The sequence below is a fragment of the Microbacterium sp. 05N427 genome (assembly GCF_056397105.1).
The window spans coordinates 1-47965 of record NZ_JBFTMT010000021.1 but is presented as its reverse complement, the minus strand read 5'-3'; the positions used below and the strand labels follow the sequence as shown (position 1 = coordinate 47965).

Genomic DNA, 47965 nt, shown 5'->3' with positions numbered 1-47965 from the left:
CCCGCACCCTCACCGGCCGGGCGACCGCGTGGGAACGAGTCCTCACCCACCCGATCACCGGGGCGATCCTCGCCGTCGACCACTACCGGCCCAACACCGACCTACGCCGCCTCCTACACGCCCGCGACTCCCGCTGCCGGTTCCCGACCTGCGGGCTCCCACCCCGCACCCAAGACCTCGACCACACCATCGACGCAGCCCACGGCGGGCCCACCGAAGAAGGCAACCTCGGCGGACTCTGCCGACGCCACCACGTCCTCAAACACCAAACCACCTGGACAGTGACACAACACGGCGCCGGGACCCTCGAATGGACCAGCCCCACCGGCACGACCTACACCGACCGACCACCCGCACCCGTCACCTTCACCATCGACGACCCGGACCCACCCCCGGAACCGGACCCACCCCCAGAACCCGAACCCCCAAGCCCCCGATCCTGACCCTGGGATGGGGATGGGGATGGGGATGGGGATGGGGATGGGGATGGGGATGGGGGTGGGCGGGGGCGATCCCGCCGTCCGCCGAGCCCGCGCTCAGGCGGTGAGCGCCACGCCCCACTGCACGGTCCATGCTTCGCCCGGAGCCAGGCGGCGCAGCCCGCGGCCCGAGTTGAACGCCTCGGCGGGCGCCGACATCGGCTCGAGGGCGACCACGAGCTCCTGGCCCGGATACCCCGTGCTCGTGTAGGCCTGCAGGTAGTCCAGGCCCGGCCCTTGCCACAGGGTGACGGTGCGGCCGTCGGGGGCGGCGAGGGTGCTGTGCACGCGTCCGTCGTCTTCGCGGCGGAGCGTGGCGAAGCCGGTGTCGAGCTGAACGTCGCCGAGGCGTCGGGGAGTGCGCAGGTCGGTGCCGCCGGACACGGGCGACTCGCCGATCGGCAGCAGTCGGTCATCGGTCTCGAAGAAGGTCTCGGCGGGGATGCGCAGGAGCAGCTGCTTCGGATCGGTTCCGGAGATCGTGAGGAAGGGGTGGGTGCCGAGCGCGACGGGTGCCGGGCTCTGCGAGCGGTTCACGATCGTGTGCTCGGCCGTGATGCCGCGGGCGTCGAGCGTGTAGCGCACGCTCGTCTCCAGCAGATAGGGATAGCCGATCTGCGGCACGACGTTCGCGCGCAGCAGCACGGTCGCATCGTCCTGCTCGGCGATCTCGTAGGCGGAGTAGCGCAGCAGCCCGTGGATCGCGTTGTTCAGCTTGGGCTCGGTGATCGCGAGCGCCCGCGTCTCCTCGCCGTCGGCCCAGATGCCGTCACGGATCCGGTTCGGCCACGGCACCAGCACGACTCCGGAGCAGGAGGGCGCGGGCCGGTCCTCCGGGTAGGGAGGCACGACCGTGGTCTCGCCGACGACGAGGTGCCGCAGCGATGCGCCGATCTGCGAGATCTGGGCGCGGACGCCGTGCGCCTCGAGGTGGACCTGGACGCCGGTCGGAGTGGTCATGCCGCCATCGTAGAGCGGTGGGGTGACGCGGTGGGTTCCCAGGTGACTCGGGTACGATAGTGCGGTCGGCTTCGGGCGACCGTGCTCTCTGGGATCCCCAGCGGGTGCGGTGCTGCGATTGTGTGTGAGCCCAGGGGCCGATGGTGAGTTCGGCGGACGTCGCCGAGCGCTTCATCCATCACATGAATGGCCCCCGGCCGACGACTGCCCGGGTTTCCCCGCGCCCTAGGAGGGCGGCGGGGCGCTGTTCTCGTGCGAGAACCAGATAAAGGACATACCCGTGCCCAAGAACCACAAGCCCAAGGGCGGACGCCCCTCGGCGAACTTCGAGCCGCGCTACGCGAAGAAGACCTCGTTCCACGACCGCCACCGTCAGGGGGCCCCGGCCCGCGACAGCGAGTCCGGCCGTGGCACCGCAGACCGCTTCGGCCGCGCCGACGCGCGTCCGGCCCGCGACGACCGGGGCGCCCGGTTCGACCGCGACGCCCGTCCGGCCCGCGACGACCGTCGTGCGGACGCCCGCCCCGGCAGCCGTTCGCCCAGCCACCGCGGCTACCGCGCCGAGCCCGCCGCGGGTGAGCGCGCGCCGAAGCAGCGCTGGTCCGCCCAGGAACGCGCCGGACGCGACGAGTCGCGTTCGATCCGCAACCGGGCCGAATCCGGCCGCATCGACGCCCCGCACCGCCGGGACGACCGCGGCCGCTTCGATCGCAACGATCGTCCCCAGCGCGACGACCGCCCGCGGTACGACCGCAGCGACCGTCCCCAGCCCGACCGCAGCGACCGTCCCCGGTTCGAGGACCGCGCCGGCCGGACCGAGCGTCCTCGCTTCGATCGCAGTGATCGTCCGCAGCGTGATGAGCGTCCKCGSTTCGATCGCAGYGATCGTCCGCAGCGTGATGAGCGTCCTCGGTTCGATCGCAGTGATCGTCCGCAGCGTGATGAGCGTCCGCGCTTCGATCGCAGCGACCGTCCGCAGCGTGATGAGCGTCCGCGCTTCGATCGCAGTGATCGTCCGCAGCGTGACGAGCGTCCTCGGTTCGATCGCAGCGACCGTCCGCAGCGTGACGAGCGTCCTCGGTTCGATCGCAGCGACCGTCCCCAGCGGACCGAGCGCCCCAGGTTCGACCGGGATGACCGCTCTCGCACCGAGCGCCCGCAGCGCGATGACCGCGCCGGTCGCACCGAGCGCCCGTCGTTCGACCGCCCGCGGAATGACCGTGACGACCGTCCCCGCCGGGACGACCGGACCGAGCGTCCGCGTTTCGACCGGACCGAGCGTCCGCGTTTCGACCGGGACGACCGTCCCCGGCGCGACGACCGTCCCCGCCGCACCGACGGCCCGAAMCGCAGTGACTGGAACCGCACCGCCGACCGCGCGCCGAAGCAGGAGCAGCTCGAGGACGTCGTCCACGAGCGCCTCGAGGCGCAGACCGTGCAGGCCGAGGAAGTCGCTGATGTGACGTTCGGCGACCTCGGTCTCGGATCCAACATCGTCGAGATCCTGACCGGCATGGGCGCGACGGCGCCGTTCCCGATCCAGGCGGCCTCGATCCCGGCGGTCCTCGAGGGCCGCGACGTCCTCGCCCGCGGTCGCACCGGATCCGGCAAGACCATCGCGTTCGGCGCCCCGCTCGTGGAGAGCATCCTCGCCTCGCAGAAGGGTCAGAAGCGCGAGTTCGGCCGCAAGCCGCGCGCGATCGTGCTCGCGCCGACGCGTGAGCTCGCCCTGCAGATCGACCGCACGATCCAGCCGATCGCGCGCAGCGTGGGCCTGTTCACCACGCAGATCTACGGCGGCGTGCCGCAGGCCCGCCAGGTCGGTGCGCTGAAGAAGGGCGTCGACATCGTGATCGGCACGCCCGGCCGCATCGAAGACCTGATCAACCAGGGCAAGCTCGACCTCTCCGATGTGCGGATCGCCGTGCTCGACGAGGCCGACCACATGTGCGAGCTCGGGTTCGTCGAGCCGGTGCAGCGGATCCTGCGCGCGACGGGCGACGGCAGCCAGAAGCTGCTGTTCTCGGCCACGCTGGACCGYGAGGTCGCCGCGCTCGTCGACGAGTTCCTCGTGGACCCGGCCGTCTTCGAGGTCGCCGGCGAGACGCAGGACTCCGGCACGATCGAGCACAGGGTGCTCGTGATCGAGCACCGCGACAAGGCGGAGATCCTCACCTCGCTCGTCGATCGCGACGGACGCACGCTGGTCTTCTCCCGCACCCGCGCCTACGCGGAACAGCTGGCCGAGACCTTCGAGGACGCCGGGATCCCCGCGGTCTCGCTGCACGGCGACCTGAACCAGGCCAAGCGCACGCGCAACCTGCAGAAGCTCACGTCGGGGCGCGTGAATGTGCTGGTCGCGACCGATGTCGCCGCCCGTGGCATCCACGTCGACGACATCGACCTGGTCGTCCAGGCCGACGCGCCCGACGAGTACAAGACGTACCTGCACCGGTCCGGCCGGACCGGTCGTGCGGGCAACACCGGCCGGGTCGTGACGCTCATCACCCGTCCGCGCGGCCGCCGCATGACGGAGCTGCTGAACCGCGCCGAGATCGACGCGCCCTTCGAAGAGGCGCGTCTCGGCGACGACCTCATCGAGGAGATCGCCGGCCGCATGCCGTCGGCGTCCGACCTCACCGCCTGATCGCGACGCGCCTCAGGGCGCACCGTGTCCTCGAGGGCCGGAGGGCGAGGGATCCGGAATCCGGATTCCTCGTCCCCCGGCCCTCTTCGGTGTCAGAGCTCCAGAACCCAATCGTTGCTGAGGAGCACTCCGCCGCGAAACGGGAACGGCGTCGTGCCGCGCAGGACGAAACCGGCGCGGCGGCAGAGCGCATTGGAGGGAGCGTTGTCGACGGCCGGATAGGCGTGCAGTGCGGAGTGCGAGCCCTCGGCCCGGACGATCCCGATCAGCGCCTCCAGCGCCCGCCCGGCATACCCTCGGCCCTGGAACTCGGGCACGACGCTCCAGCCGGCCTCCCAGACCACGGCGTCTGTGTCGTCCGTGTGCTCCCAGTAGGCGACGGATCCGATGATGTCGTCCCCGTCGCAGACCACGAGCACCTGCCCGGGGAAGTCGGTGCGGAGGTAGCGCGCGTGACGCTTCTCCAACTCCTCCTCGGTCTCCGCGCGCACCTGATGGGCAGTCATCGCCGGGGTGTTGAAACGGTCGAGCAACGGGCGGTCTTCGGGCTGCCAGGGGCGGAGTATGACCATGGGATGACGCTATCCAGGGCCTCGGACATGGCGCCGCGCAGTGCCAGGATCCGGCCGGGATCCGGTCTGGAACGGCCGAACGCCGAACCTGAGAGTTCGAGCAAAATATCTTGCCGCATCCCGGGATCCACGGTGGGCTCCCAGGAACAGTGATGCAGGATCGTTACCTTGTACGCCCGACCCGAGGGCGTGACGCCGCTACCCGAGCGGCACCGAGGACTTCAAGGATCGTTACTTCGTCATGTCGAGAAACCCGTTCTTCCGCTCTGCCCGCAGTAAGACCATCGCCATCGTCGGCGCGACCGCCGTGCTCGGCGCGCTCGTCGTCGGGGGCACCGTGCTCGTCGCGCCGACAGTCGCCGCCGCCGCTCCCGCCGTTGCTGCGGCCGACGATGTGACCGCCTACAACCAGCGGGTGCAGGTGCGTGCGGCGCTCGATACCGCCAAGACCGCGATGGCGGACGCGGCCACCGTGAACGCCGATGTGAAGGCGTCCGGCCTCGATCTCGGCCAGGGGCGCAAGCTCGTGGATGTGACCGGTCTGACCTCGGCGCACGAGGTGCTGTCGAGGTCGGCCTCCGAGAAGGGCGCCGTGCACACCACGCTCGCCGTCGCGGTCGCGGACTACTCCGAGAAGGTGGAGTCGCAGGTCACCGAGGTGCGCTCCAATCTGAACAACGCCATCGCGCAGAAGCAGGCGGCCGATGCGGCTGCCGCTGCCGCTGCCGCCGCCGCACAGGCCGCCGCCGAGGCGCAGGCCGCCGCGAACACCCCGGACGGCGCCCGCGCCGCGGCCCAGCAGATCATGGCGAGCCAGTACGGCTGGGGCGATGACCAGTTCCAGTGCTTGAACTCGCTGTGGAACAAGGAGTCCGGCTGGAACTACCAGGCCTACAACTCCTCCGGCGCCACCGGCATCCCGCAGGCGCTGCCCGGCGACAAGATGGCGACCGTCGCGGACGACTGGCAGACCAACGCGACCACGCAGATCACGTGGGGCCTCGGCTACATCTCCAGCGTCTACGGGACCCCGTGCTCGGCCTGGGGCCACTCGCAGGCCACCAACTGGTACTGAGTCCCGAGAGACCCTGAGACGGGGCGGTGCGCATCAAAGCGCCCGCCCCGTCTGTCGTACTCGCCTCAGAACAGGGTCGGCGCCGGCACCGGTGCGCGTGGCGCACCGAACCGCGACGGCGCTGCGGGCTCGGTCGCGGGCTGCTCGAACAGCCACAGCGGCATCGCATTCGTGACCGGCTCGGCCGGCGCGCTCATGCTGCGCCGCAGCGGGCGGTCGTCGGAATGCCGTGCCTCCAGCCCGTGCATCCGGATGAGCGGCCTGACCCGTCGCGCAAGCCACTTCCGGTAGTCCTTCGGCGCCTCCGCCGCGGACCCGGGGTACAGCACCCGGTACGACGACAGCAGATCCGGCCTGTTCTGCGACAGCCACTGCAGGAACCAGGGCTTCACGCCCGCCCGCAGGTGCAGGGCGCCGTAGATGACGTGATCCGCACCGGCCTCCTTGATCCTTCGCAGGGCACCGTCGATCGCGTCCACCGAGTCGGTGAGGTGCGGCAGGATCGGCATCAGGAACACCCCGACCCGGAAGCCGGCGTCGCTGAGCGCGCGCACCGTGTCGAGCCGCGCCTGGGTGGACGGAGCGCCGTGCTCTATCGCCTCGCGGAGGGTCTCGTCGAACATCGCGATCGACAGCTGCACGTCGACGGGCACCCTGGCCGCGGCGTCGACGAGGGCCGGGATGTCGCGGCGGATCAGCGTGCCCTTGGTGAGCACGGAGAACGGCGTCCCGGAATCGGCCAGCGCGCCGATGATCCCCGGCATCAGCCGGTACCGCCCCTCCGCGCGCTGATACGGATCGGTGTTCGTGCCGAGCGCGACGGTCTCGTGCTTCCAGGATCCGCGGCGCAGCTCCTTCTCCAGGGTCTCGACCACGTTCACCTTGACCACGATCTGCGAGTCGAAGTCCCGTCCCGCGTCCAGGTCCAGATACGTATGCGTCCCCCTCGCGAAGCAGTACACGCACGCATGGCTGCATCCGCGGTACGGGTTGACCGTCCAGTTGAAGGGCATCTTGGAGGGGCCGGGCACATGGTTCAGGGCCGACTTCGCGAGCACCTCGTGGAAGGTCATCCCCGCGAACTCCGGAGTCGTCACGGTTCGCAGGAATCCGGTGCGGTTCTCCATTCCCGGCAGCGCCTGCGTGTCGGTCTCGTCGATGCTCTGCCCTTGCCACCTCATGACGATATTCGAACATAACAACGATGATGAGTCAAGAAGAACCTCGTGGAAAAGTTCGAATGTCGCCGATGTTCAGGTCTGGCGGTGAGAATGGATCCGTGGCAGATCAGCGGCACCCGACTCGCGCTCGCCGCATGGATCCGCGCGTGACGTTCCGGCTGTACGTCACGATCGGGCTGGCGGTCGCGCTGATCGGCGCGCTCTGGGCCCTCGCGGACGGCTCCGCCGGCGCCGGCCCGGGCGGCCAGGTCAAGGCGGATCCGAAGGGTGTCGAGATCGCGATGCCCCAGGCGGCGACGAGCCTGCCCTCGGTGCAGCTGCACGCGACGGCGGCCTCCAACCCATGCGCGCAGACGCCCGTGCAGCAGGCGATCGCGTCCGGTGGCGACGACGCCGTGGTCGCGGCGTTCGGCGGCGGAGCGGCGTTCCGCGCCGCGGTCGCCGCCGGCAATGCGCCCTGCGTCGACCTGTCCGATCCGAACCGCGACTGGGTCGTGGTGAACAAGACCCGGCCGCTCAACCCGTTGACCTTCGCGCCCACGTCCTTCGGGGATCCGGCACTCTCCGTCGACGGTGCGGGCTCGCTGCGCTCCGACACGGCGCACGCTCTGGACCAGCTGTCCGCGGCGGCGGACGCGGCTGGGGTCGGCTCGATCGCGCTCGCCAGCGGCTACCGCTCGTACGACACCCAGGTGCAGACCTACTCGGGCCAGGTCGCGACGTACGGACAGGCCCAGGGCGACGCCCTCTCTGCGCGGCCGGGGCACAGCGAGCATCAGACCGGCCTCGCCGCCGACGTCGTCTCCTGTGCGGGCGGCTGCGGCGACATCGACTCCTTCGGCGGCACCGCCGCCGGCGCCTGGGTGGCCGAGAACGGCTGGCAGTACGGTTTCATCGTCCGCTACGTCGCAGGCCAGACCCCGGTCTCCGGCTACGACCCCGAGCCGTGGCACCTGCGCTACGTCGGCGTTCCGCTCGCGACGGCGTATCACGATGGCGGATTCACCACGCTTGAGCAGTTCTTCGGGCTCGCTGCGGCTCCCGCATACCTGGGCTGACCCACGGCGCGGACGCGTGTCATCGAGTCGGGCCCGATGGGCGCGAGGTCGCGTCGTTGACCGATTCCGACGCTGCTGGAGTGATCGCACAAATCGTGACACCGAGTCTCACATTCGGTGGGATGCATTCCCACAATCTGAGTCAATATCCGCGATTTTCCGCGTAGGATCTCGAGTGCGAAGACGCACACACGATCTGGAGGAGCGCGATGGAACGCGACATCTACGACGAGGACCACGAGGCATTCCGCGACCTGGTCAAGGACTTCATCAAGCGCCATGTGAACAACGAATCGATCGAGCGCTGGGAGGCGGCTGGCGAGATCGATCGCGCCACCATGCTCGCGGCGGGTGAGGCCGGCCTGATCGGCCTCTCCGTGCCCGAGGAGTTCGGCGGCGCCGGGATGCTGCAGGACTACCGCTTCCGCACCATCGTGATGGAGGAGGTGATCGCGGCAGGCGCCGGGTCTCTTGCCGGCGCCTTCGGAATCCAGGACGATCTGGCCGTGCCGTACCTCGTTCACATGGGCACGCCGGAGCAGAAGGCGAAGTGGCTGCCCCGCATGGCGACGGGCGAAGTGCTCGGCGCGCTCGCGATGACCGATCCGGGAGCGGGCTCCGACCTGCGCGGCATCAAGACCAACGCGAAGAAGGTCGACGGCGGGTACATCCTCAACGGCGCCAAGACGTTCATCTCCTCGGGAACCACCGCCGACATCGTCGTGACCTTCGTGAAGACCGGTGAGGGCAACCGGCCGGACGCCTTCAGCCTGTTGATCGTCGAGAAGGGCATGGAGGGCTTCGATCAGGGCAAGAAGCTCAGCAAGATGGGCTTCCACGGCTGGGACACGGCTGAGCTCAGCTTCACGGATGTGTTCATCCCCGACGAGAATCTGATCAGCGGCAAGGAGGGGCAGGGCTTCATCCAGCTCATGATGAACCTGCCGCTCGAGCGCCTGTCGATCGGTGTCGCCGCCGCGGCCGCTGCAGAGGCCGCCACGGCCTGGACCATCGCCTACACCAAGGACCGCGAGGCCTTCGGCGAGCGCATCGCCGACTTCCAGAACACCCGCTTCCGTCTGGCGGACATGGTCACCACGACCGAGGTCATGTGGGCGTACGTCGACCGCGCGCTGCTGGCGTACAAGGACAGCAAGCTCACCGCGGAGGACGCCGCGAAGGTGAAGTTCTGGACGACGGAGCGCGAGTGGGAGGTGCTCGACACCGGCGTGCAGCTGCACGGTGGCTACGGCTACATCATGGAGTACCCCATCGCGAAGGCCTTCACCGATGCCAGGGTGCATCGCATCTACGGGGGCACGAACGAGATCATGCGCGACCTCGTCGGCCGTCAGATCGCCGGCAAGCGCTGACCTTTCGGTCCCTGAGCTTGTCCACAGGCGCCCCCGGATCCTGGATCCGGGGGCGCCCGTGCGTGCGGGGTGCGGCTCGTGCGGTGTGGATCCTCCTGCACAATCCGGGCGTTCGTGGAGTTCCGCACCGATTGCGTGAGCGGGCCGCATGGTCGCCCACGGCGCCGTCAGGCTGGCATCATGAACCCCGAAACACTGCGCGAGCACGTGCTCGAAAGCGACGACGACCTCCGCGACGCCCTGGAGCTCCTGCTCCAGCAGGCGAGCCAGCGGCAGCTCTGGCTGTTCTTCATCGACGGACGAGGCCGGATCGCCGAGCCGCTGATGCCGATGGCGGACTACCCCGAGGATCCGATCGAGGCGGTGACGACGGAGGACCTCGGCGAGGTGACGCACGCGCACCTGCTGTCCCAGCGGATCGGCATGCTCCGCGAGCTCACCGGCAATGCGGCAGCGGTGCTGGCGTGGGAGCGGGTCGGCGGTGAGGTCGTCGACGACGACGTCCGCGCCTGGGCGCGCGCGATGAAGCGGCAGGCCGCGCTGCTCGGGATCCCGCTGCGCGCCCAGTTCCTGCTGCACTCCCGCGGTGTGCGCCAGCTGCACGCCGACGACGTGTTGTGATGCGCACGGAGCAGGTAGCAAGATGATTGCTACCGGGGTAGCATCATGCTCATGGTGCACGCCAAGGTCAGTCTGAGCCTCAGCGAGGAGGACATCGCCTTCCTCGACGCCGAGACGCAGAGCGGTCGTTATCCCTCGCGCTCGGCGGCGACGCAGGATGCCGTGCGCCTGCTGCGCGAGAGCCGCCTGGCCGACGCCTATGCCGAGGCCTTCGCCGAGGGCGACGGCGCGGACTGGGACGCCCTGGCGGGCGACGGGCTCGCGTCCGCGTGAGCGTGTCATCGGTCCCTCTTCTGCGTCGCGGCCAGATCGTGCTCGTGTCCTTCGATTCCGCCGTCGGCTCCGAGGCGAAGAAGACCCGTCCTGCCGTGATCGTGAGCAACAACGCGGCGAACGCCGTCGCGGTGCGGAGCGATCCGGCGACCGTGACGGTCGTCCCCCTGACGTCGAACACGGCGCGGATCCTGCCGTTCCAGGTGCTGCTGCCGGCGAGGGTGACCAGGCTCGAGCGTGACGTCAAGGCGCAGGCGGAGCAGGTGCGCACGGTCGCGGTCGCTCGCATCGTCCGCCCCGTCGGCTGGGTGCCGGCGGAGCTGATGGGGGCGCTCGACGAGGCGCTCCGCCTCCATCTCGCACTCTGACGCCGCCGCTGACGCATCGCTGTCGTCCTTCCCGAACGCCCCGAGGTCCCCGGATCCCGGGGCGTCGTTCTGCGTGCCGATCGCGGCCGCGCCCCGCGGAGGCGCGATTCCGCGCTCAGGAATATTTGGTATTCAGTGTTGCTATGTACCGGTACTCAGTGTTACTGTCTACCGGTAGTCAACATCACTGAGTAGAAGGAGGCGATCGCAATGGCGAGTCAGATGACCGAGATGCTCAAGGGCACTCTCGAGGGGATCGTCCTGGCGATCCTGGCCGAGCGATCGGCCTATGGATACGAGATCACGACCAGGTTGCGCGACGGGGGTTTCCCGGACATCGCGGAGGGCACCGTCTACGCACTGCTGGTGCGGATCGAGCAGAGGGGCCTCGTGGATGTCGAGAAGGTCCCGTCCGAGAAGGGGCCGCCGCGCAAGGTGTACTCGCTCAACACCCAGGGGCGGGATCAGCTCGCCGATTTCTGGAGGACCTGGAGCTTCCTCGCCGCACACATCGAACAGCTCCGCCACACCGACAGCATCAGCACGACCGACACGAATGAAGGAGCCTGACATGGCCGCCAAGTGGATCGAAGCCATCACCGGACCYCTCGACCAGAAGAAGCAGTACCGGCAGTACAAGGCCCGCATTGCGGCGCTCCCCGAGCCTTACGGCGCGGCCGCGAAGGCGACCGACCGCTACCTCATGCTCGCAAGCGGGATCACCGACGGCGACGCGCTGGTGCAGATGCTCGTCGACCTCGCGGATCTGTGGGAGCGGGCGGCCGCTGACGGCACGCCCGTGCGCGACATCGTGACCGACGACCCCGCGGAGTTCGCCGAGACCTTCGCCCGCGCCTACAACGGGAAGGTGTGGCTCGACAAGGAGCGCAAGCGCCTCACCGCGGCGATCGACCAGGCCGATCAGGCCGACCGGAAGGGGAAGTGACCATGGCCACCACCGCCCCCGCGATCCGCGTGCAGGGTGTCACGAAGGCCTTCAAGGATCTGCAGGTCCTGCGCGGCGTCGACTTCGAGGTCGAGCGGGGCAGCATCTTCGCCCTGCTCGGCTCGAACGGCGCCGGCAAGACCACGCTCGTGCGCATCCTGTCGACGCTGCTGAAGGCCGACGGCGGAGCCGCCACGGTCCAGGGCTTCGACGTCGCCTCGGCGCCGAACGACGTCCGCGACGCGATCAGCCTCACCGGCCAGTTCGCCGCGGTCGACGAGATCCTCACCGGACGCGAGAACCTCGTGCTCGTCGCGAAGCTCCGCCATCTCAAGGATCCGGGAGGCGTCGCCGACGATCTGCTCGCCCGGTTCTCGCTCACCGACGCCGGAGGACGTCGAGCGGGCACCTACTCCGGCGGCATGCGGCGCCGGCTCGACATCGCGATGAGCCTGATCGGCAATCCGCCGGTGATCTTCCTCGATGAGCCGACCACGGGCCTGGACCCGCAGGCGCGGATCGAAGTCTGGGACACCGTCAAGGAGCTGGCGAACGGCGGCACCACCGTGCTGCTCACCACGCAGTACCTCGACGAGGCGGAGCAGCTGGCCGACCGGATCGCGATCCTGCACGAGGGCACCATCATCCAGAACGGCACGCTCGCCGAACTCAAGCGGCTCCTGCCGCAGGCGAAGGTCGAGTACGTCGAGAAGCAGCCCAGCCTCGAGGAGGTCTTCCTCGCCCTGGTCGGACCGTCTGCGGGCTCTGCGACCACCCCTGATTCCACGAAGGAGGCAGTGAAATGACCAGCCACGTCCTCAGCGACACCGGCACGCTCACCGGGCGTTCGCTCAAGCACATCCTGCGCAGCCCCGACACGATCATCACCACCGCGGTGACCCCGATCGCGCTCATGCTGCTGTTCGTCTACGTCCTCGGCGGGGCGATCCACACCGGATCCGACCAGTCGTACATCGACTACATGCTCCCGGGCATCCTGCTCATCACGATCGCTTCCGGCATCGCGTACACCTCGTACCGGCTGTTCCTGGATCTGCAGGGCGGGATCTTCGAGCGGTTCCAGTCGATGCCGATCGCCCGATCGAGCGTGCTCTGGGCGCATGTGCTCACGTCGCTCGTCGCGAACATCGTCTCGGTGGCGATCGTGGTCGGCGTCGCGTTCGCGATGGGGTTCCGCACCGGAGCATCGGTCGCGGCGTGGCTGGCCGTGGCCGGGATCCTGATCCTGTTCACCCTGTCGCTCACCTGGCTCGCCGTGATCGCGGGCCTGAGCGCCAAGACCGTGGACGGCGCGAGCGCGTTCAGCTACCCGCTCATCTTCCTGCCGTTCATCAGCTCGGCGTTCGTGCCCACCTCGTCGATGCCGGGCCCGGTGGCCTGGTTCGCGGAGTACCAGCCCGTGACGTCGATCGTGAACACGATCCGCGCGCTGTTCAACGGCACCCCGGTGGGATCCAGCATCTGGATCGCCCTCGCCTGGATGGTCGGGATCCTCGTGGTCGCCTACGGCTTCGCGATCGCCATCTACCGGAAGAAGATCAGCTGAGCACGCTCGGTGTCTGTGCTTCGACAAGCTCAGCAACCGGCCTGGTCCCTGAGCTCGTCGAACGGTCCCTGAGCTTGTCGAAGGGCCGAACCGGATCGAACCGCCTTCGGCGCCCCGTGCGCCCGGAGGCGGTTCGAGGCGGTTCGAGGCGGTTCGGCCCTTTCAGCCCAGGGGCTCCGCCGCCGTCTCGCGCGCCGCGCGGGAGGCGGGGGACGAGGTGCCGATCCGCCAGTAACCGCAGAAGCTGACCTGGCCCTTGTCGACACCGCGCTCGCCGACCAGCAGCTTGCGCGCACCGGAGGCCAGCGCCTGCTCTCCCGCGGCATAAGCGTGGAACGGCGCGCCGGGCAGTGCGAGCTCGCGCAGCGCCGCCAGGGCGAGTGCGCCGGGCCGGTCGGAGGATGCGCGCACGAACCACTGGACGTCGATGCCGTCGGGGTGCGGGAAGTCCAGCGCGTCCGCGGCGGAGGGCGCTTCGAGCAGGACGGATCCGACCGCGTGCACAGGCAGTGAGGCGCAGATCGCGGCGATCGCGGGCAGAGCCGTCTCATCGCCGACGAGCACGACCCGCTCCGTGCCGCGCTCGGGGTTGAAGGTGAGCCCCTCGTCGATCACGAGCACGCGCTCGCCGGGCCGGCACGTCTCGGCCCACCGCGACGCCGGGCCCGCGGTGCCTTCGGCGGCGGAGCCGTGCAGCACGAAGTCCACGTCGAGCTCGGCCCCATCCTCGGCCGTGGCCGGGCGGAAGGCGCGCACGCTGTAGTTGCGCATCACCGGGCGCTCGCCGTCGGGGATCCGCAGGAACTTGAGGTACCCGAGCGTCTGGTTGGCCTTGGCCGGAACCCGGCTCAGCGCCTCCTCGCCGCCCACCGGCAGGAACAGCCGGAACCACTGGTCGTAGCCCATGGGCGAGAACCGTTCGATCTCGCCTCCGCCGAACGTGATGCGCACCCAGTGGGGTGCCAGCCGCTCGGTCCGCAGCACGGTGAGCGGAACGAGCCCGGCTGCGGCCGGCTTGACCATCTTGCTGTATGCCATGGGGGACCTTTCGAAGTCTGATCTCGGGCGGGGTCAGGACCGCCAGGGGAAGAACAGGATCAGGAGGGCGGCGGACGCGGCGAGCATCAGGAGCAGGAAGACGACGTCGCGGGGGCGGAAGGGCACCTCGTGCCGCTCGGTGCGGGTCGGGTGCGCGCCGAACGCGCGCGAGTCCATGGCCAGCGCCACGCGCTCGGCATGGCGGATCGCGCTCGCCAGCAGCGGCACGATGTAGCCCCAGCCGCGCGCGATCCGGGCGAAAGGCCCGCGTTCGCCATGCGTGCCGCGCACCCTGTGCGCCGCTCGGATCACGCTCAGCTCGTAGCCGAAGCGCGGCACGAACCGGTAGGCCGCGAGCGCGGTATAGCCGAAGCGGTACGGGATCCGCAGCTGCTGCACGCCCGCGCGCACGACGTCCGGTCCGGTCGTGGTGAGGCCGGAGATGAGCGAGAGCGCGAGGATCGCCGCCAGCCGCAGTCCCGTCGCGAACCCGCTCTCGAGAGCGCCGGCATGCAGCTCCCACGTGCCGATCCGGAGCACGGTCGGGGTCGAGGCGACCTGCGCCGGATCGGTCCACAGTGCCATCGACAGCCCCAGCACGACGACCCCCACGGGGATCGCGAGCAGCAGCACGGCCCAGATCCTCGCGGTCGGCCGGGCGCCCGTCAGCAGCACCGCGTAGGCAAGCACGAGGAACGCGATCGGCGTCGCGAGGTCCCGCACGAACAGCAGCAGCACCATGGCGGGCAGCACAGCGCCGAGCTTGGCGAGCGGGTTCAGGTGGTGCAGCCAGGCACGCGCGGGCGCCGAGGTCTGCTCGGCGTACGGGTCGCTCAAGATCCCGTCTCCGTCTCCGTGGCCGTTGCCGTGGCCTCAGGCCCGGCGCCCGATCCTGTGATCGCCTCGGATTCGGGGACGGCGTCGTCGCCGAGGATGCTCCGCAGCTCCGGCGGGACCGCGAGATAGGCCGCGGGGAGCGGGATCAGGGCATCGCGGACCAGGGCGGCGGTGGCACCGGCGGCGGCGATCCGCCCGTCCTCGACGAGCACGGTGTGGGATGCGTGCTGGATCACGAGGTCCATGTCGTGCGTCACGAGCACGATCGTCGTGCCCTCGGCCCTGAGCTCGCGGAAGAGCGCGAGCAGCTCCTGGGTGCGCGTCCTGTCCTGCCCGAACGTCGGCTCGTCGAGCACGAGGATCCGCGGGCGGGTGATCAGCGCCGTGCCGACCGACAGTCGCCGTTTCTCGCCGCCGGACAGCAGGAACGGGTGCACGCCGGCCTTGCCGGTGAGTCCGAAGCGCGCGAGCATCGCGCCGACGCGTTCCTCGATCTCGGCCGGCGGGGTGCGCCGCAGTCGAAGGCCGTGCGCGAGCTCATCGAACACCGTATGCGCGATGAACTGGTGTTCGGGATTCTGGAACACGAAGCCGACGTGCGCGGCGAGCGTGCGCGGCGAGGCGACGGCAGGATCGATCCCGTCGACCGAGATCCGGCCGCGCGGCGATGCCACGACACCGGCCAGCGCCTGCACGAGCGTGGTCTTGCCCGCGCCGTTCGGACCGATGATCGCGGTGATCGAGGCTGCCTCGATGTCGAGATCGACGTCGTGCAGCACGCGGGTGCGACGGCGGGCGACGTGCAGACCGCGCACGGCGATGATCGGGTCCGGCGCATCGAGCGTGCGGAACTCAGTCGATCCGGTCGCTGTGGCGCCGGAATCGGGCGCCACCACCGGAATCGACTGAGTTTCGAACGTCGACGCCTCGGCGTCGAGCCCCTGCAGGGCTACCGCGAGCTCCTCGGGGGTGAGCGGGAGCGGCGTGATCGGGGCTGCGGCGAGTGCCGGCAGCCGTGCGTTCAGCCGGCGAGCCGCGAGTGCGGCGGAGGGCAGCCAGGCGCCGAGTGCGAGGATCTCCTCCGCGTGCTCGCGCAGGATCCGCCGTGCGGGGCCGTCGAACGCGATGCGTCCAGAGGCGTCCAGCACGATCGCCCTGGTCGCGATCTCCAGTGCCGCGTCGAGGTCGTGCTCGATCAGGATCAGCGCGCGCTCCGCGGATCCGGCGATGTCCGCGAGCGCGGCATGGACGTCCGCGGTGCCCTGCGGATCGAGGTTCGCGGTGGGCTCGTCGAGGATCAGGACCGGGGATCCTGTCGCGAGCGCGGAGGCGATCGCGAGCCGCTGCTTGCCACCGCCGGACAGTCGGTCGGGGTTCTCGGCGCGGCGCTCCCACAGCCCCATCCGCCGCAGCGCGGCTTCGGTGCGGGCGAGCACTTCGGAGACGGGGAGCCGCAGGTTCTCCAGGGCGAACGCCGCGTCGTCGAGCACGGATCCGGTGATGATCTGCGCGTCCGGATCCTGGAACACCGTCGACACGGCGCTGCTCAGCGTGGCGATCGGCGTGGTCGCGGCATCGTGCCCGCACACCGTGACACTGCCGGACACCGCCGCATCGAGCGAGTGCGGGATGAGGCCGCTCAGCGCGAGCGCGAGTGTGGACTTTCCTGATCCGCTCGGGCCGAGCAGCAGCACGACCTCGCCCGCGTGCACCTCGAATGAAACGTCCCGGACGGCGGGATCGTTCGCGCCGCGGTGCGTGATCGCGAGATCGCGCACGCGGAGGAGCGGTGCGGCGGGCATGGAGGTCCGTTCACGGGAAGGGTTGCTTAGGCAAGCCTAACCTACAGATCTGCCAGGACCGGATCAGCGTCGGAGGTTCAGTGCGGTGCCACGCCGGCACGGCGCAGGGAGATGCCGATCCGCAGGCCGATCGCCGTCCAGGCGATCGGACCGAGCACCGCCAGCGGGAGGTAGATGATCCGCGCCCACATCGGCAGCTTCGCCAGGTCGACGGCGAAGAACACCACCACCGCGATGATCACGCCGATGATCGCCGCCGAGACGAAGAACCGCCATGCGCCCCACGAGCGGTATCGGGTGAGGGCGGCGACACCCTCCTGGATCAGGCCGAAAAGCAGGGCGGTGCCGAGGAACCGGGGGAACCAGATCGGGTTGAACGCGCTGGCGACCAGGGCGGCGAGCACGTGCGTGAGCAGCGCGACGAGCGGTCGGCGCAGCACCTCCTGCGCGATGATGCCTGGTAGCACGTGCGAGCCCAGGACCAGCCCGTAGGCGAACGGCGCGCCCGCGATCACGGGGATCGTCACCCAGCCGGCGGCGGCGCCGAGCAGGCCGGTGGCGACTCCGATGGCGGCGCAGACGAGCAGGACGCGCGTGGGCAGCGGGGAGCGGACGGCGGGCACCCGTCCAGCGTACCGGCGGGGTCGGACGGACCGGCCGGGAGTAATCGCCGTGGGTCCTGGCGCGCTCCGCTCGGCACCAGACCGGCCGGGAGCGATCCCGCTCAGATCCTCCGGCGCCGCGGCATGAGGTGCACGGGCGGGATCGGCGGGGCGGGGATCCGCTCGTCGCCGTGACCGACGACGTGGCCGAAGCGGTCGGATCCCGCCTCCCAGTCCTCGCGCGCCTGCGCGATCTCCTCGTGGCTGCGCGCGGCGAAGTTCCACCACATCACGAGGTCCTGCTCGAAGGGCTCACCGCCGAGGAGGAGGAGCAGCGCTCCGCCCGCGCTCGTCACCGTGACGGCGTCGCGCGAGTCGCCGAGGAACAGCACGTCATCGGCATCGAGCGAGGTCTCGGCGAGGTCGGATCCCGCGACGCGGGCGTCGCCCGTGACGAGCAGCAGGCCGTGCTCCCAGGCGGGGTCGAACGGCAGCGCGACGGTCGTCCCCGGCTCGAGGCGGATCTCCGCGCCCACGATCGGCGTGTGGGCGGTCGCGGGGGACTCGACGCCCGCGTAGGCGCCCATCACGACGGTGACGTCGGCGTCGGCTCCGGTCTCGGCGGGAAGCGCCAGCCCGGGCAGGGACAGGTGCTGCTCGAAGCCGGGGGCACCGGTCGCGGCGCCGTCGGGCAGCACCACCCAGAGCTGCAGGGCGTCGAGCGGGCCCGCCTCCTCGCCGAGCGAGTACTCGGAGTGCGCGATGCCGTTCCCGGCCGTCATGAGGTTCAGCTGTCCGCGGCGCAGCACGACGTCGCTGTCGATCGTGTCGCGATGGCGGATCTCGCCGACGAGCGGCCAGGTCACCGTCTGCAGGCCGATGTGCGGATGCGGCTCCACGCGCATGCGCACCTCGGCGGGCCCGAACCGGTCGAGGAAGCACCAGGCCCCGATCGTGGGCACGTCCTTGCTGGGCAGCACGCGCAGCACGTTCATCGCGCGCACGCCCCCGAGCGGCACCTCACGCGCCGCGAGCACGACCGCGCGCGGTCCGTGCAGGCTCATGCCTGTTCCTCGGGCGCCGCGGGGAAGCGCACCTTCGCGCCCGGCACCTCGTGCGTGCGCAGGTACCTGTTGATGTACGGGCAGTAGGGCACGATCGTGTCGCCGGTCGCGACGGCGTCGGCGAGCGCATCCGCGGCGAGCTTCGAGGCGAGGCCCTGCCCCTGGAACGCCGGATCCACCTCGGTGTGGATGAACAGGATCGTCCCGGGACGGCGCTGGAACTCGGCGAACCCGGCGAGAGCCCCGTCGCTGGTGATCTCGTAGCGGGATTCCGTCTCGTTCCGGGTCACGGCGATCTCGGGCATGGCGCTCCTTCATGCGGTGTCGTGCGGTGTCGTGCGGATCCGGCCGGTCCCCGAGGCTCTCGGAGGGGCCGACCCGGATCCAACCTATGCCAGCGAGAGGGGGCCGGGGCGGGATCCGCGGCACGCAAGTCTGAAGGACGGATGCGGTTCGAAAGGACGATCCGCGGGCGTGGATCCTGCAGAGTGGCCAACGTCCTGTGGAGTTGCGCGGCGAAGCCCGCTCAGCGGGCGCGCAGACCCGGCCGGCCTGTGGAAAGCGGCCGCCGGTGTCGGCTCCGCTCGTTACGCTGGAGGCATGCCCCAGAACGATCCGCGCGACCCCTATGCGGATCTGCCGTGGTCCGACGTGCCCCTCGACGACCCCTACGCCGACCTGCCGTTCGCGGAGGAGCCCTGGGAGGCGGCGCCCCCGCCCGAGGAGGGCGAGTGGGCCGGATCCCCTGGGGCGGTCCCGCAGGGCAGCTTCCCGGCCCCGGCCGCGGCGGCGACTTCCGCGCCGTCTGCCGGCAGAGCGGCGACTCCTGCGCCCAGCCGCTTCCCCACGCCGCTCGACGCGCTGACCACGGTCTACGGCTATGACGCGTTCCGCGGAGACCAGGCCGCGATCATCGACCAGGTCGTGGACGGCGGCGACGCCGTGGTGCTCATGCCCACCGGCGGCGGCAAGAGCCTCTGCTACCAGATCCCCGCGCTCGTGCGCGAGGGCACCGGCCTCGTGGTCAGCCCGCTCATCGCGCTCATGCACGATCAGGTCGACGCCCTGCGCGCCAACGGGGTGCGCGCCGCCTATCTGAACTCGACGCAGACCGCGTCCGACCGTGCAGAGGTCGAGCGCGCGTATCTCGCCGGCGACCTCGATCTCGTTTATGTCGCTCCGGAGCGGCTGTCCAACGCGCAGACCCTCGCTCTCCTGCAGCGCGGATCCCTCAGCGTGATCGCGATCGACGAGGCCCACTGCGTATCGCAGTGGGGGCACGACTTCCGCCCCGACTACCTCGCCCTGGGCGGTCTCGCCGAGCGCTTCCCCGGGGTGCCGCGCATCGCGCTCACTGCCACCGCCACCGACGAGACGCACCGCGAGATCACCGAGCGGCTGCACCTGCCGCAGGCGAAGCATTTCGTCGCGAGCTTCGACCGGCCCAACATCCAGTACCGGATCGACCCCAAGGTCGAGGTCCGCAAGCAACTGGTCTCGTTCATCCGGAGCCAGCCCGAGGGAGCCGCGGGCATCGTCTATGCACTCAGCCGCGCCTCGGTCGAGCAGACGGCCGAGTACCTGAGTGCGCAGGGCCTCGACGCGATCCCGTACCACGCGGGTCTCGATGCGGGCACGCGCGCCGCGCATCAGTCCCGGTTCCTCCGCGAGGACGGTGTGATCGTGGTCGCCACGATCGCCTTCGGGATGGGCATCGACAAGCCGGATGTGCGATTCGTCGCGCACGTCGACCTGCCGAAGTCGGTGGAGGGGTACTACCAGGAGACCGGTCGTGCGGGCCGCGACGGCGAGCCAGCGGTCGTATGGATGGCCTACGGCCTGGGCGACGTCGTGCAGCAGCGCCGCTTCATCCAGCAGGGCGACGGCGATCGCGTGATCAAGCAGCGGCAGAACCAGCACCTCGACGCGATGCTCGCCCTGTGCGAGACCGTCGACTGCCGCAGGAAGAACCTGCTCGGCTACTTCGGCCAGTCCTCGGAGCCGTGCGGCAACTGCGACACCTGCCTCACCCCGCCGGACAGCTGGGACGGGCTGATCCCCGCGCAGAAGCTGCTCTCCACCATCGTGCGGCTGCAGCGCGAACGTCGCCAGTCGTTCGGCGCCGGACATCTCGTCGACATCCTCCGTGGGGCGTCGACGGAGAAGATCCGCAAGTTCCGGCACGACGAGCTCGCGACCTACGGGATCGGATCCGACCTCACCGACGCGCAGTGGCGCTCGGTCGTGCGGCAGCTGCTGGCCCAGGGCCTGATGCAGCCGCAGGGCGAGTACGGCACGCTCGCGGTGAGCGACGCCGCCGCCGGCGTGCTCGCCGGCACGACCGCGGTCAAGCTGCGCCATGACGTGGTCGCGCGGGCCGGTGCCTCCGGAGGCGGGCGCTCCGCCAAGAGGAATGCCGCGGAAGCGCTCGCCGAAGGCGACCGCGGTCTGTTCGAGGCGCTGCGAGCGTGGCGCGCGCAGACGGCGCGCGACCAGGGCGTGCCCGCGTACGTCGTGTTCGGCGACGCGACGCTGCGCGCCCTCGCCGAGCACCGTCCCGCGCAGGCCTCCGACCTGGTCGGCATCAGCGGCATCGGCGAGAAGAAGCGCGAGGCCTACGGCGAGGCCGTGCTCGAGGTCATCGCGGCTGAGGGCTGAGGCGCCGGGAGCCTCATCCTGTGGGGAGCCGACAAGCGTTCGGATCCTCGTCGGGCGGATTGTTTGGGGGATCCCCACAGACGCCTTCGCCCCGCGTTGTGCGAGACCTACCATGAATTCATCCCCGAAACCTCACGAGAGGATCCTCATGGTCGACGCCGCCCTTCGGACGAACACCGCGAACAGCACCCCGGACGACCCCGCGACGCGCATCGACGTCGACGCGGTCGGCGACCTGCTGCTCGGCACCTGGGCGGACACCCGCCGCGAGGCGCGCGAGATGATCAAGGATCTGGCGTTCTGGCGCGACGACTCGCTCGGCAAGGACGAGCACCGCGAGCGCGTCCTGAGCCAGATGCACCTGCTGGTGCAGAACAAGGCAGTGCACCGCGCGTTCCCGAAGCGCCTGGGCGGCGAGGAGAACAACGGCGGCAACATCGCCGGGTTCGAGGAGCTCGTCGCAGCCGACCCGAGCCTGCAGATCAAGTCGGGCGTGCAGTGGGGACTGTTCGGATCCGCCGTCCTGCAGCTCGGCACCGCCGAGCACCACGACCGCTGGCTCCCGGGCATCATGAGCCTGGAGATCCCCGGCGCGTTCGCGATGACGGAGATCGGGCACGGCTCGGACGTCGCCTCGATCGGCACCACGGCGACGTACGACCCGGCGACCGAGGAGTTCGTGATCAACACGCCGTTCCGCGCGGCGACCAAGGAGTACCTCGGCAATGCGGCCCTGCACGGCATCGCCGCGACCGTGTTCGCGCAGCTCATCACGAACGGCGTGAACCACGGCGTGCACTGCTTCTACGTGCCCCTTCGCGGTGAGGACGGCGTGGACCTTCCCGGCATCGGTCGTGAGGACGACGGCCTCAAGGGCGGGCTGAACGGCATCGACAACGGCCGGCTCAGTTTCGACCACGTGCGGATCCCGCGCACCAATCTGCTGAACCGCTACGGCGACGTCGCTCCCGACGGCACCTACTCGAGCGCGATCGACAGCCCCGGCCGCCGCTTCTTCACGATGCTCGGCACGCTCGTGCAGGGCCGCGTCTCGCTCGACGGCGCGGCGTCCTGGGCCTCGGCGCTCGGCCTCTACATCGCGATCACCTACGCCACGCAGCGCCGGCAGTTCAACGGGGCTGACGGCTCGGAGACCACGCTGCTCGACTACGGCAAGCACCAGCGCCGTCTTCTGCCGCGCCTCGCCACGACGTATGCGCATCTGTTCGCGCACGACGAGTTCCTGCAGAAGTTCGATGGGGTCTTCTCGGGTCGCACCGACACCCCGCAGGACCGCGAGGATCTCGAGACCCTGGCCGCCGCGCTCAAGCCCCTGTCGACCTGGCACGCCCTGGACACCCTGCAGGAGTGCCGCGAGGCCTGTGGCGGTGCGGGCTTCATGTTCGAGAACCGCTTCGTCGGGCTGCGCGCCGATCTCGACATCTACGTGACGTTCGAGGGCGACAACAACATCCTGCTGCAGCTCGTCGGCAAGCGCCTGCTCACCGACTACGCCCGGCAGTTCAAGGATGCCGATGCCAAGACGCTCGCGAAATACGCCGTCGGGCAGACCGCGGGGCGGGTGTTCCACGGTGCGGGGCTGCGCCAGTTCGGGCAGGCCGTCGCGGATCTCGGATCCACAGCCCGCTCGGTCGAGAACGGCCTGCGCGCCGAGCAGCAGCACGAGCTGCTCACCGACCGCGTCCAGCAGATGGTGGCCGACATCGCGGGCCGGCTGCGTGCGGCCGGCAAGGACAAGGTGCTCGGCGAGAAGCTGTTCAACGAGAACCAGGCCGAGCTCATCGAGGCGGCCCGCGCGCACGGGGAGCTGCTGCAGTGGGAGGCGTTCACCGACGCCATCGGCCGCATCGAGGACGAGGACAGCAAGGCGGTGCTCACCTGGCTGCGCGACCTCTTCGGACTGCAGCTCGTCGAGAAGCACCTCGCGTGGTACCTCATCAACGGACGCCTCTCGGCGCAGCGTGCGGCCTCGGTCTCGCGTTACATCGACCGGCTCTGCGCGCGCCTGCGCCCGCACGCCCTCGACCTCGTGAACGCGTTCGGCTACGAGCCCGAGCACGTGCGGGCACCCCTCGCCTCGGGCGCGGAGCAGATCCGCCAGGACGAGGCCCGCGCGTACTACGCCGACCTCAGGGCCTCGGGCGAGGCCCCGGTCGACGAGAAGGCGCTGAAGCGCCGCACGGAGCGAGCGAAGCGAGACGACATGAAGGCCCGCCAGCCGTAAGGCGGCGCGACCCACCACGCGAGCAGGTCCGGATCGCCTCCAGGATCCGGACCTGCTCGCGTTCTTCGGGGCTTTGCGGGCTTCGCGGGCTTCGCGGGCTTCGGGGCTGTGCCTCGTCGAGTGCGCGGCTTGTTGTCGAGCGCACGGGAACGTCGCGCGAAGATCCGGTGCATTCGGCAGGATCCGGTGCGTTCGGCAGGATCCGGTGCACTCGGTGGGATCTGGTGCGTTCGGTGGGATCCGGTGTGCTCGGTAGGAGCCCGTGCACCGCGTCGGATCCGCGGCTGTGCCTCGCCGAGCGCACGGCTTGTTGTCGAGTGCACGGGAATGTCGCGTGGAGAGCCCGTGCACTCGGTGGGATCCGGTGTGCTCGGTAGGAGCCCGTGCACCGCGTAGGATCCGCGGCTGTGCCTCGTCGAGTGCACGGCTTGTTGTCGAGTGCACGGGAATGTCGCGTGGAGAGCCCGTGCATTCGGTGGGATCCTGTGTGCTCGGTGGGATCCTGTGTGCTCGGTGGGATCCGGTGCGTTCGGCAGGATCCCGTGCACCGCGTCGAATCCGGGGCTGTGCCTCGCCGAGTGCGCGGCTTGTTGTCGAGTGCACGGGAACGTCGCGTCAATAGCCCGTGCACTCGGCAGGATCCCGTGAGCTCGGCAGGTTCCGGTGAGCTCGGCAGGAACCCGTGCGCCCCGCGCCCGCCGGGATCAGGCGTCGGAGACGCGCTGGGCCAGGTGGTCGGCGAGAGGGGTGTCGGTGCCGAGCACCACCCGCACGTTCGCGTCCGCGTGGTCGCGGGTACCCAGGCGCTGACCGCGCAGATCGAACACGGTCTGCCCGCGGCCGGGACCGTCGGTCGTGTCGACCACGGCGGGCACCGCGGGGGCGACCGTGGGACGCACCCGGCCGACGGCGATCGCCGCGGCGAGCGGGTCGTGCAGGGCGCTGCAGCGGCGGCCGTAGGTCGCGCGGTAGAACTCCATGTAGAAGTCGAGCATCGCGGCGACGGCGCGTGCCACGGGGGATCCGGACGCGGCCAGGAGGTCGCGATGCGCCTCCTCGAACACGTTCTCCATGGTCACGTCGAGCGGCACGACGACGACCGGCCAGCCCGCGGCGAACACCGCGTCGGCGGCCTCGGGGTCGTTGCCGATGTTCGCCTCGGCGAGCGGGCTGATGTTGCCCGGCACCAGCGCCGCCCCGCCCATGAGCGTCACCCGCGCGACGCGGGAGGGGAGCGTCGGATCCAGTTCGAGCGCGGCGGCGAGGTTCGTCAGCGGGCCGACCGCGAGCACCTCGAGGGATCCGGCGTGCTCGTGCGAGAGCCGGATGAGCAGGTCGGCCGCGGTGCCGTCCTCGACCGCGCGGGCGGGCTCGGGCAGCGCCACCCCGCCCACGCCGTCGTCGCCGTGCACGTGCGGCGCACCGCCGTCGTACTCGTGGGTGAGGAAGTCGTGCCGCCCCACGGCCACGGGCACATCGTCGCGCTCGGCGAGGGAGAGCAGCCCCAGCGTGTTGCGCGCGGCTTGAGCTGCCGTGGTGTTGCCGCTGACCGTGCCGATCCCGGTGAGCGCGATCTCGGGCGACGCCAGCAGATAGGCCAGGGCGAGCGAGTCGTCGATGCCCGTGTCGCAGTCGAAGTACAGCGGGGCGGGGGTGTCGGGCATCGGATCCTCCTCGGGATGCGGGTGGGGTGCGTGGGCATGAAGCCGGCAGATCGTGCGGTCGGCGGGCAAGGGGCGGTCTGCGGGCAGGGGTCAGTCGGTCTTGGGCATCAGGAACAGGCTCGCGATGAGCGCGAGCACGCTGATCCCCACAGAGATCCAGAGGGCCAGGACGAAGTCGCCCGACATGACGAACGGCGCGACGATCGCGATGCCGAGGCTCGCGCCGAAGCCGAATGCGGTGCCGTTCATACTAGGCAGGATCGCCGGAGCCTCGCTGGGGGACTGCAGCACCCCGAGGCCGTTCGTGGTGGTGAGCACGACCCCGTTGTAGGCGACGCCGAGCACTGCGAACATCGCGAACACGGTCCACTGGCTGAACGGGAAGAGCGCGACGACGACGAGCGCTGCGATCGAGAGCACGAGACCGAGGCGCAGCATTCGGATCCACCCGAGACGGCCCGCGAGCCAGCCGGACAGCGGGGCGGCGGCGAGGCCGATCAGCGCCGGCGGCGTGAGGTAGAGCAGCGCGGAGGTCGACGCGTTCACGCCGTAGCCGACGGCCTGGTCCTGGCTGAGGATCACGATCGTGAAGTTGATCACGGCGAACACGCTCGACAGTGTCAGCACGGTGACGGCGATGACCGGCCACACCTGACGCGACCGCAGGTGCTCCACCGCGACGAGCGGCGTGCGGCGACGCTTCTCGATCGCCACGAACGCGAGCAGTGCCACGACCGTGCCCGCGAGGAAGAGCAGCGTGAGCGGGGCGAACCAGCCCTGGCCGGATCCGGTCGAGACGAAGTAGGTGAGGCAGATCAGGCCGAGCGAGAGCGCGGCGGCGCCCCACCAGTCCATGCGCCCGGTCGAGGACGGTGCGCCGTCTCGCGGGACGGCGAGTGCCACGCTCACGATCGCGATCACGGCGACCACGAGGATCACGATGAAGAGGGAGCGGAACCCGAAGGCGTCGGCGAGGAGGCCTCCGATCCAGCCGTCCACGCCGCCCACGCCGCCGTTGATCGCGGTGAGGATCCCGAGCACGGTCGGGAAGACCGCGGCGGGCAGCGTCTCGGCGAGGATCACGTAGGAGATCTGGAACGCGGCGCTGGACGCGCCCTGCAGCACCCGCCCGAGCAGCAGTACGGGGAGGTTGGGCGAGACGAGGCAGAGCAGCGTGCCGAGCACGATGAGCGCGAGTACGACCAGCAGGGCGCGCTTGCGACCGATGAAGTCGCTCCAGCGCGCCAGGACGATGCCGCCCACCGCGCCGGCGAGGAAGAACAGCGAGGACACCTGCGACACGGCGTCCATCGGTGCGCCGAGCTGCTTCGCGATGTCCGGGAGGGCCGGGCTGATCATGCTCGAGTTCAGCTGGAACGCGACGACCGTGAGGATCAGGGTCGCCACGAGCAGGACGGAGCGGCTGCCGCGGATCGGCGCGGGGCGATCGAGCGCCGCGGGTGCGGGGGAGAGCTGCACAGTGACTCCTTCGTCAAGGGGAGGGGGCGTTGCTCCCTCGGGTTATATGATGTTATACCTCTGAGGTAGAACATCTGCAAGTGAGCACTTCCGTGCTTGAATGAACGGCGAGCGCGGCCGAATCCGGAGGCCCTGGCAGGCGGTGGAGGAGATCCGATGACGGACGTCGAGCAGTTCCTGGCCCGGCCGCTGACCGCTCCCGTGGGCCAGCCCCTGCGCGTGGCCGTCTACTCCCGCCTGGCCGAGGGGATCCGGTCCGGCGTCTTCTCCCTCGGATCCGCGCTGCCGCGCGAGACCGAGCTGGGAGTCTCGCTGGGAGTGTCGCGCACGGTCGTCCGCGAGGCGCTCATGCTGCTCGAGGAGGACGGCCTCATCATCACCCGGCGCGGGATCGGACGCTTCGTCGCGGAAGACCTTCCCACCGTCGGCCTCGAAGAGCTGCGGCCCCTCGAGGCGGCGCTCGCCGAGGGCGGCGAGGACATCGGCGTCCGGCAGCTCGAGTTCGTCGTGCAGCCCACCACGGACTACGTGTCGGGCCATCTGGGTCTCGACGATGCGGCGAACACCTGGTTCCGGGAGAGCGTGATCGAGCGGGCCGGCGAACCCGTCGCGATCCTGCAGGAGCACCTGCCCGCGGGGCGCTACCTGACCGACGCGAGCCCGCAGATCGCCACCGTGCTCGAGGAGGCGACCGGCGATCCGACAAGCCTCATGACGGCGCTCGCCGCGCGCGGTGCGGTCTTCGGAGCGGGAGTGTGCGAGATCACGGTCAATGTGGTCGGCCGCACCCGTGGCGTGCTTCTCGGCCTCAAGCCGGGCGACCCCGTGCTCATCCTCACGCAGACCGTCTCCTCGGGCGGCGTCCCCGTCTACCTCGCCAAGTGCATCGTCTCCGGGAAGGCGGGCGTCCTCTCGGTCGTGCAGACCGCGCAGTGACCGCTCCGCCTCTTCCCCGCCCCTCAGGATCTGGAGTCCTCATGACCGCACCGCTCGCGCTCGCCGTCGTCGGCAGCATCAACGTCGACCTCACCGCCCGGACCGCGCGGTTGCCGGAACCGGGGGAGACCATCGGCGGCGGACGCCTGTCCCGCGAGGCCGGCGGCAAGGGAGCCAACCAGGCCGCCGCCGCCGCGCGCCTGGGCGCCGCGGTGCGGATGGTCGGCGCGGTCGGCTCCGACGCCGACGGGTCCTGGATGATCGAGGAGCTCGCCGCCGCCGGGGTCGACACCCACGCGGTGCGCCGCGGGGCGGAGTCCACCGGCGTCGCGCTCATCGTCGTGGACGCCGAGGGCGAGAACCAGATCGCCGTGTGCGAGGGCGCCAACGGCGAGGTGACGCTGGACGGGGTCGTGTTCGGATCCGACGAGGCCGTGCTCGCGCAGCTGGAGATCTCGATGGACGTGATCGTCGCGCTCGCCGCGGCCGCGCGCGGGTACTTGGCCATAAACGCCGCCCCGGCGATCGAGCTGCCCGCGGCGGTCGTCGAGCGCGCGGACCTCATCATCGTGAACGAGACGGAGTACGCGCTGCTGCCGGCGCTGCGCACGGCACGCCGAGTCGCCGTGACCTATGGCGGCGAGGGCGCGAAGCTCTTCGAACGGGGGGAGCTCGTCGCATCGGCCCCCGCGGTGAAGACGAGCGTCGTGAACAGCGTCGGCGCCGGGGACGCGTTCTGCGCGGCTCTCACGATCGGGCTGGCCTCCGGCATCGTCCCGCAGCGCGCCCTGTCGGCGGCGTGCGCCGTGGGTGCGGCCGCCGTTGCAGACCCGCGGTCGCAGCCGCTGCTCGCCGGGCTCGCGGAGTACCTGCCGGCGGAGTGAGCGGGGTGTCGGTGCCCGCGCCTACCCTGGATCCATGACGACGCTCCTCGCCGATGACCGTCCGCGCTGCGCCTGGGCGGGCGATGACCCCGAGTATCGCCGCTATCACGACGAGGAGTGGGGGCGGCCGCTGCACGGCGACCGCGCGCTGTTCGAGAAGATGTCGCTGGAGGGGTTCCAGGCCGGCCTCAGCTGGATCACGATCCTGCGCAAGCGGCCCCGGTTCCGTGAGGTGTTCGCGGGGTTCGATCCTGCGGTCGTCGCAGCGTTCGACGAGGACGATGTCGCCCGCCTCATGGCCGATGCCGGCATCATCCGCAACCACGCGAAGATCGAGGCCACGATCGGCAACGCCGCCCTCGTGCGGGAGATGGCGGAGGGTGAGCTCGACGCGCTGATGTGGTCGTTCGCCCCCGCCGCCGGGAGCGGTGCGCGCCCTCGGTCCATGTCCGACGTCCCCGCCGTGACCGCGGAGTCGGAGGCGATGAGCAAGGCGTTGCGCACGCGCGGGTTCCGCTTCGTCGGCCCCACCACGATGTACGCGCTCATGCAGTCGGCCGGCATGGTCGATGACCACCTCGAGGGATGCTGGCGTGCGGCGTCGAGCGTCGAGGAGAGTGCATGACGGTCTTCGTGTGGGTCGTCTCTGCGCTGATGGCGGTCGCCGTCCTCGCCTGGATCGTGAGCCTGTTCGTGCGCGACGGCCGGATCCGGGAGCAAGGGCGGGACGTCGTCGCCCACGTGGACGAGGTGCGGGTGATCGCCGTCAACGAGAGCGACTCGAAGACCCTCGGATACCGGCTCTCCTGGGAGGAGGACGGGCGGCGCAAGCAGGTGCGCGGGCGGGAGACGATCCCGATGGCCCGGGTGGCGGAGATCCGGGAAGGGGACGACGTCGTCATCCGCTATCTGGATGACGACAACATCCGGTTCGTCTTCGACCGGTAGCCGCGTCAGGGGGCGGTGGCGGGATCCGCGTCCGGCTTGCGGAACGTCTGGCGCATGTGATCGCTCGTGAGGAAATCGGCCACGCCGATCATGATCAGGCTGAAGACGATCTGCTCGGTCACCATCCACGCCGGATACAGCCCGGGGATCGCGGCCATCACGAGCGTGATGACGGGGAAGATCTGCGCGAAAAGCCGCAGCCGCTGATAGGCCCAGCGCCAGCCGAGCGCCGCGCGCCAGGCGAAGTAGAAGAGTGTGACGGTCATCGCGAGCACGATGAGCGCGCGCATCCACACGGCGAACGGCACGGCGGTGATCGAGCCGGCCTGCACGGCGATCACGACGGCGATCACGACCGCGGCGATGCCGATCAGTAGCTCGACGGCGAGCAGCCAGAACACCCAGCGGAAGGCGCGGACGGTGTGGCGGTGTTCGCGGGCGGACTCGGTGATCTTCTCGTGCGCGTTGCGGCCGCCGGCGATGCGGTCCACACGCAGCAGCAGTGGCTCCACGCGGCGCAGCACAGGGTCCAGGAACATGTCTCGAGCGTACGGTCCCGGCCTATGCCGGCAGCCGGAATCGTGGCCTTTCGGTCGGGAAATCGATCGAAGGATGGACGATCGGCGCGATCGAGCTCAGAAGTGCCTAGTCGGGTCCATCCGCCGGTGCAGGATGCGGATGACATCGACGCCCTGCGCTCGCTGGATGTAGAAGATGAGGTGGCTTCCGATGCTGTAGCGGCGGTACCCCGCTCGAATCTCGTCGCAGGCGAACCCGCGATCGGGAGCTGCTGCGATTCTTTCGATCGCGGCGCGGACCTCCGCGATGTAGTTCTCGGCCTGGCGCGCATCCCAGCGCTCCTCGGTGAATTCCCAGATCCCGGCGAGATCGCGTACAGCGGCCGGCGTCAGCCGGTAGTCGGTCATGAACGCCGGGAAGCGATGAATCCGTCGAAGTCGAACGGCTGTGGCGCGCCGCTTTCCTCGCCCGCGACGAGGGCCGCGCGCAGGGCGGACATCTGCGTCTCCTGATCCTCGAGGAGCCGGAGGCCGGCGCGAACCACCTCGCTTGCGGAGCGATAGCGCCCGGACTCGACCTCCTGCGAAAGGAAGCCTGCGAAGTGTTCGTCCAGGCTGATCGACGTGTTCCGAGCCATGGGGATCACGATACCAAGAATTGGTATGTCCAGGCGGCGTCGGTGCGCAGACGGTGGGGTGAGGTACGGATCGCGATGGGTAGTCCTGCCCATCGCGGCTCCCAGACTCCCGGTTTACACTCTTACAGTCCCCTGACAGTTGTGCATGGGACGGCTGTGCTTGACGTTCGGGGGGAAATCCGTGGTGAAGTCGTTCGCGTGGTTGCGGATGCGACCGAAGACCCTCGCGTCCGCCGCCGGCGTCACCGCCGCGGCCGTCGCGGTCGCCGGCATGGCTTTCGCCTACGAGGGCAACCCCACCGCCGAGGTGGATCTGCACGACGGCGGCGTCTGGCTCACCAAGACCTCGAGCCTGCTCGTCGGCCACTTCAACAACGAGTCCCGCGTGCTGGACGGCGGGCTGCGCACCGGCGGCGAGAACTACGACGTGCTGCAGTCCGGTGGCACCGTGCTCGTCGACGACCGCTCCGCCTCGACCCTGACCAGCATCGATCCGGCGCGTGTGGTGCTGAGCGACGCCGTGCTCATCCCCGGCGGCGCGAAGCCGGCCCTCGGGGGCACGACGGTCGCGATCCTCGACCCCAAGGAGGGCAAGCTCTGGGTGCGCTCGGCCTCGTCGCTGAGCGGCTTCAAGGCCGCGGGCGCGAAGCCCACCGCCACCCTCGGCGCCGGCGCCGACGTCACCGTGGGCAAGGACGGCACGGTCTATGCCGTCTCCGCCAAGGACCGCAGCATCGTCACCGTGCACGTGGACGAGCAGGGGGATCCGCAGCCGCCCTCCACCGAGAAGATCGACCTCGCCGAGAACGCGAAGCCCACGATCACCGTCGTCGGCACCACCCCCGTCGTGCTCGACGCCGACGCCAAGGCCGTGTTCGCGGCCGGGCACCGCACCGAGCTCACCGGATCCGAGGTCAAGAACCTCGACGCGGCCGTGCTGCAGCAGCCCTCCGCCGAGAACGGCTCCGCCCTGCTGGCGACCGCCGATGCTCTCGTCTCCGTGCCGCTGGACGGATCTGCGCCGTCGGTGCAGGACGCCGGGGGCACCGGGGCCCCCGCGGCCCCCGTCTACCTGAACGGCTGCACGTATGCGGCGTGGGGCGGATCCGCGAAGTTCCTGCGCGACTGCGTCGGGTCCGACAACGACCTGAAGACCTCGATCGAGGGCGCCGAGAGCAGCACGACCCTGGTGTTCCGGGTGAACCGCGACGTGGTCGTGCTCAACGACACCGCGAGCGGTGCGGCGTGGATGGCCACCGACAACCTGCAGCGCGTCGACAACTGGCAGGACATCGTGCCGCCCGAGGGCGACACCGAGAAGCAGGACGAGACCAGCGACGACCAGGTCGAGACGACCCTGCCCAAGCGCACCCCGGAGAACACCCCGCCGATCGCACATGACGACGAGTTCGGCGTGCGGCCGGGCCGCACCACGATGCTGCCCGTGCTCGACAACGACACCGATGCGGACGGCGATGTGCTGGTCGCCTCGCTCGCGCAGGAGCAGCCGGCGCTCGGCGACGTGCAGCCGATCAACAACGGCGGTGCCCTGCAGATCGCGGTAGCCGAGGGCGCCACCGGATCCGGCTCCTTCCAGTACCAGGCCGATGACGGCCGCGGCGGCAAGGCCACGGCGAACGTCGCGGTCAGCGTGCACGACTGGAGCGTGAACGGTGCGCCCAAGCAGAAGCGCACACCGGGCCTCCTCGTCGAGGAGGGCGGTGCGGTGACCTACAACGCGCTGCCTGACTGGATCGATCCGGATGGCGACGACGTGTACCTGAAGGACGTCGAGGCGGCTCCGGGCGACCAGGTCGACTTCACGCCGGACGGTCAGCTCACCTACCGTGCCGTGGCCAGTCTGCCCGGCCGCAAGGAGATCCGGATCCAGGTGTCCGACGCGATTGGCGAGCTCACGAGCGGCACCATCCGTCTCGACATCCGCCCTGCCGGCACGACGACGCCGAAGACCAATGCGGACCACTACGTGACCCGTGCGGGCGAGCAGGTCACCGCATCGCCGCTGCTGAACGACTCCAGCTCCGGTAAGGAGCCGCTCCGCCTCACCCGGGTCGACGAGACCCCGGGCGCCGTGATCACGCCGAACTTCGGCGAGGGCACCTTCACGTTCCGGGCGCAGCTGCCCGGCACGTACTACATGCAGTACCTCGTGAGCGCGGGACCGAACGCCGTGCCGGGGCTCGTCCGGGTGGACGTGCTGGACAAGTCCGCCGAGGCGGCGCCGCCGATCGCGGTGCGCGACGTGGCACTGCTGCCGAGCGGCGGCGACGTGCTCGTGGGCGTGCTGAACAACGACGTCGACCCGGCCGGCGGGATCCTCGTCGTGCAGTCGGTCACCGTGCCTCCGCACAGCGGCGTGGCGGTATCGGTGCTGAATCACGAGACCCTGCGGATCACCGACCAGGGCAACCTCGACAAGGAGGTGCGGATCAGCTACCGCATCTCGAACGGATCCAAGTCCGCCGACGGGGACGTGATCGTCATACCGATCCCCGCCCCGAGCAAGCTCGACCCGCCGACCGCGAACGATGACACGGCCGTGGTCCGCGCGGGCGATGTGGTCACGATCCCGGTGCTGGACAACGACAAGCACGCGCCTGGCACGACCCTGCACGTGGCGCCGAAGCTGATCGATCCGCTGGTCGACCCGAAGTACGGGGACGCGTTCGTGTCGCAGGACACCGTGCGCTTCCGCGCAGGCGACACCCCGCGTACGGTCTACGCCACCTACGAGGCGGTGGACTCGAACGGGCAGAAGGCCGCCGGCTACATCACGATCCAGATCCTGCCGATCGATGAGAAGGCCAACACCGCTCCGCGCCCGCACGATCTCACCGTGCGCGCGCTGAGCGGCACGAGCGTGCGCATCGCGGTGCCTCTGGACGGGCTGGACTCCGAGGGCGACTCGGTCGAGCTCGTCGGGCTGGACTCCGCGCCGAAGCAGGGCCAGGTCACCGAGGTCGGCGCGAACTTCCTCACGTACCAGGCCTTCGACAAGGCCAGCGGGATCGACAGCTTCACCTACAAGGTGCGCGACCGGCTCGGCAAGGAGGCGACCGCGACCATCCGCGTCGGGATCGCCCCTGGCGCCAACATCAACCAGGCGCCGTACGCCGTCAAGGACTCGATCGTGATGCGCCCAGGCCGCACGGTCGCCGTCGCCGTGCTGACGAACGACTCGGATCCTGACGGCGACACGATCGGCCTGGTGAAGGACGGCATCGAGACCGCTGCGGGTGTCGACGGCCTGAAGGCAGAGGTCTCCGGCGACCGTGTGCTCATCACGGCCCCCAACCGGCCCGTGCAGACCTCGGTGCAGTACACGGTGGCGGATTCGCAGGGCGCCACGGCGACCGCGCCCGTGCAGATCACGGTCGCGGAGGACGTGCCGCTCGTGGCGCCGATCGCGCGCGACGACCGCATCAAGGCATCGGACGTGAAGGGCGAGAGTCTGCAGGTCGAGGTGCCGGTGCTCGACAACGACGAGGATCCGGACGGCACGGTCGATGCCCTCAAGCTCAGCGTCTCCGACCCCGCGGCGAAGGTGCTCCCCAACCGCAAGATCCAGGTCACGGTGACCGACAAGCGCCAGCTCGTGCAGTACTCGATCACGGATCAGGACGACCAGAGCGCCTCGGCGTTCATCTTCGTGCCGGCCCTGTCGGAGCTCGCGCCGACCCTCATCTCCACCAAGCCGGTCGAGGTCAAGAGCGGCGAGACCATCGAGCTCCCGCTCTCGAAGTACGTGGCCGTCGCCGGGGGCGGCGTGGTGCGGATCACCGAGGCGGCCAAGGTCAGCGCGGTCTTCAGCAATGGAGCGCCGCTGCTGAAGGACGAGCACACGCTCGTCTACACGTCCAAGCAGGGCTACTTCGGCGAGGACGCGCTCGCGTTCGAGGTCACCGACGGCACCGGTCCGGATGACCCCAAGGGGCGCAAGGCCACGCTCAGCCTGCCGATCACGGTGCTGCCGCCGGACAACCAGCCGCCGGCGTTCAAGAACGCGCAGGTCTCGGTCGCGCCGGGCGAGCCCGCGCAGCCGGTCGACCTCGCGGCGCTGACCAAGGATCCGGATCCGGGCGACGCGAAGAAGATCAGCTACAAGATCACCGGTCAGCCAGACGGCGGCGTCAAGGCCAGCCTGGACGGCTCGACGCTCAAGGTCGAGGCCGACTCCTCGACGCCCAAGGGCACCGGTGCGACGGTGAAGCTCAGCATCACCGACGGCAAGACGGACCCGGTCACGGGCACGGTCGCCGTGACGGTCGCCGCGTCCACGCGCCCGCTCGCGGTCGCCAATGAGGACACGGTGCCGCAGGCCGACCAGGGCAAGGCCGTGACGGTCCCTGTACTGGAGAACGACGTCAACCCGTTCCCGGACAAGCCGCTGAAGATCCGCTCCGTCAGCGTGCAGACGGGGAACGCGGACGCGTCGGTGCAGGGCGACAAGATCGTCGTGACGCCCGACGCCAAGTTCGTCGGCCAGGTCGTGGCGACCTATCGTGTGCAGGACGCGACGAAGGATCCGGACCGCGAGGTCGACGGTCGCATCGTCGTCACGGTGCAGGGCGTGCCGGATGCTCCCGGCGCCCCGCAGGTGACCAGCGTGCAGGACCGTACCGTGGTGCTGAACTGGAGCCCGCCGTCGAACAACGGCGCCGAGATCACCGGATACACCGTGCGCGCGACGAGCGGCGGCAGCTACACCAAGGCGTGCACCTCGACGACGTGCACCCTGGACGGGCTGACGAACAACGTGGTGTACACGTTCGCCGTCACCGCCACGAACCGCGTGGGCGAGGGCAAGCCGTCGCCCACGTCGGCCGTGGCACGCCCCGATGCGCGTCCGGACACCCCGAACCCGCCGACCCTGAAGTTCGGCGACAAGTCGCTGCAGGTGTCGTGGACCACGCCGACGACTCCCGGATCCCCGGTGTCCTCGTACAACCTGGAGATCTCGCCCGCACCGCCCAGCGGCGCGGCGACGAAGACGGGCGTCACGGGCAACAGCCTGAAGTGGGACGGTCTGGAGAACGGCGCGAACTACCAGGTGCGCGTGCAGGCCGTGAACCGCGCGCCCGAGCCGTCCAGCTGGTCGGGCTGGTCCGCCTCGGAGATCCCGGCGGGTCCGCCGACCGCGCCCGGCACCCCGCAGGCGCAGAGCGCGCCGTCGGTGGGCAGCCAGTCGCAGATGACCGTGAGCTGGTCAGCGGCCGGCGCCAACGGCGACGCGATCTCGAGCTACGACCTGCAGGTGATTCGTGGCGGGCAGCTCGTGAACACCGTGACCGTCGCGGGTTCGCTGAACTCGCAGACCGTCGTGGTCGACAATTCGACATCGAACTACACGTTCCAAGTGCGCGGCAACAACAAGGCCGGCCCGGGTGCGTGGTCGGCGATGTCGAACGCGCAGCGGGCGTTCGGCCAGCCGGGGGCGACGACCATCACCTCGGCGCAAGAGGGCGACAACAAGATCATCGTGGCCTACGACACCCCGGACAAGAACGGCGCCAGCCCGACCGAGACCCATTACGAGTACTCGACCGGTGGCGGCTGGCGACGCGACTGGGACGGGACGAACATCCCGGCCGCGAACAACGGCACGTACACCGTGTCGGTGCGGGCCTACTCCGTGGTCGGAGGGCAGGAATCACAGCCCGGTGCCGCCGGTTCCAAGGGCGGTCTGCAGCCGTATGGTGCGATCGGCAACCCCACGGTCAGCGCGCGGAACAACGGTCAGAGCGTCACGCTGAGCTGGAAGGCTCCGGCGGAGAACGGGCGACCCGTCACCATGAAGATCCGAGTGGATGGCGGTGGATGGCAATCGGTCGGGGACAGCGGGTCGACGAGCGCCGGCAACGGTTACGACCAGACGCATACGATCGAGGCGCAGGCGTTCACGAACGTCCCGCAGCAGTCCTCGGTCGCGAGCGCCTCCGACAAGACCGACAGTCCGCCGCAGCCGCGTGTCTGGGTGACGAAGGGCGGCGACGCGAGCGCGGTCACGGGGCGCTGTGTGAACGGACCGTGCCAGTACTTCACGGTCAACTTCCAGAACCTCAACCTCGGCAACCGCACGGTGTACTGCCACTCGAGCGTGGACGGCCAGATTGGTGGCGGGCAGGCCGTCAACTTCAACGGCAACGGATCCAAGCGGCTCGGCTGCGCGAAGGGTCAGGACGGCGTCGACGTCTGGGTCGACATCGCCGGCTGGGGCGGATCCGTGGACACCGAGAAGAACTTCTGGACTCGCGGTTCATGGTGAGCGCGCGAGCACGCGCCACCGCCTCATGACCGCCTGACAACGTAAGGAACGACGAAGAGATGACGATGACCCCCGAACAGGCGGCCTGGTTCCAGGGCACCTTCACGCGACTCACCGACAACATCGACCGCGCGCTGCAGGGCAAGCGCGATGTGGTGAGCCTCGTGCTCGCCTCGATGCTGGCCGAGGGGCACGTGCTCCTGGAAGACGCCCCCGGCACCGGTAAGACGAGCCTCGCCAAGGCGCTCGCCGCAACCGTGCAGGGCACGAGCTCGCGCATCCAGTTCACGCCCGACCTGCTCCCGTCCGACGTGACCGGCGTGACGATCTACGACCAGAACGCGCACACCTTCGAGTTCCACCGCGGTCCGGTGTTCGCCTCGATCGTGCTCGCGGACGAGATCAACCGCGCCTCGCCGAAGACCCAGTCGGCGCTGCTCGAGGTCATGGAGGAGTCGCGCGTCACGGTCGACGGCGTCGCGCACGAGGCCGGCCGCCCGTTCCTCGTGATCGCCACCCAGAACCCGATCGAGCAGGCGGGCACCTACAAGCTGCCCGAGGCGCAGCTGGACCGGTTCCTGATCAAGACCTCGATCGGCTACCCCGACCTCGAGGTCACCGCCGCGATCCTCGCGGGCGCCGCCGACCGCAACCCCTCGGCCAAGCTGACGCCGGTCATCACCACGAGCGCCGTCGCCGACATGGCCGACCTCGCCGCGGCCGTGCACGTCGAGCCGGCCGTCCTGCGTTACATCGCCGAACTCGTCGAGGCGACCCGCGCGGACACCGCGATCCGCCTCGGCGTCTCGGTGCGCGGCGCGCTCGCGATGGTCCGCATCGCGAAGGTGTGGGCGGCCGCGCACGGGCGGCACTACGTGCTGCCCGACGACGTGAAGACGCTCGCCCGTCCCGTGTGGCTGCACCGCCTGCTGCTCGATCCCGAGGCCGAGTTCGCCGGGACGACCCCCGAGACCGTCGTCGCCCGCGTGGTCGAGAAGGTCGCCGCTCCGCAGGCGCGCTCCGCGGCCTGAGCACGGATCCCTGAGGCGCATGGTCCCTGAGCTCGTCGAAGGGACGCACCCGACAGACCACGTCCCTTCCCCCAGCCGGGACCGATGACAGAGAGCACGAGAATGACCACGACCACCCAGGCGCGCGGCACCGACCGTCCGGCCGGGGCCGACCGCGAGGCCGGCTGGCGCGACATCGCCGCGCTGGTGTTCGCGCGCATCGGCGCACGGCTGCGCCTGATCGCGTCCGCCGTGCGGCCTCTCGCGTGGGTGCTCGGCGCGATCGCGCTCGGATGCCTCGTGATCGCGCTGCCGCTCGGCTGGATCGAGGTCGTCGTGATCGCCCTCGTGATCGCCGTGGTGCTGGTCCTGTGCGCTTTGTTCCTGATCGGCCGCACGGCCTACGACGTCAGCCTCGACCTCGCCCGCACCCGGGTCGTCGTGGGGGAGCGCGCCGTGGGTGCGCTCACCCTGGCCAACCGCGGGTCGAGGGCGATCCTGCCCTCCCGGGTGGTGCTGCCGGTCGGCGCCGGCCGCGGCGAGTTCGGCATCAAGCGGCTCGCTCCGGGCGAGGAGGCGGAGGAGCTCTTCGCGATCCCCACCCACCGCCGCGGCGTCGTCTCGGTCGGACCCGTCAGCGTCGTCCGCGGCGACCCGCTCGGACTCTTCGAGCGGGCGCACCGTCGCGACGACCCGATCGACCTTTTCGTGCACCCGCGCACGATCGTGTTCGACGGGCAGTCGCTCGGGTTCCTGCGCGACCTCGACGGTCTGCCCGCGTCGGATCTGTCCCGTGACGACGTCTCGTTCCACGCGCTGAACGAATACCAGCCCGGCGACGACCTGCGCCGCGTGCACTGGCGCTCCTCCGCGCGCACCGGCGTGCTCATGGTGCGTCAGTACGAGGAGACCCGCCGCTCCCACTTCGTGATCGGGCTGAGCCGTGCGGCGAACGAGTACGCCGAGGCGGACGAGTTCGAGCTGGCGATCTCGCTGGCCGGATCCGTGGGGCTGCGTGCGATCCGCGACTCGCAGCACGTCGAGCTGCGCGTGCAGGGCAGGGCGCTGCCCTCCGGCACGGGCAAGCAGCTGCTGGACTCGCTCTCCGGCGTCGAGGAGGGGCGCGCCAAGGAGGGCGGCCTCGCGACGCTCGCCGGCACGGTCGCCGCGCACATGCCGCTGTCGAGCGTCGTCGTGCTCGTCGGGGGCAGCCGCACCTCGCCGGAGGAGCTGCGCGCCGCCTGCGCCCGGCTCCCGTACGGCTCTCGCGTGCTCGCGATCGTCGCCGACCTGGGTGAGGCGCCGTCGCTGCGCCGCATCGGCGAGGCCGACGTGATCACGGTGGGGGCGCTCGAGCAGCTGCCGCTCGCCCTCGGGAAGGTGCTCGCATGACCGCGCCCGCACAGACCGGCTCTGCCCGAACGGCCAAGGCGCCCAAGGCCCCGAAGGCGCCCCGCGCGCCGAAGCCCGCCCGCACCCCGCTGTCCCCGCGGCGCGTGCTCATCGACCTCCTCGCGGTCGTGCTGCTGATCGGCGTCGGCGCCGTGGGCTGGTGGCCCTCGTTCGCCGGGGGCTCCTATCTGCCCGCCGCGATCGGCGGGCTGCTCCTCGGCGCCGCCATCGCCCTCCTCTGCGCCTGGCGCGGGTGGGGCATCCTGTCCACCGCAGGGCTCACCCTGCTCGGGTATTTCCTCTTCGGCGGGGCGCTCGCGCTGCCGCAGACGACGCTCTTCGGCGTCGTGCCAACCGGCGAGACCCTCGGCGCGCTGTCGGCCGGAGCGGTCACGAGCTGGAAGGCCATGCTCACCACGGTCGCCCCTGTCGCGGTCGGCGACGGCTACGCCCTGGTGCCGTTCCTGGCCGCCCTGGTGTCGAGCGTCGTCGCCGCCGCGCTGGCGCTGCGTCTGCGCCGTGTGGGGTGGGCGCTCATCCCGGCGGGCGTGCACCTCATGCTGGTGATCGCGATGGGAGTGCCGGATCCGGCCGCCCCGATCGCCCAGGGCGTCGTGTTCGCCCTCGTCGCGGTGGCGTGGCTCGCGTTGCGCGGCCTCGGCGAGAGCACCGACGCGGCCGTATCGGTCACGGCCGACGGATCCCGCTCCTCCGCGCTGCGCCGCCGTCGCATCCTGGCCGGCGCCGCCGTGCTCGTCGTGGCCGGCCTCGCGGGCACCGGTGTCGCCGCGGCCACCACGCTCGCCGAGCCGCGGCACGTGTTCCGCGACGTGGTGCTGCCGCCGTTCGACGTGCACCAGTACGCCAGCCCGCTGCAGTCGTACCGCGGGTACGTGAAAGACCACCGCAAGGACACCCTGTTCACGGTGAAGGGGCTGCCCGAGGGCGCCAGGATCCGGATCGGCACGATGGATGCGTACAACGGCGTCGTCTACGACGTGTCGGACAGGGGCATCGGCTCGTCCGGTGCATTCAGCCCGATCCGCGACAACATGTCGGCCGATGCGGCGGGATCTCCGGCGACGCTGGACTTCACGATGGACCAGTACACGGGCGTCTGGCTGCCGGATGCCGGCCGGGTGAGCAAGATCACCTTCGGCGGATCCGATGCCGATGCGCTCCGCCGCGGCACCTATTACAACGAGTCCACGAGCACGGCTGTCGCCACCTCGAAGCTGCGCAAGGGCGACTCGTACACCGTGGACACCACGATGCCGAAGACCTGGTCCGACAAGCAGCTCGAGGGTCTCGACTTCGGCGCGGTCGCCATGCCGAAGCAGGCCGACGGACCGGAGAAGCTCGACGCGCTCGCCTCGGACACCGTGGCCGATGCGAAGACCCCGATCGCCCAGGTGCGGGCGCTCGTGAAGAAGTTCTCCGAGGAGGGCTTCTACAGCCACGGCCTGGACGGCGAGGCGCTGAGCCGGGCCGGACACACCGAGGAGCGCATCTCCACCCTGATCGGCGGGGAGCAGATGATCGGCGACGATGAGCAGTACGCCGTCGCGATGGCGCTCGCGGCGCGCTCGCTGGGGATCCCGGTCCGGGTCGTGATGGGCTTCTACCCCGACAAGGGCCAGAAGGGCACGTTCTCCGCCAATGGCGACAACTTGCACGCCTGGGTCGAGGTGAATTTCGAGAAGGCGGGGTGGGTGGCCTTCGATCCGACCCCGCCGAAGGACAAGGTCCCGCAAGACCAGATCACCAAGCCCAAGGTCGTGCCCAAGCCGCAGGTTCTGCAGCCGCCGCCCCCGCCTCAGGAGCCCGTGGACCTGCCGCCGAGTGTGCCCGATCAGCGCGGCAACCAGGACGGTCCCGACAACCTGCTCAGCATCATCGGCACGATCCTCGCGATCGGCGGCGGTGTGCTGCTCGTGCTCGCGATCCTCGCCGCCCCCTTCATCGTGATCGGCGCGTGGAAGGCCGCCCGCCGGCGCAAGCGTCGTGCGGCGGCCCTCGCGGCCGACCGCATCAGCGGCGGCTGGGACGAGCTCACCGACCGCGCCGTGGACTACGGAGCGCGGATCCCCGCCGGCGGCACCAGGGCCGAGGAGGCGCAGACGGTCGCGACCGCGCTCACGGTGCCGGCCGTCACCGCGCTGGCCGACCACGCCGACGCGCAGGTGTTCGGCCCCACCGAGCCGACCACCGCAGACGTGGACGCGTTCTGGCGCGAGGTCGACGGCATCGTCGCGGGCCTCGGCAGCCAGGCGAACTGGCGTCGTCGCATGCTCGCGCGCCTCAGCCTGCGATCGCTGCTGGGCGGTTCGCGCCTGTCCTCGGGTGTGCAGGACCTGCGCGACGCGGCGGCGGAGCGGATCCGGCGTCCCGGCAACGGCTCTGGCGCCGTGACCGGCGGTACTGGCACGATCGAGAGCACGTCAGAAAAGACGGGCGGCACCCGAACCGCACGCCCCGGATCCGAGAGCGAGACCCCATGACCATGAGCCCGGCGGGGCCCATCGCTCCCCTCGCGCGCCGTGCGATCGCCTGCGCGATCGACGGCGCCATCATGGCGTTCATCCTCCTCGTCGGCTACGGCGTGACGGCGGCGACGACGCTGTCCGGCCTCACGGCGGAGAATGCGGCATCCAAGGCGGCAGGTCTCTTCCTGGGCGTCGGTCTGACGCTCGTGGTCGCCCTGGTCTGGTTCGTCGTACTCTGCCTCCTGCAGGGATCCGGCGGTTCCCTCGGCATGCGCATCATGAAGCTCCGCTTGGTGCGCGAGGGCAGCGAGGCGCCGCTGGGCTTCGGCCGCGCGCTGCTGCGCAACATCGTGTTCGGGCTGAGCACCGCGATCGTCGTCGGCTACTTCACGCCGCTGTTCGACGGATCCGGCCGGTTCCAGGGCTGGCACGACCGCGCCGCGGGAGCGCTCATGCGCGACGTGCGCGGTGCGACCGCACCGGTACCCGCGCCGACGTCCGCTGCCGTCCCCTCCGCCGCACCCCAGGGCGGGGCAGTGATCCAGAACGCCGCACCGGCCGCCTCGTTCGCGCCGACGCAACAGGGCGACCCGTCCCCGGCGGCCGACGCCGGCTCCCTGTTCCCGCCGTCGGCGGCGCCCATCGGCCCGCAGGACGGGCACACCGGCTTCACCCTCCCGCCGGCGCCGAGCGCCGCCGTCGCATCGTCGAGTGCGCCGGACGCCGACGGATCCGTCCCGTCCGGGGCGGTCGCTCCCGCGGAGGCCGACCCGCATGACGCGACCGTGCTCTCAGCGGCAGCGCAGGCTGCAGCCGACGCCGCGCACGAGGGCTCCATGATCACCGTGGTGCCGGGGGTCAGCCCGTCCGTGCCCGCTCCGGCACCCGTTCCGGTCTCCGGACCGGAGACCGTGGCACCCGCGCGGCCCCCGGTGCCGGCCGCTCCACCCGCGTCGGTCGAGGCCGCGCTGGCGCTCCCCTCCGTGGCTCAGCCCCTCGAGGACGAGGACCTCGAGGAGACCAGGATCTCGATCCCCGGGCACCGCCTGCAGTTCGTCTGGGACGACGGCGCCCGTGCCACGGTCTCCGGGCGCACGCTGTTCGGCCGCAACCCCGCGCCAGAGACCGGGGCGACCGTCGTGGTCGTCCGGGACGAGACGCTCTCCCTGTCCAAGACGCATTTCGAGGCCGCGGCGGAGGCGGCAGGCGGCTGGGTCATGGACCGGCACTCCACCAACGGCATGACGATCGTGCGCGACGGCGTGCGGATCGCGTGCCCTCCCGGCGAGCGGGTACGGATCCGCCTGGGTGACGCCATCGAGATCGGCGACCGGATCGTGACCGTCGGAGGCTACGCGTGATCGGACCCATCGTCGCCCGCGCAGGCGCCTCCACGCACACCGGGCTGCGCCGTGCGCTCAACGAGGACGCGCACCTCGCGCAAGCACCGTTGTTCCTCGTCGCCGACGGCATGGGAGGACACCAGGCCGGCGATGTCGCGAGCGGCACGGTGATCGAGGGCTTCGCCGCCCTGCACGGTCGCCCGGCGCTCACGATCGACGACGTCAGCTTCACGCTGGCCCGCGTGCGCGCGGCGGTCGACGCCATCGCGGGCGCGTCGCTCGCGAACGGCGGGGTCGCGAAGGCGGGCACCACCCTCAGCGGTGTCGCGATCGCCGCGGTCGACGGGGTCGGATACTGGCTCGCGGTGAACATCGGGGATTCGCGCACGTACCGGCTCTCGGGCGGTGTGCTGGAACAGATCTCGGTCGACCACTCCGTGGTGCAGGAGCTCATCGACTCGGGCGAGCTGCGTGCCGCGGACGCCGTGAAGGACCGCCGTCGCAACATCATCACCCGTGCGATCGGGGCCGGCAGCACGGGGGAGGCCGACTACTGGATGATCCCCGCCCGCGTCGGCGACCGGATCCTGGTCTGCTCGGACGGACTGAGCAGCGAGGTGGCGGATGACGAGATCCGCACCCTGCTCGCGATGCATGAGGATCCGCAGACCGCCGCCGATCGCCTGATCGACCGCGCGCTCGAGCACGGAGGGCGTGACAACGTGACCGCCGTCATCGTGGACGCGATCCACGTCAGCACCCGCCCCGGGAGCGACGGCACCACCGGCATCGACGACGAGGACATCGACTCCGACACGCGACCGCGTGCCGAGGCCATGGGAGGGATGCGCTGATGAACACCGTCTACCGCGCAGGGTCCTGGTTCGCTCTGATCGGCCCGGAGGCCGTGGTGGTGCTGCCACCGGACTCCGGCACCGCGCTCGTGGAGCGGCTGTGGGAGCGGATCGCCGTCTCAGAGGTCGCGTTCTCCGACGTCGTCGACGCGTTGACCGCAGCCGGCGGAGGCTCCTTCTCGGCCATCCCGCCGTTCGCCGCCGTCGTGCGGGAGGGCGAGAACGCGCGCATCGCCGTGCGCGGACGCGTGCTCGCGCGGGTGGTCACCGCCGASGACGAGCGCGAGATCACCGGCGCCGAGGTCACCACCTGGAGCGAGCGGTTCGTCCCCGGGATGATCGGCGTCGAGATCAGCGTCGAGGACGGCGCGGCGGATCCGAGCCTACCGATCGTCGCCGGCATCGTCCGCGCCGCGAGCATCGCGCTCGGCGCGGTCGCCTCCCCTCCGGCTGCCGAGGATCCCCTCCCGGTGCCCGAGGTCGCGACTCCGGTCCTCACCCCGATCCTTGACGCCGACGGGACGACTCCGGTAGCGGACGAAGTGCTCCCGGAGCCCGAGCCCGCAGCGGACGAGGAGCCCGAGCCGGAGCCTGAGCTCACACCGGAGCCGGCACCCGAGCCCGCAGCGGACGAGGAGCCCGAGCCGGTGCCCGAGCCGGAGCCGGTGCCCGAGGAGCTTGCTCCGCCGATCCTCGAGACCCTCGCAGGCACCACGACGCAGGATCCAGTGCCGCACTCCGACGACCTCGACGACGTCGGCGACACCGTGCTCAGCACGCCGGCGCCGGTCGAGACCATCCTGCCGCCGGCCGACACGATCGCGGCGCCGCTCGGCGGGCACACGCTCGACCTCTCCCCGGTGCCGATCGCGCAGACGGTCGCGCAGGAGGATGACGACGGCGACCACGATGGCGCCACGATCTCCCTCGCTCAGGCCCGCGCGATGCGCGGCGACTTCGCAGCCGATTTGCCGGCCGATCTTCCGGCCGACCTGCCGTCTGCGATCACCGGGACCGATGTCCCGGCGCCGATCTCCGCCGTTCCGGTGTCGTCCGTGCCCGGCATCACCGAGGAACCCGTCGCGGCGGCGCCCGCCTCGGGCCCGCGGATCCGGCTGTCCTCGGGGCAGGTGGTCGCCCTCGACCGCACGGTCGTGATCGGCCGACGCCCGCGCGCGACCCGTTCCAGCGGAGCCACGCTGCCGCACCTCGTGGCGGTCGACAGCCCGCAGCAAGACATCTCGCGCAGCCACCTCGAGATCCGGCCCGACTCCGACGCGGTCGTCGTGCTCGACCTGCACACCACGAACGGATCCACCCTCTTGCGGCCGGGAAGCGATCCGGTGCGGCYGCACCCCGGCGAGCAGACCATCGTGGTCACCGGCGACGTGATCGATCTCGGCGACGGGATCACCGTCGCGTTCGAGGAGCTGCCGTGAGCCGGCCGCCGTCCCCGCCGCCGCAACTGGAGGGGTTCGACTACGTCGAGCCGCTCGGCACGGGCGGCTTCGCGGACGTCTTCCTGTATGAGCAGCAGCAGCCGCGCCGCCGCGTCGCGGTGAAAGTCCTGCTGGCCGACCGTCTGGCGTCGGGCGCCGCGCAGGAGTTCGCCGACGAGGCCAACGTCATGGCGATGCTGTCGACGCATCCGGCCATCGTCACGATCTACCAGACCGGAGTCGCCGCCGACGGCCGCCCGTACCTGGTCATGGAGTACTGCCCGCGTCCGAACCTGCAGCAGCGCGCCCGCAAGGAGCCGTTCAGCGTGGCGGAGGCGCTCCGTGTCGGGGTGCAGGTCGCGGGAGCCGTGGAGACCGCGCACCGCGCGGGCGTTCTGCACCGCGACATCAAGCCGGCCAACATCCTGGTCACGGCGTACAACAGGCCGGCGCTGACCGATTTCGGCATCGCTTCGACCACGGGCGCCGTGAGCGAAGCCGCCGGCATGTCGATCCCGTGGTCGCCGCCGGAGTCGTTCGGCGACCCGCCTCAGGGCGGTGTGCGCTCCGACGTGTACGCGCTCGCCGCGACGCTCTACACGCTGCTCACCGGGCGCAGCCCGTTCGAGAAGCCGGGCCAGCGCAACAGCGGCGCAGACCTCATCGCGCGCATCGAGGCCGAGCCGCTTCCGCCGCTCGGCCGCGCGGACGTTCCGGAGAGCCTGGGCCGCCTGCTCGAGCGGGGCATGGCGAAGAACCCCGCCGACCGCTTCGGCAGTGCGGTGGCGTTCGCACGGGCGCTGCAGAAGATCCAGATCGAGCTGRGCCATTCGGTCACCCCGATCGACATCGTCGATGACCACCAGCCCGAACCGGGCCACGAGGATGACGACGACGGCCTGACCAGGGTGCGCGAGGTGGTCAGCATCGACCCCGGCCACACCGCCACCCGCCCGTCGGCGACGACGAGCCCGATGCTGCCGCCACCGGGTGCGCACGCTCCCGGTCCGCGCTTCGATGCCGCCGTGCCGCCTGTTCCGCCGTCGGATCCGTCCCTCACTGAGGAGACGGTGATCCGGGTGCCGCGGGATGCCACGGCGGCGGCCGCGCCCGCGATGAGCGCGCCGGTCCCCGCTCCGGCCCCGGAGCAGGAGGACGAGGACCCGACCATGCTGCGGGCTCCGCGCACGGTCAGCCCGCTCGCCGGCGCCCCCGTCGTGAACGACGCGGGGCCGGCGCTCGTCCCCGGGGTCTCCGACACGGCGGGAGAGACGACGACGGAAGCTCCTGCCGCACGCCGATCCCGCAAGGGCCTGCTGTGGGGCCTCGCCGCCGCGGTCGCCGCCGTCGTCCTGATCGGCGGATCCATCCTGACCGTGAACCTGCTCAACGCGAACCGGGCGCTGCCGAAGCCCAGCCCGTCCACCCTGGTGAACCCCGTCGATCCGCTCGGAGACATGGCCGCGGCGCCGAAGGACGTCGTGGGCACGCCGGACGGCGCAGGAGAGGTGCACTTCACCTGGACCAATCCGAAGCCGCAGACCAGCGACTCCTACCTCGTCACGGTCATCACGCTCGCCGGAGACGGCGAGACGACGAAGGTCGACAAGGCCGAGATCACAGTCCCGGCGCAGCCGGGCGGGCAGACGTGCGTCGACGTCGTGCTGCGCCGCGAGAACGGTTCGGGGTCGGCGCCCGTCCGGGGGTGCACGACGCCATGACGCTGGATCCGGAGATCACGCAGGATCCGTCGCGTGCGCGCCTGACGGTCGAGTTCGCGGGCGAGTACTTCCCGATCAAGCCCGGCGGCCGGTTCGTGGTGGGGCGAGAGGGCGACCTCTCCATCGACGAGAACCTGTTCCTGCACCGGCACTTCCTGGAGATCGCCGAATCCGGCGGCCTCTGGTGGCTGGCCAACATCGGGGCACGGCTGCAGGCGACCGTGACGGACGCGACCGGCGGGGTGCAGGCCTGGCTCGCCCCCGGCGCGCGCCTGCCGCTGGTGTTCGCGACGACGAGCGTCGTGTTCTCGGCGGGACCGACGACCTACGAGTTCACGATCCACTCCTCGGAGCCCACATTCCGGGAGACCCGGCGCGAGCGCGAGGTCGAGGGCGACTCCACGATCGGCGAGGTGCCGCTCACCCTCAGCCAGAAGCAGCTGCTGCTCGCGCTCGCCGAGCCGCTGCTGCGCCGCGACGGCACCGGCATGAGCGCCATTCCGTCCAGTGCCGACGCCGCTGCGCGCCTCGGGTGGACGGTGACGCGGTTCAACCGCAAGCTCGACAACGTCTGCGACAAGTTCGACCGGATCGGCGTGCCAGGGATGAGGGGCGGCGCGGGCGGATCCGCGACGAACCGGCGCGCGCGCCTGGTCGAGCACGTGATCGCGTCGCGTCTGGTCGCCAAGTCGGATCTCGCGCTTCTCGATGTCGGGGAGACGGATCCCGCCGACGCGGAGTGAGCGCACCCCGGGGGATGGGGAGTGCTCCCCATCGACGGGGTGTTGTGGGGGTTGTTAGGTTTTTGGTGTCGGGCCGGGGTGGTCCGGTCCAGTGATTATCGGAGGTGTGGCGTGGCTGATTTCGGTGCGTCTTATGCGGAGATGGAGCAGGTGGCGTCGTCGTTGTCGCAGGCTCGTGATGATATTCAGGGTCAGTTGGACACTCTGAAGGGGCAGGTGGACAACCTGTTGGGTGAGGATTTCAAGACATTTCAAGAC

41 protein-coding genes are annotated in these 47965 nt (G+C 70.5%); 27 read left to right on the top strand and 14 right to left on the bottom strand.

Annotated features, from left to right (window positions below):
• A partial coding sequence (locus AC1DG4_RS17240) for an HNH endonuclease signature motif containing protein (protein WP_477421371.1) occupies positions 1–443 on the top strand: 443 nt, incomplete at its 5' end.
• A gap of 93 nt (positions 444–536) precedes the next feature.
• Here the strand turns inward: AC1DG4_RS17240 and AC1DG4_RS17235 are convergent.
• Positions 537–1439 (bottom strand): aldose 1-epimerase family protein, encoded by a 903-nt coding sequence (locus tag AC1DG4_RS17235; RefSeq protein WP_477382173.1) that lies wholly within the window; start codon positions 1437–1439, stop codon positions 537–539.
• A gap of 280 nt (positions 1440–1719) precedes the next feature.
• On the opposite strand from AC1DG4_RS17235, the gene AC1DG4_RS17230 reads away from it, so the two are divergent.
• Entirely contained in the window at positions 1720–4086 is a 2367-nt protein-coding gene (locus tag AC1DG4_RS17230; protein WP_477421370.1) for a DEAD/DEAH box helicase, read from the top strand.
• A gap of 92 nt (positions 4087–4178) precedes the next feature.
• On the opposite strand, the gene AC1DG4_RS17225 is transcribed toward AC1DG4_RS17230, so the two are convergent.
• A complete protein-coding gene (locus AC1DG4_RS17225; RefSeq protein WP_477382171.1) occupies positions 4179–4658 on the bottom strand; it encodes a GNAT family N-acetyltransferase in 480 nt (159 codons plus the stop codon).
• A gap of 241 nt (positions 4659–4899) precedes the next feature.
• Here AC1DG4_RS17225 and AC1DG4_RS17220 point away from each other — a divergent pair, with 241 nt between their 5' ends.
• Positions 4900–5733, top strand: a complete 834-nt coding sequence (locus AC1DG4_RS17220; protein ID WP_477382170.1) for an aggregation-promoting factor C-terminal-like domain-containing protein — start codon at positions 4900–4902, stop codon at positions 5731–5733.
• 65 nt (positions 5734–5798) lie between these two features.
• Here AC1DG4_RS17220 and AC1DG4_RS17215 read toward each other — a convergent pair whose 3' ends face one another.
• Complete coding sequence (locus AC1DG4_RS17215) at positions 5799–6914, bottom strand: Rv2578c family radical SAM protein (RefSeq protein ID WP_477382169.1); 1116 nt, start codon at positions 6912–6914, stop codon at positions 5799–5801.
• 98 nt (positions 6915–7012) lie between these two features.
• Here AC1DG4_RS17215 and AC1DG4_RS17210 point away from each other — a divergent pair, with 98 nt between their 5' ends.
• The 9 genes from AC1DG4_RS17210 to AC1DG4_RS17170 all read left to right on the top strand — a co-directional run bounded on the left by AC1DG4_RS17210 (position 7013) and on the right by AC1DG4_RS17170 (position 13120).
• Positions 7013–7972 carry a M15 family metallopeptidase gene (locus tag AC1DG4_RS17210; RefSeq protein ID WP_477382168.1) on the top strand — a complete coding sequence of 320 codons (960 nt, stop codon included), beginning with the start codon at positions 7013–7015 and terminating at the stop codon, positions 7970–7972.
• Positions 7973–8181: 209 nt separating this feature from the next.
• Positions 8182–9345, top strand: coding sequence for an acyl-CoA dehydrogenase family protein (locus tag AC1DG4_RS17205; RefSeq protein WP_477382167.1), 1164 nt, complete (start codon positions 8182–8184; stop codon positions 9343–9345).
• A 180-nt stretch (positions 9346–9525) separates the two neighbouring features.
• A complete protein-coding gene (locus AC1DG4_RS17200) occupies positions 9526–9966 on the top strand; it encodes a hypothetical protein (protein WP_477382166.1) in 441 nt (146 codons plus the stop codon).
• A gap of 51 nt (positions 9967–10017) precedes the next feature.
• Entirely contained in the window at positions 10018–10239 is a 222-nt protein-coding gene (locus AC1DG4_RS17195) for a ribbon-helix-helix domain-containing protein (RefSeq protein ID WP_477382165.1), read from the top strand.
• A 2-nt stretch (positions 10240–10241) separates the two neighbouring features.
• Positions 10242–10607, top strand: coding sequence for a type II toxin-antitoxin system PemK/MazF family toxin (locus AC1DG4_RS17190; protein WP_477420523.1), 366 nt, complete (start codon positions 10242–10244; stop codon positions 10605–10607).
• Between the two features lie 210 nt (positions 10608–10817).
• Complete coding sequence (locus tag AC1DG4_RS17185) at positions 10818–11177, top strand: PadR family transcriptional regulator (protein WP_477382163.1); 360 nt, start codon at positions 10818–10820, stop codon at positions 11175–11177.
• Between the two features lies 1 nt (position 11178).
• Positions 11179–11553 carry a DUF1048 domain-containing protein gene (locus AC1DG4_RS17180; protein ID WP_477382162.1) on the top strand — a complete coding sequence of 125 codons (375 nt, stop codon included), beginning with the start codon at positions 11179–11181 and terminating at the stop codon, positions 11551–11553.
• Positions 11554–11555: 2 nt separating this feature from the next.
• Positions 11556–12359 (top strand): ABC transporter ATP-binding protein, encoded by an 804-nt coding sequence (locus tag AC1DG4_RS17175; protein ID WP_477382161.1) that lies wholly within the window; start codon positions 11556–11558, stop codon positions 12357–12359.
• Positions 12356–13120 carry an ABC transporter permease gene (locus AC1DG4_RS17170; RefSeq protein WP_477382160.1) on the top strand — a complete coding sequence of 255 codons (765 nt, stop codon included), beginning with the start codon at positions 12356–12358 and terminating at the stop codon, positions 13118–13120. Before AC1DG4_RS17175 ends, AC1DG4_RS17170 begins: the two co-directional genes overlap by 4 nt.
• A 162-nt stretch (positions 13121–13282) precedes the next feature.
• On the opposite strand, the gene AC1DG4_RS17165 is transcribed toward AC1DG4_RS17170, so the two are convergent.
• The 6 genes from AC1DG4_RS17165 to AC1DG4_RS17140 all read right to left on the bottom strand — a co-directional run bounded on the left by AC1DG4_RS17165 (position 13283) and on the right by AC1DG4_RS17140 (position 18768).
• The gene (locus tag AC1DG4_RS17165) at positions 13283–14158 is read right to left on the bottom strand and encodes a siderophore-interacting protein (protein WP_477382159.1); all 876 of its coding nucleotides are present in this window, start codon (positions 14156–14158) and stop codon (positions 13283–13285) included.
• Between the two features lie 33 nt (positions 14159–14191).
• Positions 14192–14995 (bottom strand): energy-coupling factor transporter transmembrane component T family protein, encoded by an 804-nt coding sequence (locus AC1DG4_RS17160; RefSeq protein WP_477382158.1) that lies wholly within the window; start codon positions 14993–14995, stop codon positions 14192–14194.
• Complete coding sequence (locus AC1DG4_RS17155; protein ID WP_477382157.1) at positions 14992–16797, bottom strand: ABC transporter ATP-binding protein; 1806 nt, start codon at positions 16795–16797, stop codon at positions 14992–14994. The genes AC1DG4_RS17160 and AC1DG4_RS17155 overlap by 4 nt, the downstream gene beginning before the upstream one ends.
• A gap of 77 nt (positions 16798–16874) precedes the next feature.
• On the bottom strand, positions 16875–17420 hold the full coding sequence (locus AC1DG4_RS17150; RefSeq protein ID WP_477382156.1) for an ECF transporter S component: 546 nt from the start codon (positions 17418–17420) through the stop codon (positions 16875–16877).
• 101 nt (positions 17421–17521) lie between these two features.
• Complete coding sequence (locus tag AC1DG4_RS17145) at positions 17522–18463, bottom strand: pirin family protein (RefSeq protein WP_477382155.1); 942 nt, start codon at positions 18461–18463, stop codon at positions 17522–17524.
• Positions 18460–18768 (bottom strand): GNAT family N-acetyltransferase, encoded by a 309-nt coding sequence (locus AC1DG4_RS17140; RefSeq protein WP_477382154.1) that lies wholly within the window; start codon positions 18766–18768, stop codon positions 18460–18462. The genes AC1DG4_RS17145 and AC1DG4_RS17140 overlap by 4 nt, the downstream gene beginning before the upstream one ends.
• 295 nt (positions 18769–19063) lie before the next feature.
• Between AC1DG4_RS17140 and recQ the strand changes: the two genes are divergently transcribed.
• Together recQ and AC1DG4_RS17130 are read left to right on the top strand one after the other, a co-directional pair.
• Positions 19064–21121, top strand: a complete 2058-nt coding sequence (gene recQ, locus AC1DG4_RS17135; RefSeq protein ID WP_477382153.1) for a DNA helicase RecQ — start codon at positions 19064–19066, stop codon at positions 21119–21121.
• 148 nt (positions 21122–21269) lie between these two features.
• Positions 21270–23366, top strand: coding sequence for an acyl-CoA dehydrogenase family protein (locus AC1DG4_RS17130; RefSeq protein WP_477382152.1), 2097 nt, complete (start codon positions 21270–21272; stop codon positions 23364–23366).
• 704 nt (positions 23367–24070) lie between these two features.
• Here the strand turns inward: AC1DG4_RS17130 and AC1DG4_RS17125 are convergent.
• Together AC1DG4_RS17125 and AC1DG4_RS17120 are read right to left on the bottom strand one after the other, a co-directional pair.
• Entirely contained in the window at positions 24071–25030 is a 960-nt protein-coding gene (locus AC1DG4_RS17125) for a nucleoside hydrolase (RefSeq protein WP_477382151.1), read from the bottom strand.
• Between the two features lie 90 nt (positions 25031–25120).
• Positions 25121–26509, bottom strand: a complete 1389-nt coding sequence (locus tag AC1DG4_RS17120; protein WP_477382150.1) for an MFS transporter — start codon at positions 26507–26509, stop codon at positions 25121–25123.
• 156 nt (positions 26510–26665) lie between these two features.
• Between AC1DG4_RS17120 and AC1DG4_RS17115 the strand changes: the two genes are divergently transcribed.
• The 4 genes from AC1DG4_RS17115 to AC1DG4_RS17100 are packed head-to-tail and all read left to right on the top strand — an operon-like array spanning position 26666 to position 29277.
• On the top strand, positions 26666–27445 hold the full coding sequence (locus AC1DG4_RS17115; RefSeq protein ID WP_477382149.1) for a GntR family transcriptional regulator: 780 nt from the start codon (positions 26666–26668) through the stop codon (positions 27443–27445).
• Between the two features lie 41 nt (positions 27446–27486).
• Positions 27487–28329, top strand: a complete 843-nt coding sequence (locus AC1DG4_RS17110) for a PfkB family carbohydrate kinase (protein WP_477382148.1) — start codon at positions 27487–27489, stop codon at positions 28327–28329.
• Between the two features lie 34 nt (positions 28330–28363).
• A complete protein-coding gene (locus AC1DG4_RS17105) occupies positions 28364–28954 on the top strand; it encodes a DNA-3-methyladenine glycosylase I (protein WP_477382147.1) in 591 nt (196 codons plus the stop codon).
• The gene (locus tag AC1DG4_RS17100; RefSeq protein WP_477382146.1) at positions 28951–29277 is read left to right on the top strand and encodes a hypothetical protein; all 327 of its coding nucleotides are present in this window, start codon (positions 28951–28953) and stop codon (positions 29275–29277) included. Before AC1DG4_RS17105 ends, AC1DG4_RS17100 begins: the two co-directional genes overlap by 4 nt.
• A gap of 5 nt (positions 29278–29282) precedes the next feature.
• Here the strand turns inward: AC1DG4_RS17100 and AC1DG4_RS17095 are convergent, their stop codons facing one another.
• From AC1DG4_RS17095 to AC1DG4_RS17085, 3 genes are all read right to left on the bottom strand, one after another.
• On the bottom strand, positions 29283–29816 hold the full coding sequence (locus AC1DG4_RS17095) for a hypothetical protein (RefSeq protein WP_477382145.1): 534 nt from the start codon (positions 29814–29816) through the stop codon (positions 29283–29285).
• A 96-nt stretch (positions 29817–29912) separates the two neighbouring features.
• The gene (locus AC1DG4_RS17090) at positions 29913–30203 is read right to left on the bottom strand and encodes a type II toxin-antitoxin system RelE/ParE family toxin (RefSeq protein ID WP_477382144.1); all 291 of its coding nucleotides are present in this window, start codon (positions 30201–30203) and stop codon (positions 29913–29915) included.
• Positions 30200–30526 (bottom strand): type II toxin-antitoxin system ParD family antitoxin, encoded by a 327-nt coding sequence (locus AC1DG4_RS17085; RefSeq protein WP_477420521.1) that lies wholly within the window; start codon positions 30524–30526, stop codon positions 30200–30202. The genes AC1DG4_RS17090 and AC1DG4_RS17085 overlap by 4 nt, the downstream gene beginning before the upstream one ends.
• 115 nt (positions 30527–30641) lie before the next feature.
• On the opposite strand from AC1DG4_RS17085, the gene AC1DG4_RS17080 reads away from it, so the two are divergent.
• The 9 genes from AC1DG4_RS17080 to AC1DG4_RS17040 all read left to right on the top strand — a co-directional run bounded on the left by AC1DG4_RS17080 (position 30642) and on the right by AC1DG4_RS17040 (position 47707).
• Positions 30642–36719 (top strand): Ig-like domain-containing protein, encoded by a 6078-nt coding sequence (locus AC1DG4_RS17080; protein ID WP_477421369.1) that lies wholly within the window; start codon positions 30642–30644, stop codon positions 36717–36719.
• Positions 36720–36778: 59 nt separating this feature from the next.
• Positions 36779–37750 carry an AAA family ATPase gene (locus tag AC1DG4_RS17075; RefSeq protein WP_477382141.1) on the top strand — a complete coding sequence of 324 codons (972 nt, stop codon included), beginning with the start codon at positions 36779–36781 and terminating at the stop codon, positions 37748–37750.
• Between the two features lie 102 nt (positions 37751–37852).
• Positions 37853–39121 (top strand): DUF58 domain-containing protein, encoded by a 1269-nt coding sequence (locus tag AC1DG4_RS17070; RefSeq protein ID WP_477382140.1) that lies wholly within the window; start codon positions 37853–37855, stop codon positions 39119–39121.
• Positions 39118–41622: a transglutaminase-like domain-containing protein gene (locus AC1DG4_RS17065; RefSeq protein ID WP_477382139.1), complete on the top strand. Its 2505-nt coding sequence runs from the start codon at positions 39118–39120 to the stop codon at positions 41620–41622. Before AC1DG4_RS17070 ends, AC1DG4_RS17065 begins: the two co-directional genes overlap by 4 nt.
• Complete coding sequence (locus AC1DG4_RS17060) at positions 41619–42968, top strand: RDD family protein (RefSeq protein WP_477382138.1); 1350 nt, start codon at positions 41619–41621, stop codon at positions 42966–42968. Before AC1DG4_RS17065 ends, AC1DG4_RS17060 begins: the two co-directional genes overlap by 4 nt.
• Positions 42965–43804: a PP2C family protein-serine/threonine phosphatase gene (locus AC1DG4_RS17055; RefSeq protein WP_477382137.1), complete on the top strand. Its 840-nt coding sequence runs from the start codon at positions 42965–42967 to the stop codon at positions 43802–43804. Before AC1DG4_RS17060 ends, AC1DG4_RS17055 begins: the two co-directional genes overlap by 4 nt.
• Positions 43804–45243 (top strand): FHA domain-containing protein, encoded by a 1440-nt coding sequence (locus AC1DG4_RS17050; RefSeq protein ID WP_477421368.1) that lies wholly within the window; start codon positions 43804–43806, stop codon positions 45241–45243. The genes AC1DG4_RS17055 and AC1DG4_RS17050 overlap by 1 nt, the downstream gene beginning before the upstream one ends.
• On the top strand, positions 45240–46964 hold the full coding sequence (locus tag AC1DG4_RS17045) for a serine/threonine-protein kinase (RefSeq protein WP_477421367.1): 1725 nt from the start codon (positions 45240–45242) through the stop codon (positions 46962–46964). Before AC1DG4_RS17050 ends, AC1DG4_RS17045 begins: the two co-directional genes overlap by 4 nt.
• Complete coding sequence (locus AC1DG4_RS17040; protein ID WP_477382134.1) at positions 46961–47707, top strand: hypothetical protein; 747 nt, start codon at positions 46961–46963, stop codon at positions 47705–47707. Before AC1DG4_RS17045 ends, AC1DG4_RS17040 begins: the two co-directional genes overlap by 4 nt.
• Positions 47708–47965: the final 258 nt, after the last annotated feature.

Coding starts and splice junctions, on each gene's coding strand:
- AC1DG4_RS17235 (WP_477382173.1), bottom strand. CDS start 1,439: ATGACCACTCCGACCGGCGTCCAGGTCCACCTCGAGGCGCACGGCGTC.
- AC1DG4_RS17225 (WP_477382171.1), bottom strand. CDS start 4,658: ATGGTCATACTCCGCCCCTGGCAGCCCGAAGACCGCCCGTTGCTCGAC.
- AC1DG4_RS17220 (WP_477382170.1), top strand. CDS start 4,900: ATGTCGAGAAACCCGTTCTTCCGCTCTGCCCGCAGTAAGACCATCGCC.
- AC1DG4_RS17215 (WP_477382169.1), bottom strand. CDS start 6,914: ATGAGGTGGCAAGGGCAGAGCATCGACGAGACCGACACGCAGGCGCTG.
- AC1DG4_RS17205 (WP_477382167.1), top strand. CDS start 8,182: ATGGAACGCGACATCTACGACGAGGACCACGAGGCATTCCGCGACCTG.
- AC1DG4_RS17200 (WP_477382166.1), top strand. CDS start 9,526: ATGAACCCCGAAACACTGCGCGAGCACGTGCTCGAAAGCGACGACGAC.
- AC1DG4_RS17195 (WP_477382165.1), top strand. CDS start 10,018: ATGGTGCACGCCAAGGTCAGTCTGAGCCTCAGCGAGGAGGACATCGCC.
- AC1DG4_RS17185 (WP_477382163.1), top strand. CDS start 10,818: ATGGCGAGTCAGATGACCGAGATGCTCAAGGGCACTCTCGAGGGGATC.
- AC1DG4_RS17175 (WP_477382161.1), top strand. CDS start 11,556: ATGGCCACCACCGCCCCCGCGATCCGCGTGCAGGGTGTCACGAAGGCC.
- AC1DG4_RS17170 (WP_477382160.1), top strand. CDS start 12,356: ATGACCAGCCACGTCCTCAGCGACACCGGCACGCTCACCGGGCGTTCG.
- AC1DG4_RS17165 (WP_477382159.1), bottom strand. CDS start 14,158: ATGGCATACAGCAAGATGGTCAAGCCGGCCGCAGCCGGGCTCGTTCCG.
- AC1DG4_RS17155 (WP_477382157.1), bottom strand. CDS start 16,797: ATGCCCGCCGCACCGCTCCTCCGCGTGCGCGATCTCGCGATCACGCAC.
- AC1DG4_RS17145 (WP_477382155.1), bottom strand. CDS start 18,463: ATGAGCCTGCACGGACCGCGCGCGGTCGTGCTCGCGGCGCGTGAGGTG.
- AC1DG4_RS17140 (WP_477382154.1), bottom strand. CDS start 18,768: ATGCCCGAGATCGCCGTGACCCGGAACGAGACGGAATCCCGCTACGAG.
- recQ (WP_477382153.1), top strand. CDS start 19,064: ATGCCCCAGAACGATCCGCGCGACCCCTATGCGGATCTGCCGTGGTCC.
- AC1DG4_RS17130 (WP_477382152.1), top strand. CDS start 21,270: ATGGTCGACGCCGCCCTTCGGACGAACACCGCGAACAGCACCCCGGAC.
- AC1DG4_RS17125 (WP_477382151.1), bottom strand. CDS start 25,030: ATGCCCGACACCCCCGCCCCGCTGTACTTCGACTGCGACACGGGCATC.
- AC1DG4_RS17115 (WP_477382149.1), top strand. CDS start 26,666: ATGACGGACGTCGAGCAGTTCCTGGCCCGGCCGCTGACCGCTCCCGTG.
- AC1DG4_RS17110 (WP_477382148.1), top strand. CDS start 27,487: ATGACCGCACCGCTCGCGCTCGCCGTCGTCGGCAGCATCAACGTCGAC.
- AC1DG4_RS17105 (WP_477382147.1), top strand. CDS start 28,364: ATGACGACGCTCCTCGCCGATGACCGTCCGCGCTGCGCCTGGGCGGGC.
- AC1DG4_RS17100 (WP_477382146.1), top strand. CDS start 28,951: ATGACGGTCTTCGTGTGGGTCGTCTCTGCGCTGATGGCGGTCGCCGTC.
- AC1DG4_RS17095 (WP_477382145.1), bottom strand. CDS start 29,816: ATGTTCCTGGACCCTGTGCTGCGCCGCGTGGAGCCACTGCTGCTGCGT.
- AC1DG4_RS17090 (WP_477382144.1), bottom strand. CDS start 30,203: ATGACCGACTACCGGCTGACGCCGGCCGCTGTACGCGATCTCGCCGGG.
- AC1DG4_RS17085 (WP_477420521.1), bottom strand. CDS start 30,526: ATGGGCAGGACTACCCATCGCGATCCGTACCTCACCCCACCGTCTGCG.
- AC1DG4_RS17080 (WP_477421369.1), top strand. CDS start 30,642: ATGCGACCGAAGACCCTCGCGTCCGCCGCCGGCGTCACCGCCGCGGCC.
- AC1DG4_RS17075 (WP_477382141.1), top strand. CDS start 36,779: ATGACGATGACCCCCGAACAGGCGGCCTGGTTCCAGGGCACCTTCACG.
- AC1DG4_RS17070 (WP_477382140.1), top strand. CDS start 37,853: ATGACCACGACCACCCAGGCGCGCGGCACCGACCGTCCGGCCGGGGCC.
- AC1DG4_RS17065 (WP_477382139.1), top strand. CDS start 39,118: ATGACCGCGCCCGCACAGACCGGCTCTGCCCGAACGGCCAAGGCGCCC.
- AC1DG4_RS17060 (WP_477382138.1), top strand. CDS start 41,619: ATGACCATGAGCCCGGCGGGGCCCATCGCTCCCCTCGCGCGCCGTGCG.
- AC1DG4_RS17040 (WP_477382134.1), top strand. CDS start 46,961: ATGACGCTGGATCCGGAGATCACGCAGGATCCGTCGCGTGCGCGCCTG.